Here is a 56,321-nt window from a genome sequence, read left to right on the forward strand (position 1 = left end):
GAGCAGGCACGAGTCGCTAGCGCGCTACGGATGCAGCGCCGCTCGGAGGTGTGCGAGGGGGTGTCGATGTAGGGTGGTGTGCCGGCTCCCTGCGGTCGATGTGGTGGTGGGGGGGGGGGGTGGGGGGTGGGGGCGCCGGAAAGCCGGCCGCCCGCCTGTCTGGCTTCGTGCCGAGCGGCACTGCCCCCCACCCTAACCCTCCCCACCGCAAGCGGGGGGAGGGGATGCGTCCTGCACGTCGCGGCGGAGACTGCCCATGACCGTCTCGACCGGCAGCACGAACGCGAGCAACGGCACGGACGCCGAAGCCCGCCCCGTCTTCGCCACCGAGCCGCGCATCCTGGGCCTGCCGGCCAGCGCCTGGCCGCGCATCCTTGCGCCGATCGTGATCGGCGTCGTCACGCTGGCGGCATGGGAGTTCGCCGTCCGCTGGAACGGGATTCCGCCCTATATCCTGCCGGGCCCACTGCTGATCGGCCAGACGCTGGTCGCCGATTGGGGAACGCTGTCGGGCTCGCTCTGGATCACGCTGCGCATCACCTTCCTGGCGCTGGTGGCGGCGGTCGCCATCGGGGTGACGTTGGCGGTGCTCTTCACCCAGTCGAAATGGCTGGAGATGTCGTTGCTGCCCTATGCGGTGATCCTGCAGGTGACGCCGATCGTGGCCATCGCGCCGCTGATCATCATCTGGGCGGGCGACGTCAACCTCGCGCTGCTGATCTGCGCCTGGATCGTCGCCTTCTTTCCGATCCTGTCGAACACCATCCTCGGGCTCAACTCGGCCGACCACAATCTGGTGAACCTGTTCGAGCTCTATGGGGCGAGCCGTTGGCAGACGATGCGCCATCTCAAGCTGCCGGCGGCCTTGCCCTACTTCCTGGCCGGGCTGAAAATCTCGGGCGGACTGGCCCTGATCGGCGCGGTCGTCGCGGAATTCGTCGCCGGCACCGGCGGCAGCGCCTCGGGGCTGGCCTATCGCATCCTGGAGGCGGGCTACCAGCTCAAGATCCCGCGCGTCTTCGCGGCGCTGCTGATGATCTCGCTGTCGGGCATCGCGATCTTTCTGGCGACGAGCTGGGTCTCGCATATGCTGTTGCGGCGCTGGCACGAGAGCGCACTGAAGCGGGAGAACTGAAATGAGCACCGTGTCCGAACGCAAGCCCAAGCCCGTGCAGCCCTCGCGCTACGACATCGCGGCCCTCAAGAATGATCTCGACGGCATCGCGCTGATCGACGAGGCGCAGGTCGTCCGCAAGCGCTCGCGCGACTTCTTCTGGTATTCGCCGGTCCTGAACCAGCTGCTTGCCGACAAGTCGGCCGACATCATCGCGGCGCCGCGCGACGAGGACGAGGTGATCCGCATCGCCGCAGCCTGCGCCAGGCGGCGTATCCCGCTGACGGTGCGGGCCGCCGGCACCGGCAATTACGGCCAGGCGGTGCCGCTCCAGGGCGGCGTGCTGCTCGACATCACCGGGCTGACCGGCATCGAATGGCAGAAGCCCGGCGTGGTTCGCACGGCGGCGGGCTCCCGCATGCTCGATGTCGACATCGCCATGCGCGACACCGGCTACGAGCAGCGCATGCATCCATCGACCAAGCGCAGCGCAACGGTCGGCGGTTTCGTCGCCGGCGGTTCGGGCGGCGTCGGCTCGGTGACCTATGGCGGCTTGCGCGAGCCCGGCAACATCCTCGCCGCGCGCATCGTCACCGTCGAGGAGGAGCCGCGGGTCATCGAGTTGCGCGACGACGCCGCCCAGAAGGTCAACCGCGCCTATGGCACCACCGGCATCATCACGGCGCTGGAAATGCCGCTGGCACCGGCCTGGCCCTGGATCGATGTCATCGTCGCCTTCGACAGCTACATGGACGCCTTCGAGACGGGTTACGAGGTCGCGCTCGCCGACGGCATCGTCAAGAAGCTGGTCACGCCGATCTCATCGCGGATCACACCCTGTTTCGGCGCTCTCAAGGCTCATTGCCCCGAAGGACAGAGCATCCTGATCTGCATGATCGCCGAGGGCTCGCTCGGCCCGTTCAAGGCGATCATCGGCAAGCGCGGCACGGTGACCTACGAGGCGCCGTCAGAGGAGGGGCCGGGCACCGTCCCGCTCTACGAATACACCTGGAACCACACCACGCTGCAATGGCTCAAGAGCGACCGCTCGATCACCTATCTGCAATGCCTGTTCCCGCATGACCGGCTGGTCGAGAGCGCCCGCGAGACGATTGCGGCCTTCGGCGACGAACTCCTGCCGCATCACGAGTTCATCCGCTTCGGTGGACGTGTGACGGCGAGTGCGCTGCCGATCCTGCGCTATTCGACGCCTGAACGCCTGAACGAGGTGATGGCGCTGCACGAGGCGGCAGGCGTCTTCATCGCCAACCCCCATGTCGTCTCGCTGGAGGAGGGCAGCCGTCACAAGCGGGCGGATGCCGACCAGCTCGGCTTCAAGCGCGAGGTCGATCCGCGCGGCCTGCTCAATCCCGGCAAGATGACGAGCTTCGTCGCGGATCCCACCGACTAGGGATCAGGCGAAATAGACAAGCTTCTTGTCGGCCGGCAGCGCTTCGAGTTCGCGCAGGCCTGCCTCCGAACCCAAGGCAGGCGAGGCAGCCAGCGCCGGTAGCTCATCGACGATCCGTTGCTGGAAGGCGGCGACCTGGGAGGGTTGTTCCGTCGCGTCGGCCGTCGCTTCGTCAGCCGGTTCTAGGAAGACGATGTCGTCGTCGAGCGGGTGGATCGAGCCGATCCTTGGCGCCATGTCCCCGAGCACGTCCGTGACGGCGGAATGGCTCATGGCGCTGGCCGGGGCGTGATCCTCGATGTCGATGATGTCGACGTCGTCATAGCCGTTCAGCGACGCGGCCTTGCGCGGGGTGAGGTCCATGGTCCGGTAGGAGGAGGATGGGAAGGCCTCTGCCGCCGCCCTGGCATCCGTAGACAGGCCGGCGACGGCGCGCAGGCTGCTGTCGAGCATCGCGATGGTGTCGGCGATCTTGTCGATCTGCTGCACGGTGCCGTCGACGATCATGGTCGCCGCGGATATTTCGGCGGCGCGCTGGTCGAGCATGTCGCAAAGAGCTTCGTTGGCGCCGGCTTCCCGCAGGCTCCAGGCAGCCTCCTGCATGCTTTCCGTGGCGTGGACGATACGGCCTGCTGCCGTCGCGATCCGCGCCGCCAGGCCTGAGGCGCGCTCGTCGGCCTTGCCGCTGATCCGCTCCAGGTCGATGCGCAGATCGGCGATGAGGGCTGCCGCCTCGCTGATATCGGCATCGGCGGCCTGCTCGGGTTGGCCGATGCCGACCACCCGCTCGATCCGCCCGATCGCGCCGAGAAGCTGCATCGTGTCGGCCTGCCGGTTGCGCTTGGCGAATTCGGCCATGAACCAGCGGCCGCGGGCCGTCTCCATGACTGCGGATTCGATCGCCTCGTAGTCCGTTTCGCTCAGCGGTGTCAGGGACCGCGCTTCGCTCATGACCGACCTGTTCTTGAAAGGCTGGCCGAATCGAATTCCGCCAGTCGAGATGCACCGCTGGGAAACCTGCGACCAGATTGCTTAAGGAAGCGTTTCTCGTGCCGAAGCCGCGGCCGGCGCGGCTCGCTTCGCCGGGATCGCCGGCTGTGTCTGCGATGCCCTTGCCAAGGTCGATTCGCACGGCGATACAGGCAGCGGGGGCAAGCCGGCGTCTGTGACACGCGCCGCGGGTTGATGAAGAACCGTCGAGCGCGGGCGAGGGACATCACGCAAAGCCATGGCGAGCCCTGATACTGCCGAGCCGCAAGCCGTCTTTCGCGACGACGACGGCACGCTTGCCGTGGTGCTCGCCGGTTCATGGAGCGCCGATCGCGCGCCCCGCATCGAAAGCCTCGCCAAGGAAATCGCGGAGCGCGTCGAGAAGGCATCGCACGCCCGGTTCGATCTGTCGGCCGTGGTCCGGCTCGATACGCTGGGCGCCTATGTCCTGAACCGCATCAAGCATCAGCAGGAGGCGGCGGGCTCTGGCGTCGAGATCGTCAGCAAGCGGCCCGAGCATGGCATATTGCTCGCCGAGGTCGGCGTGCATGACCATTATGCGTCGCCGGCGGACAACCAGTTCCGCGTCGTCGATGTGCTCGTCAATATCGGCGAGGCGGTCGTCCGCTTCGGCCGTGACATTGTGGGCGGGGCGATGTTCCTGGGCGAGGTGGTCGTCGGCTCGGCCGGCGTCGTGTTCGGCCCCCGCAAGTTTCGCGGGCCCTCCCTGGTCAATCAGATCGAGATGATCGCCTTCAACGGCGCGCCGATCATCATGCTGATCTCGTTTCTGGTGGGCTGCATCGTCGCACAGCAGGGCATCTTCCAGTTGCAGCAGTTCGGCGCCACCGTCTTCGTCGTGAACCTCACGGGTATCCTGATCTTGCGTGAACTCGGGGTGCTGCTGACCTCGATCATGATCGCGGGCCGTTCCGGTTCGGCCTTTACCGCCGAAATCGGCTCCATGAAGATGCGCGAGGAGATCGATGCGCTGCGGGTCATGGGTCTCGACCCGATCGAGGTGCTGGTCGTGCCGCGCATCCTCGCGCTGGTGATCTCGCTGCCGATCCTGACCTTCATCTCGTCGATGGCGGGTCTGACGGGTGCGGCGCTGGTTTCGTGGCTCTACGGCAATATCGGCATCGACACCTTCCTGGCGCGCCTGCAATCGGTCATCACCTGGAAGCACTTCGCCGTCGGCCTCATAAAAGCGCCGTTCATGGCCTTTGTCATTGGGCTGATCGCCTCGATCGAGGGCCTGGCCGTCAAGGGCTCGGCGGAATCGCTCGGGCGCCAGGTCACCGCTTCGGTGGTGAAGGCGATCTTCATGGTCATCGTCGTCGATGGCCTTTTTGCCATTTTCTTCGCATCCATCGAATTCTGAGGATCGTATCCCGCGGATGAGCGAGCAGGGAATTCACGAGGCAGGACCGACGCATCAGGCTGTGACGCCGTCTGACGCGTCTGGCCCGGCCAAGGGCGAAGTCGTCATCCGCGTGCATGACCTCAAGGTCGCGTTCGGCGAGAAGGTCATCATGGACGGGCTCGATCTCGACGTGATGCGCGGCGAGATCCTTGGTTTCGTCGGCGGCTCCGGCCAGGGTAAATCCGTGCTGACCCGAACGATCCTGGGGCTGGTCCAGAAGTCGCGCGGCACGATCGAGGTCTTCGGCGAGGATGTCGACAAGCTGAACCCGGTCCAGCGCCGGACGCTGGAGCGGCGCTTCGGCGTCATGTTCCAGCAGGGCGCGCTGTTTTCGGCGCTCACCGTCAAGCAGAACATCCAGGTGCCGATGCGCGAGTATCTCAAACTCTCGCCCGCCCTGCTCGACGAGATGGCGATGGTGAAGCTCGATCTCGTCGGTCTGCCCGCCGATGCTGCCGACAAGTCGCCGTCGGAACTGTCGGGCGGCATGATCAAGCGCGCCGCGCTCGCTCGCGCGCTGGCGCTCGATCCCGACATCGTCTTCCTGGACGAGCCGACCTCGGGGCTCGACCCGATCGGCGCGGCCGAGTTCGACGCATTGATCGTGACGCTGAAGCAGACTTTGGGGCTGACCGTGTTCATGGTAACCCACGATCTGGACAGCCTGTATTCCGCCTGCGACCGGATCGGCGCGCTGGCGGACAAGAAGGTCATCGCGGTCGGTCCGCTGGCCACGATGCTGGCATCCGACCATCCATGGCTCAAGGCCTATTTCGGCGGCGAGCGGGCACAGGCCCGCCTGCCACCCGAGCAACGGGAAAAAACAGTCTAGGCCATGGAATCGAGGGCAAATTATGCGCTGGTCGGACTGTTCACGCTCGCCGTTCTGGCTGCGCTGTTTGGTTTCGTCTACTGGTTCAACAGTGGTGGAGCCGGGAAGCGGGCCGATGTGCGGGTCATCTTCAGCGGCACGGTGACGGGCCTCGGGCGCGGCTCCAGCGTGCTGTTCAACGGCCTGCGCGTCGGCGAGGTGACGCGAATCGAGCTTCAGCCCGACGATCCGCGGCGCATCTACGCGGTGATCCAGGTCGATCGCTCGACGCCGCTGCGCGTCGATACGCGGGCTCGCATCGAGTCGCAGGGGCTGGCCGGTGTCGTCGCCGTGCAACTGATCGGCGGAGATCCCAATTCGGCCGTGCTGCAAGCGCAGCCCGGCCAGGCGCTGCCGACGATCATCGCCGAGCGCTCAGAGTTCCAGGACATCCTCGAGACGGTCCGCACGATCGCAAAGCGCGCCGAGGACGTGCTCGGCAGCGTCGAGGGGCTCGTCAAGGACAATGCTGGCCCGATCAGCAACACGGTCCGCAACGTCGAGAGGTTCTCGGCCGCGCTCGGCAACAACTCGGATGGCGTCGACAAGCTGATGAAGAGCTTCGGCACGATTGCCGAGACCATCACGCCGCTTTCGCAGAAACTCGGCGTCCTCAGCGAGGAACTGACGCAGATCGTTCGCTCCGTCGACCAGAAGAAGGTCTCGTCGATCGTCGACAACGTCGACAGGTTCACCGCGGCGCTGGGCGGTTCCAGCGGCGATGTCGGCAAGGCGGTCAAGGATGTCGCCTCGATTACCGATAAGCTCAACAAGGCGGCCGACCAGGTCGAGGGCGTGCTGAAGAGCGCGCAAGCCTTCCTCGATACGGCCGCCGGCGAAAATGGCCGCAGCGCCTTCTCCGAGGTCAGCGACGCCGCCAAGTCGATCCGCGTGCTCGCCGACAACCTCGACAAGCGCACCGCGGAGATCACCGCCGGCATCAGCCGGTTCACCGGGCCGGGCCTGCGCGACATCGAAACGCTGGCGAGCGACGGCCGTCGCACGCTGACGGACCTAAACCGCACCCTGCGGAGTTTGGAACGCAACCCGCAGCAGTTCATCTTCGGCGGCAAGCCCCCGCTTCCTCAATATGGTGGATCCCGCTAGACCGATGACGATCAAGGCCCCGCTCGTGCCGCAAGCCCTTTTCCGCAAACCCACCATCATCGCCGTGGCGCTGACCGCCGGCGTGCTCCTCACAGCGTGTGGCGGCGGCAGCGCGCCGACAACCTACGACCTCTCTGCCCCGCGCGATTTCGGACGCCTCGGCGGCTCGCGCGCGACACTCGTTGTGGCCGAGCCCACAACCGTCCAGGCGCTCGATTCCGATCGGGTCATCGTCAAGGATTCGACCGGCGCGCTCTCCTTCCTTGGCGGCGCGCAATGGGCCGACCGTGTGCCCAAGCTGGTGCAGGTCAGGCTGATCCAGACCTTCGAGAACGGCAACCGGCTCGGCTCCGTGGCGCGTCCGGGTGATCGCATCACGCCTGAGGTGCAACTGGTCACCGACATCCGCAGCTTCAACATCGATGCCGCCAGCGGCACCGCTGTGGTCGAGATCACCGCCAAGCTGGTTGGCGACCGGACCGGCGACATCAGGCGCGCGCGGCTGTTCTCGGCCCGCGTTCCGGCCGGTGCCGTCGATGGCGCGGGTGCCGCTCAGGCGCTCGACCGCGCGCTGTCGCAGGTGCTGATCGAGATCGTGCGCTGGGCACGCTGAGGCCGCAGCGACGCGGTCACTTTGACAGTCTTTTACCTGCTTGACTTGGAGCGCACTCGAAGGGGTAGCTGTTCCTGCGTCGAAAACGGAAGAGACCGTCATGAAGATCGGCGAACTCGCCAGGCGCTGCGGGCTGACCGCCCATACCCTCCGCTACTACGAGCGGATCGGGCTCCTGCCCTATGCGGATCGAGACGCAGGGCAGCAGCGTGACTACGATGCCTCCATCCTTGTCTGGATCGAATTCCTCCATCGTCTGAAAACGACGGGGATGCCGATCCGCGACATGCTGCGCTACGCGAAGCTGCGCGGTACGGGCGACGCCACCAATGGCGAGCGTCGCCTGTTGCTGGAGACGCATCGCGTCGCCGTCGCGGCCCGCATCGCCAGTCTTCAGGATTCCCTCTCCGTCCTCGATGCCAAGATCGCCGGCTATGGCGAAGCGGAACAAGGGCTTTCCACACATGCTCCAGTCATCGAAACCGAATCCGGACGACCGTTACGTGCGCGGACAGCGCGCGCTCGCTGAAATCGACGGTGCCGCCGGTCAAGCCGTCATCGACGCGCTGGCCGACATAGCGCCCGACTTTGCGCGCTATGTGCTCGAATTTCCGTTTGGCGACATCTATTCGCGACCGGGCCTTGATCTCCGCAGCCGTGAGATCGCGACCATCGCCGCGCTGGCGGCCTTGGGCAATGCCGCGCCGCAGCTCAAGGTCCATATCCGCGCCGGGTTGAATGTCGGCCTCACCCAGGCTGAGATCGTCGAAATCCTGATCCAGATGGCCGTCTATGCCGGCTTTCCCGCCGCGCTGAACGGTCTGTTCGTTGCGCGCGAGGTGTTCGCGAGCAAACCGGCCTGAGGCTGGGGCTGCCTGAAAGCAAGAAGGGCCGCCCATGTCGGGCGGCCCTTCTGTCGTCATATCACCTCGGCGATCACCTCACTCGAAGCGGCCGCTCGCATGCGCCAGCATCGTGTAGACCTTGCCGGTCTCCGAGGTCAGGTAGGTCTTGGCGACGATCGAGTCGCGGTCGTCCTTGGCGGCTTCCGCGAGCAGGCGCTCGAACTCGTCGATATAGCGGTCGACGGTCTCCTTGAACTCCGCGTCCCGACGGTACTTCCGGCGGATCTCGTCGAAGGTCTGCTGGCCCTGCAGCGTGTAGAGGCGGCGGGTGAAGACGTTGCGCTCGCCGCGCTTGTAGCGGTCCCACAGCTCGACCGCCGCGTCATGGTCGATCATCCGGGCGATATCGACCGAGAGCGAGTCGAGCCGCTCGATCGAATGCGCCGTCGGCTTAGGCGTTTCCGGAGCCTTCTCCTCGCGCGAGGCGCGGTTAAGCAGGTCCGACAGCCAGCCGACCTTGGCCGGCGGCTGGGCCTCCGGCGTGGGCTGGCGACGCGGAAGCTCCTGCACGGGCACCGGGGCAGGGCGGGGCGCCGGGGCGGGCGCAGGCCGTGCCTCTGCGTGAGGAGCCGGGGTGGCAGGCTCCGGCGTCGCGTCGAGCGAGGGCCGCAGTTCCATCGCCTCGGCGGTGGGCAGACGCGCCTGCGTCACGGTGGTGGTCGCATAGGCCGGTTCCTGCCGGGGCTGGGCGCTCGCGGCCGAGCGGCGGCTCTGGCCGGTATCGACGGGCAGGGCGACGTCGCTGCGGCGGCCCGAGCGGGTGACGATCTCGGTCAGCTCATTGAGCGCCTTGATCTGCTCGGCGACGACGCGGCGCATGGCCGAGGTCGATTCCTGTGTTTCGCGCGGCAGGTCGAGCACGCCGCGCTTCAGCTCCGCCCGGGTCTCCTCCAGCTCGCGCTGGATCTCGGCGGCGACGCCGCGCATATCCTGCGCCGCGCCCTGGAAGCGTTCCGTGACCTTGGCCAGTTCGCTGCCGACCTCGCTGGAAACCTGCTCGTAAGCCTGGCGCAAGGCCTGGGCGGTCCGGTCGCGTTCCTTGCCGGTGGTGGCGCGGATCAGCTCGAACTGCTGCGAGATCGCGGTGGTCGTGGCCTCGGCGGAATCGCTCAGCACGCCGCCGATCTGGCGGGCGCGTGCCTCGGCGGTGCTCAGCGACTCGTCCATCAGCGCCGCGAAGGAGCGGGTGATCGACTCGACGTCGTCGGTCCGGTTGGCGATGAGGCCATGAATCTCCTCGAGCGAGCCCTGGCGCTCGGCCAGCGCCTTGCCGACGCGGGCCTCGACCTGTTCCAGACGGCTCGCGACGGCATGCAGAGCAGCCGTGCTGGCCTGGGTGACCTGGCCCAGCGAAGCTCCTTTGTCGTCGAGCTGGCCGACGAGCGCGGTGGTCTCGCGCAGCGTGCCTTCCGAGAACGCTTTCAAATCCGCGACCTGAGCGGCGATTTGCTCCGAAGCCTTCCCGGTCTCGTCCATCACGGTCGCGATTACGCTCTGCAGGTCGCCGACACGGGCGGACAACCCACCCTCGACGGCGGCGAGATTCTTGTTCGCGCCGTTGACGATCTGCTGCATCAGCTTGTTGGCCTCGCCCAGACGGCCGAGCATGCCGCCGAGCTCGCTGCGAAGCTGCTCATTGGTCTTGACCAGCGCATCGACGGACTGCCGCGTGCCATGCTCCAGCGTCTCGCGCAGGCCGCTGGACGAGGTGTCGAGCGCGTTCGTGATCGCGGCGCCGCGTTCGCGCAGCCCCTCGATGATCGACGAACCACGGCTCTCGATCGCCCGCACAACGGTCTCGCCGACCATGGCGACTTCGTTGGCAATCGCCTCGCCGCGCTGGCCCAGCGCCGCGACCATGCCGCCGCCCCTGTCCTCGAACAGCAGGCGAAGGGTTTCCTCACGGTCGCCCAGCGCCGCCGCAATGGCGTCGCCGCGCTGGCCGAGAGCGGTGACCATGCCGACGCCCTTGTCGTCGAACAGAACGCGCAGCTCCTCGGTCCGCTCGCCAAGCGAAGCGGCGATCGCGTCCGACTTGCTCTGCAGCGTGTCGGCGATCTCCTGGCCGCGCGTGTCGAGCGTGCCCGAAACCGTGTCGAGCCGGTTGACCACGCGCTCCTCGAAGCGGGCGACGCTGCGGTCGAGCGTATCAGCGATCTGGAGCGCCCGGCCGCCGAGCGTGGCGTTGATCGTGTCGGCCTTGTCGCTGAGCGTGCGGGTGAGCGACTCGCTCTTGGAGGTGACGACCTCGCCGATCTCGTCGGCCTTGGCGGCAAGCGCGCGGGTGACCTCGCGGCCACCTTCGGCCAGGACGCGGGCGATGTCGACCGTGCGTTCGACCAGCGCCTCGTTCAGCGCCGTGGCGCGGGCGCCGAGGCTGCCGTCGATCCGGGCGATCAGGCTGTCGAGCGAGGTGGCGATCTCGGCGCTCTTGGCGCCCGAACGCTCCTCGAACAGCTTGATCTGACTCTCCATCGCATCGGTCGCCTCGCGCGTCCGGTCGGCGAGAATGCCCGCCGCTTCCGTCGCACGCGCACCCACCCGGTCCGCCAGCGCCATGCCGTCTTCGCCGATCAGCTTCTCGACCTGGGCGATCCCCGTCGTCACGGCCGCGGTCAGGGCCTGCGTATCGTCGGACAGCCTGTTGGTCAGATCGCCGCCCTTGTGGATGATGACGTCCTCGAAAGCCGCCAGGCGCGAGCCGAGCGCGGTCTCCACATGCCGGCCCTGGTTCTCGAAGAGCTCCGCGAAGGCGCTGAGCCGTTCGCCCATGGTGGTCTCGATCTCGCGGCCCTGCTCGTCGAAGAGCCGGTTCAGCGCGTCGTGACGGCCGGCAAGCGCCTCCGTCAGCGCCTGGGCGCGGCCCTCGACCGAGCGCAGCATCGATTCGGCATTGGCCGACAGCGCCTCGTTGACGCGCCCGCCCTGCTGCGTCAGCGCCAGCACGATCTCCTTGCCGGTGCCGGCGAGCTGGACGCGCGCCTCCTCGGCATGAACCGTGAAGGTCTCGCGCAGCCCCTGCGTCGCCTGCGCGACCCGGTCGGCGACATCGCGGCCGTCGACATTGATGGTTTCGGTCAGGGCGCGGGTGGCGTCGCCCATCCGGCGCGCCAGATCCTCGCTCTGCTCGCCGAGCAGGGTATGAACTTCGCGGCCGGTGCTGACCAGATCGCGCAGCATCGCCTCGCGCTGGTCGCCGAGCAGCGAGCCGACCTGTTCGCCGGTCTCGCTGAGGCGGGTCAGGAAGCCGCTCTGCTGTTGTTCGAGCGCCGCCTGGGCTGTTTCGGTGGCGTCCCTGAGCCGGGCAGCAAGCGCCGCGCCACGCTCGTCGAGCCGCTGGTGCAGGCTCTCGCCGGTCTCTGCCAGCCTGGTGATCAGGGCGCCGCTGCGCTCTGCCAGAACGCCATGGACCGAGCGGCCGACATCGGCCACGCGGCTGACCAGCGCCTGGCTCTCATTGCCGAGGAGATCCTTCACCTCGAGGCCGGCCTGGGACAGCTTCACGGTGAAGGCGGCAGCCTGCTCGTCGAGCAGCGCGCCGACCCTGGAGCCGGTCTCGGACAGGCTCGCGGTCAGGGCATCGCTTTGCGCGCCGATCAGGCTGTGGACCTGCTCGCCGGCCTGGCCCAGGCGCAGGACGATCGTCTCGCTCTGGTCTTCGAGAAGCTTGGCGACATCGGCGCCGGTGCCCGACACGCGCGAGATCAGCGTCTCGCTCTGGTCGGCCAGCAACTGGGCGACATCGGTCCCCGTGCCAGACACGCGCGAGACGAGCGCATCGCTCTGATCCGCAAGCAGCTTGGCGACATCCGAGCCCGTGCCGGACACGCGCGAAACGAGCGCCTCGCTCTGATCCGCAAGCAGCCTGGCGACGTCCGAGCCCGTGCCGGACACGCGCGAGACGAGCGCGTCGCTTTGATCGGCAAGAAGTTTGGCGACGTCCGAACCCGTACCGGACACACGCGAGACCAGGCTGTCGGCCTGCTCGCCGAGCATCGCCTGGACGGTCTCGCCGGTTTCCGAAAGCCGGGTCACCAGCTTGCCGCCGCGCTCGTCGAGCACGGTCTGGAGACCTTCGGTGACCTCGTTGACGCGCGTCGCCAGCGTCGCGCCATGCCGGCCGACGCTCTCGCCGAGCGACTGGCCGGCTTCGTCGACGCGCAGGATGATGGCGTCGCTGCGCTCGCGCAGAACGTCGTCGACCGTGCGGGCCGTGTCGTTGAGCCGGGTCACCAGAGCGTCGCTCTGCGTGCCGATCAGGGTGTTGACGCTCTCGCCGACTTCGAGAAGGCGCGAGGCGATCATCTCGTTCTGGCGGGTGAGCAGGCCGTTGACGCCGCGTCCGACCTCGGCGAGGCGGGTGGTGACGCTGTCACCCTCTTCGGCGAGCGAGCTGCGCAGGCTTTCGCCGGTCTCGGTCAGGCGAGCCCTCAGGGCCTCGCTCTGGTTCTCGATGAGCGCGACCATGCTGCGGCTGCTGGTCTCGAAGCGCTCCGCCGCTTCGCTGCCGCGCGCGGAGATGTCGTGCGCCAGCGTCTCGCCGGTGGCGCGCAGGGTCTCGTTCACGGTCTCGACGCGGGCGGCAAGTGTATCGGCGACCTGCGAGCCGGTCTCGCTGATCGCGCGGGTCACGGTCTCGGCTCCCGTCGCAAGCCCTTCGGTCAGCACGGCGCCGGTGCGCTCGAGCGAAGCCGCGATCTCGCGGGCGCGGCCGTCGAGCAGGGTCGACAGGCTGTCGCTGGCGCCCGCCAGCCGCTCGCTGACCTCGCCGGATGTGACCTGCAGGCGTTCGACAAGTTCGCCGCCGCGACCGCTGATCTCGTCGATCATGCGTTCGCCGGCGCGCCCGAGCGCCAGGGTGATCTGGTCGCCCTTTTCGCCGAGCGATCCGGTGACACGGTCGCCGGCCTGGGTGACGGCGTCCGCGATGGCGCGGCTGGCGTTGTCGAGATCCTTGGACAGGCTCTCATGAGCGCCGCTGATGGCGAATTTGACGCGCTCGGCATTGCCGACCACGGCCTCCCGCTGCGTCACGAGTTCGTCGATCAGAGAGCGCAACCGGATTTCGTTGTCGGCATAGGCGCGCTCGAGCGTGGCGATCTCGCCGCGCACGATCGTCTCCAGTTCGCCGGCGCGGGCAACCGCGCGCTCGATGCCGTCGCCCATGGCGGCGACCTCGCGGCGGATGGTCTGGCTCAGCGACAAAACGGAATCCGCGCCGACGACCTCTGGCTCGGCCAGCCGCAGGGCGACTTCGGTCATCGCGCGGGCGACGAGGCGCATCTCCTGCGTGCGGCGATAGAGCGCCGCCAGCACGAAGAAGAACACGATCGGCGCGCCGACACACAGCGCGAGGATGGTCCATTCGCCGACGCCGAAGGCGCCGAAACGCGCTGCGAGACCGGTGTCGAGCGAACCGAAGCGGTTGAAGAGCACGAAACCCGCGCCGCCGAGCCAGGCGAGCGAGGCGAGCGCTGCGAACCAGTAGGGCTTGGAGGAGGGACGCACGGAGAAGGCCTGGACGAGCGAGCTCGAATCGCGCCGGTCGTCATTGGCGACGCGGCTCGTGTCGGGCGCGATCGCAGGACGCGGCGGAGCCTGCGGGGCTGCGGCCGACTGGGGCGCGGCCGGCTCGACGCGCGGGAGTTCGAGCTTGAGATCGTTCTCGGTGGTGGCGGGCAGCTTCGGCTCGAGCGCCGGATCGGCGTCGCCCTCGGATCTCGGCTGGTCGAGCCGGAGGGCCTCCTCGATCGCGGACATGGCAGCCTCGGTCGGATCCTGGAGCTTCTTTTGCCGATTCATGCTGTGCCGCCTCGCCACGCTACTGGGACAGGAGCTCGATCATGTTCGCCGCACCCGCCAGGACCGCCTCTGGTCGTGGCAAGGGCAGAAACACTGCGCCCATCGTTTACCAATTGGAAGGGTAGTGGACGCTCTAAGCCTTGGGAACCCGTTTAAGCCGCCGATTCACAAACGTCGTTAACGCCTCATTCACCATGAAGGCGCTTGATGAAGGTCGGGAAACCGCTTCCTCGGCGCCTGCCCATCCATCGTTTCCGAGCCATAAATGCCCCAGACTGCGATCGATCTCGACCATCTCGCCCTCCAGACCGGCGGCGACCAGGACCTCGAGCGGGAGCTGCTGGCTCTCTTCGCCCAGCAATGCGTTCGCCATCTGCGCACCATCCACAACGGCGACGATGCCAGAACCCGCATGGACGCGGCCCACACGTTGAAGGGCGCGGCACGCGCGATCGGCGCGTGGCAGGTGGCCGACGCGGCCGATGCCATCGAGCGCCATCTCGCCGAAACCGACCTGCGCCGGACCGAAGCCGCCATGGATACGCTCGCGCTCGCCGCAGCCGAGGTGCGGGCCGTCATCTCCCGCTACGACGCCGCTGCCTGAAGACGCCGCCAGCCAGGCGCTCGCGTGAGGCCGCGCCCGAGGAAAGTCCTTTCCTCCACGCTTGGAAATGCTCTAAGGCGTGGCGCGCCATCGTCTTTCCGCTGGAGTTCAGGATGCCGAAGATCACCTTCATCGATGCTCGGGGCGAGAGCCGGACTGTCGAGGGCGAGACCGGATCGACGGTGATGGAAGTCGCCATCCGCAACGGCGTGCCGGGCATCGAGGCGGAATGCGGCGGCGCCTGCGCCTGCGCCACCTGCCATGTCTATGTCGATGAGGCCTGGACCGCCAAGACCGGCGCGCCCGAATCGATGGAAGAGGACATGCTCGACTTTGCCTTCGAGGTGAAGCCGACCTCGCGGCTCTCGTGCCAGATCAAGGTCCGCGACGAGCTCGACGGGCTCGTCGTGCGCACGCCGACCCGGCAGGGCTGAGAACGCCTATTCGGCGGCAGCCGGGATCGCCGGCGCCATCACTGTCTCGCTGCCCGGCGCCGGGTGGCGCGGAACGAGGAAGGCCAGGGTCAGCGACACCGTCGCAACGCCCGAGCCGATATAGAACACGATCGCCGGGTCGCGCAGCCAGATCTGCCCGAACGTCACCGGCAGGACCACTGCCGCGATGTGATTGATCGTGAAGGCGACCGCCGAGGTCGGCGCGATGTCGGCCGGATCGGCGATCTTCTGGAAATAAGTCCGCTGCGCCAATGTCAGCGTGAAGAACACGCCATCGACGATGAACAGCGCGCCAGCGACAAAGACGCCCCAGCCGGCGAAATGGCCGTGGCTCGCCAGCGCATAGCCGACGAAGACGAGGATCAGCGAGACGTTCTCGATCTGGATCGTCGCACGCTCGCCGATCCGCCCGACGAGGTTGCCGAGCATCGGCCCCATGAAGGTGTTGATGCCATAGGTCGCGAGCAGGAGCATCGCCGTAGCGGAAACGTCGTAGCCGAAACGCTCGACCAGCAGGAAGCCGCCGAAGGCCATGAAGATCTGCCGGCGTGCGCCCGACATGAAGGTCAGGGCGTAATACAGCCAATAGCGCCGGCGCAGCACGAAACCCTTGTTCTGCGGCACCGCGCCCTGAAAGCGCGGAAACGCCATCCAGGCGATGAGCGAGAGCACCACGACCAGGCTCCCGGCCGCGACGAAGACGATGATGTATCCGGGCTGGAAGACGCGCCAGATCACGGCGATCGTGCCGAAGGCGAGAAGCTGCGCGGTGGCCGAAGCCCCTGCGATCCGGCCCAGCAGACGCGGCGCCTGCGCCTTGGGCAGGAGCTGGAGCTGCAGCGACTGCTGGGCGGTCTCGTAATAGTGGAAGCCGAGCGACATCACCGTGGTCGTCAGCAGGAGCCCGCCGAGCGTGGGATAGAACCCGGTGATGGCCACGCCGATGCCGAGCGTCACCAGGCTGAGATAGGCCAGGATCTGCTCGCGCATGAACCAGAACAGGATGATGGCGGTGAAGGCCAGGAATCCGGGGATCTCGCGCACCGATTGCAGAATGCCGATATCGGAGCCGCTGAAGCCCGCCGCCTCCTTGGCGAAATTGTTGAGCAGCGCGGTCCAACTCGCAAAGCCCAGCCAGTTGATGAAGGCCAGCACCATCAGAAAGGCGGTCGGGGAGCGAAGCAGCGCGGCGAGGCCGCGCGGAGCGGGGGCGATGTCGGTCATCGGACGGACCCAGCAGGAAGCGCAGCCTGGCAGGCGGCTGCATCGCGCGGCAGCGGCGCATGCGGAGCCCTTCCTAGAGCACCCTGCGGTCGCTGGATAGAGGCCTGCCCGCGGGGCGCATATGCGTCCGATCCGGTCTATGATGGCGCCCGGACCGGCACGCTTTGCGCTGGATCATCGCACCTCAACAGGCCCGCGATAGGATGTCGCGACAACGCAGCGAGGAGAGCACGATGTATAAGTCCATTCTGGTTCCCGTCGATATCGCCGAACCCGAGATGGCGGAGCCCGCGATCGGCGCCGCCGTCTCCTTTGCCAAGACCTCGGGTGGCGCCGTCCGGCTCGTCTATGTGCGCTCGCTGGTGCCGATCACCTACATGGAGTTCGTGCCGGCAGACTTCGATGCCGGCCAGCAGGAGGATGCGCAGGCCAAGCTCGCCGCCATTGCCGCCAAGATCGATCTGCCGCCCGAACAGGTCTCGGCCAAGGTGTTGATCGGCTCGGTCCATGGCGAGGTGCTGGCCGAGGCCGATGCCAGCGGCGCGGATCTGATCGTCATCGGCTCGCATGAGCCGGGTATGCTCGCCTATGTGATCGGCTCGAATGCCTCGGCGATCGTGCGGCGGGCGAAATGCTCGGTGCTGGTGGTGCGCTGAGCGCTTCTTCGGAGCCGCTCAGGCGGGGAGGCGTCCCGGCACCAGATCGTCGGGCACCTCGCCGCTGGCGAGTTCGCGCGGCCGGTTGAGCATCACCATAGGCCGGACCTGCCAGAAGGACGCAGCCGTCAGGACGAGGCCGAGCAGGCCGGTCGTATTCGCGCCCTGTAGAAACGCGCGGCTGGTGAAGAAAACGAGCATCAGCAGCGACAGCGCGCTGACCGCAGCCAGCGCAAGCCAGAAGGCGAAGGGCTTGCCGGCGACGAAGCGGGCGCGCGGATTGGCCTTGGCGATCGCGGCGGTCAGGGCGGAGACGAAAGCATGGTAGCGCGCGTCGTCGCGGTCCATGTCGGTCAGAGAGCGCCAGGAGAGGTTGCCGAAGGTGATGCTCTTGCCGTCGCTCAGGCGCAGCTGTGTCTTGAAGCCCTTGGAACTGACATTGCTGGGCGCATAGACGAAACGCACCTGCTCAACCGCCGCCAGCCTGACCCGGTCGACCTTGCGGGTGGTGTCGATCTCGAGCGTGTCGCCGTCGAGCGTATAGGCGATCTCGAAGCCGACAGGCCTCGGACGCTGGCGCCAGGACGGGGGAGGGGTGTCGTCGGGATGATGGGGCTGCATGCGGGGAGCCATAGCGGCTCAAATTGGACTTGTCGCCGGTTTCCCGGCTCGACAACTCATCCCTTCATCGAGTCCATCTTCTCCGACAGCCAGATCTTGATCAGCGACTGATAGGGCACGTCCCGCTTGTTGGCGGCGATCTTGATGCTTTCAAGCAGCGCATTGGGCAGGCGGATCGAGATCGATGTCGAGGACGGCTTCAGGTTCGGAAACCGGACGGATGCTGCTTTGGTCCAATCGACGTAATCCGTGGAATCATGCGCCTCCCAGAAGGCGCGCTCTTCGACCTCGCTCTGAAAGGTCGGGATCGGCTTAAGCGTTTTGCTCATATTGCCTACGCTCCTTGCGATTCATGTCGCGAGCGGAAATGACTCGGATCAGGCTGCTCTCGCGGCGCAGCGTGAAGGTCACATGGAGATGCCGCCCGTCATTCGTGCGCCCAAGCGCGCGCAGCCTTCGTTCGGTTGCGCTGTGCCCCTCATCCTCCGACAGGAGCAGGGGCTCGTTCATGAACACCTGCTCGGCCTCGGCCTGACTGACGTCATGCTTCTCGGCACTCTTTCGCTCGTTGCCCCGATCCCAATCGAAACCAACGATGCGATCGAGATCAATCACAAATGTATATCCTGATCATATACGTTTCAAGCTTGCCACGGCCACATTACCGCGCCAGAACCTTCATCGCGCCGTCAAGCCCGTCCAGCGTCAGCGGGAACATGCGCCCGCCCATCAGCCCGCCGATCTGGCGGATCGACTGGGTGTAGCTCCAGAGGTTCTGCTGGACCGGGTTGAGCCAGACCGATTTCTGGAAGCGGCCGACGATCCGTTCCATCCAGACAGCCCCTGCCTCTTCGTTCCAGTGCTCGACCGATCCGCCCGGCATCGCGATCTCATAGGGGCTCATCGAGGCGTCGCCGACGAAGACGACGCGGTAGTCGGCCGGATAGGTTCGCAGCACGTCCCAGGTCGGGATGACCTGGTCGTGGCGGCGGCGGTTCTCGCGCCAGACCCTCTCATAGGGGCAGTTGTGGAAGTAGAAATGCTCGAAATGCTTGAACTCGGCCCGCGCCGCCGAGAACAGCTCCTCGGCCAGTTCGACATGCCAGTCCATCGAGCCGCCGACATCGAGGAAGAGCAGCACCTTGACCGCGTTGCGCCGCTCGGGCCGCAGCTTGACGTCGAGATAGCCGTGGCGCGCCGTTTCGCTGATCGTCGAGTCGAGGTCGAGTTCCTCGGCCGCACCCGTGCGGGCGAATTTGCGCAGGCGCCGCAGCGCGATGCGGAGGTTACGCACGCCGAGTTCGCGCGTGTCGTCGAAATCCTTGAACTCGCGCTTGTCCCAGACCTTCACCGCACGGAAATTGCGATTGCCGTCCTGGCCGATGCGTACGCCCTCGGGATTGTAGCCATAGGCGCCATAAGGCGAGGTGCCGGCGGTACCGATCCATTTCGAGCCGCCCTGGTGGCGGCCCTTCTGCTCCTCGAGCCGTTGTTTGAGCGTCTCGAAGAGCTTGTCCCAGCCGAGCGCCTCGATCTGGGCCTTCTCCTCGTCGGTGAGGTATTTCTCGGCGAGCTTGCGCAGCCACTCGTCGGGAATGCCGGTCGGCTCGATGCCTTGCCCGAGCGTCTCCATGCCCTTGAAGACCTGGGCGAAGACCTGGTCGAAGCGGTCGAGATGGCGCTCGTCCTTCACCAGGCAACAGCGGGCGAGATAGTAGAACTCATCGACCCGGTGCTCGGCCAGATCGGCCTCGACGCCTTCGAGCAGCGCCAGATATTCCCGCAGCGTGACGGGGATCTTGGCAGCGCGCAGATCGGTGAAGAGCCGCAGGAACATCGCGTTACTGTGCGGCGGAACGTGCCGCGGTCAAGTCATATGGCGGTGTCGATGCGAGCCCGCCGTCACCCCCGCCTGCATGTCGCGGCGGGGGTGACGGCGGCTGACGATCACGCCCCCGCGGCGGCGGGATCCCTCGTCACCTTGAACTTGACGACGGTCTTTGCCGGAACCTTGATCGTGGCGCCCGTCGAGGGGTTGCGGGCCTCGCGGGCCTCGCGCTTGGCGGCCGAGAGCTTGCCGACGCCGCCCAGCGTGATGTCGTCGCCCGACTTCAGCGTCTTGGCGACGATCGTGCCGAGCGAAACGAGAATGGCGGAGACGTCGGTCTTCGACTTGCCGGTCTCGTCCGCGATGGCGGCGATCAGTTCGTTCTTGGTCATGGGATCCTCCTTGGGAGAGTGTTGTGAGGCGTCATGCGTTCAGCCGATTGTCCGCGGCAGAAAGGTCCTACAAAGCACCACTGCCGCTGGTCGCATGACGCGACTGCGGCAGTTGCCACGACCATCGGCGAAATGCGATGCCCGCAGGCCAAGATACGCACAGAAATCGCGTTCGTTCCCGCGAAATGGAAGGCGGATACAACCTTTCGACACGCGCCTCGTCGCCCCGATTGACAAAATGGACGCGATTATTTCAAGCTTGAAATAATAAGCCTGGCCTCGGGGGATTGGCATGAAGGTGATCATCGTCGGCGGTGGGATCGGCGGCCTGACGCTTGCGCTCATGCTGCATGCGCGCGGAATCGAGGCGACGGTCTACGAGCAGTCGGGGGAGATTCGCGAGGTCGGCGTCGGCATCAACACGCTGCCCCATGCCATCCGAGAACTGGCCGAGCTGGGTCTGCTGGCGGAGTTGGATGCGGTCGCGATCCGGACGCGCGAGCTGATTTACATGAACCGCTTCGGCCAGACCGTCTGGCGCGACCCGCGTGGCCTGCATGCCGGCTTGGCCGCGCCGCAGTTCTCGATCCATCGCGGCCGCCTTCAGGGCGTGATCCGGGACGCTGTCATGGCGCGGCTGGGCGAGGGGGCGTTGCGCACCGGCCGCCGGCTGCAGGGCTTCATCCAGGACGAAGGCGGCGTCACCGCTCATTTCGCCGATTCCCGTCGTGGCGAGGCCGGCGAAACCGCGCGCGGCGACATCCTGATCGCGGCCGACGGCATCCATTCGACGGTGCGGGCGCATTATTTCCCCGATCAGGGGCCGCCGCGCTGGAACGGCGTCCAGATGTGGCGCGGCGCCTGCGACTGGCCGCTCTTCCTCGACGGCGAGAGCATGATCATCGCCGGCGGCATGAAGGGAAAGCTGGTGCTCTATCCCATCGCGCCGGGATCAAGTCCGCAGACGCGGCTGACCAACTGGGTGGTCAATATCCGCACCGGGGATCCGGCCAAGCCGCCGCCGAAGGAGGCCTGGTCCAAGCCCGGCCGCCTGGAGGATGTGCTGCCCTTCGCGCGGCGTTTCACGGTGCCGGGCGTCGATATCCTCGCGCTGATCCAGGCCAGCCCCGGCTTCTGGGACTACCCGATGTGCGACCGCGACCCGCTGCCGCGCTGGACCCATGGCCGCGTGACGCTGCTCGGCGATGCCGCCCATCCGATGTATCCGGTCGGGTCGAACGGCGCCTCGCAGGCGATCCTCGATGCCCGCTGCCTCGCCGATCTGCTGGTGAGGGCCGAACATCCGCGCCAGGCGTTGTCAGCCTATGAGGCGCGGCGACTGCCGGCGACGGCCGAGATCGTCGCGCTGAACCGGCATGGCGGCCCCGAGCGCGTCATTGATGCCGTCGAGCAACTGGCGCCAAACGGCTTCGACGATGTCGAGCGCGTGCTGAGCTATGCCCGGCGTGAGGCTATCGTGCAGAGCTATGCCGGCAAGGCGGGTTTTGCCCGCGAACAGCAGGCGAGAATAGGCTGAGACCGACCGGCGCTCAGCCCGATTCTGTGAGTTGCTCGATGCGGCTCTTCATGCGGGCATTGTCCCGCTCGGCCATGCGCAACCGCATCGCGACATCGGCGCCTGCCGCGTCAGTGATCTCCGCGATATCCGTAGGCTCGAAGGAGACGCCGAGCTTCGTTCCGGTACGCCACCTGACATGGGCGTGATAGGAGCGCTGGCGCTGGGCGATTTCGAGCTCGAAATCCGCAGGCAGGAGCACCGTCTCGGTGACGACGATGAGGGCGCCGCCTTCGGAAATGTTGCGCACGACACAGTCGAGCGTTGCGCGACGCTGATTATAGCAGGCTCTTGCCCCCAAAAGAGAGCGCAACCTTGGCGTTTGGCGCCGCTCCGTCATTGTCGTCCGCTTCCAGCCGGCTCTCGCCCGGGCAGCCACCTGCCGCCATGGGGAGACCATGCCAGAAAGTGCGCTGCGACGCAGCAACTGCATCGTTCAGTGTTTAACGATCAGTCTCCTGGATGCGCGAAACCACGGCGTGCTCAACATGGGTGGTTGCGGGCAGCCCGGGTCGCACGCGCTTCGGCGAGCGAAACGACGGTGTCGGCAGCGTCATCACCGGGGTTCAGGAACACGACGCCGACATCGTCGCCGCGACGCCAGCACTGCCGCACGCGCCGGCTATCTGCCTTGTCGGCGATTTGGACTTCGAAGGTATCGGGCAGGGCAATCCAGTCCTGCATGCGCACCATCGCGCCCGTTTCCGACCAGTTGCGGACCGTGCAGGCCAGAACCGACTGGCGCCCGTTGAACACGACGCTGGCGCCTTCGAAGATGCGGGTGCGGGCCTCGCGGCGGCGGTTGGCGATCATCGCTTCCTCCCGTGGTGACGGGCTGCTGCAGCCCGTCATGTCGTTCCATCGGAAGGAGACTGCGGCAAATGCGTCGGCAGCGCAGCCTTTACCTGGGCTTAACCTTACCCCGCAGGGCTCTTCACGCGCCGTCGGGCGGCGGCGGCAGGAAATCGACCTCGTGCTTGGCCGACAGCGCCACGACATCGGCCGGGTTCTGCTGCGCCATCGAGTGGATGCCCCAGAACAGGTCGTAGAGGCGCGCCGTCGGCGACACCCAGAACAGGCACTTCACCGGGGTGTCGCTCTTGTTGAACAGGCCATGCGGGACGTTGCGCGGCAGCCGGATCAGATCACCGGGCAGGGCGTGGCTCTCGGCACCGTCGAGGACGAGGTCGAGCTTGCCTTCCAGCATGTAGATGAACTCGTCCTGCGTCGTGTGGATATGCGGCGGAACGAAGGTGCCGGGCGGAAAGGTCGCGTGCCAGGAGAAGGACTCCGCGCTCAGCGACTTCGGCACATAGGTCTGGCCGAGGATGTTCCACGAGATGGATTCGAGCCCTTCATTGGCCCGGGTCACGCCGGCGGTCAGTGGCTTCATCATGGCAACCTCGCTTGTCAGAAATGCAGGAAGCGGTCTTTGACCGCGCTGTCGCTGCGCAGATCGTCGCTCGTGCCGCGCCAGACGACGCGGCCCTTCTCCAGCACGATATGGCGGTCGGCGATTTTAGCCAAAGCATCCACGTTCTTGTCGATCACCAGGATCGACTCGCCCTCGGCCTTCAGCGCCGCAAGGCAGGCCCAGATCTCCTGCCGGATGATCGGCGCCAACCCTTCGGTCGCCTCATCGAGGATGACGAGCTTGGGGTTCGTCATCAGCGCTCGGCCGATCGCCAGCATCTGCTGCTCGCCGCCCGACAACTGGTTGCCGCGGTTGGCGCGGCGCTCCTTCAGGCGCGGGAAGAAGGCATAGATTCGGCCGATGTCCCAGCGTGCCGTGCCGAAGCGACTGGACGCCGTCGCGATCAGGTTTTCCTCGACGGAGAGCGTCGGGAAGATCATCCGGCCTTCCGGCACGAGCCCGATGCCGGCCTGCGCGATCCTGAACGAGGCGGCGCCGGTCAGATCCTTGCCGCCGACGCTGACCCGACCGGCCTTTGGGTGGATCATGCCCATGATCGCGCGGATCGTCGTGGTCTTGCCCATGCCGTTGCGGCCGAGCAGCGTCACCACCTCGCCCTCGCCGATCGACAGATCGACCCCGAACAGGATCTGCGCCTCGCCATAGCCGGCATCGAGCCCCTCGACGATCAGCATGAGCGAAACTCCCCCGCTGTCTTTCCGGGGCGCGCCGTAGGCGCGAACCCGGAACCCACGACCGGGTGAGACAATTCGACGGCGCCATGACGGGTGTACCCAGTCGTGGGTTCCGGGTTCTTCGCTGCGCGAAGCCCCGGAATGACAAGGGCGGCGTCCTCCCTCATCACCCCTCCTCGCCGAGATAGGCTTCGCGTACGGCTGGATCGGCGCGCACCGCGGCCGGAGCGCCGGACGCGATGACGCGGCCATAGACCAGCACGCTGACGGTGTCGGCCAGCGCGAAGACGGCCTCCATGTCGTGCTCGACCAGCAGCATGGCGTAGCGCCCCTTCAGGCTCGCCAGCAGCGCGATCAGCCGCTCGCCCTCCTCGCGGCCGACGCCGGCCAGGGGCTCGTCGAGCAGGATCGCGGCCGGCTCCAGCGTCAGCGCCATCGCGATCTCGAGCGCGCGCTTCTCGCCATGCGACAGCCGCCCGGCCAGCACATGAGCGCGCTCGGTCAGGCCGACGGCCTCGATCGCGGCCCAGGCCGGGCGGTTCAGGCTCTCGTCGCGGGCGGCGTTGCGGAACAGGGCGAGCGGACGCGCGGACCGGGCCTGAACGCCGAGCGCGACATTCTCCAGCACCGACAGCGAAGGGATCGTTGAGGTGATCTGGAAGGTTCGCGCGAGGCCGGCCCGTGCGCGCTTCTCCGGGGGCAGGGCGGTGATGTCGTGACCGCGGAAGCGGATGCTGCCGGTATCGGGCCTCAGCATGCCTGAGATCTGATGCACCAGCGTGGTCTTGCCGGCACCGTTGGGCCCGATCAGCGCATGCAGCTCGCCGGGCGCCACCGACAGGCTCACACCATCCGTGACCTTCAGCGCGCCAAACGCCTTCCGCAGCCCCGACAGGACCAGCACCGGCTCAGCCACGGGTTTAGCGATCCCGGTTTCAGTCATGGCGACCGGCCCCGAGCTTGCGCATCAACCCGACCAGCCCGCCGCGTGTGAATAGCACGAACAGCACGATCATCGGCCCGAAGATCACCTTCCAATGCTCGGTCCAGCCCGACAGAATGTCCTCGGCGAAGAGGAAGGCGAGCGCTCCGATGATCGCGCCATGCAGGCTGCCGACGCCACCGAGCACGACCATGAAGATCAGCTCGCCTGAGCGCGGCCAGGACATGTAGGCCGGGCTGACGAACTCGGTCTGGTTGGCGAGCAGGAAGCCCGACAGCCCGGCGATCATGCCGCTGATGATGTAGGCGACGAGCCGGATGCGCCCGACATGGAAGCCGGTGACGGCAACGCGGGTCGCGTTCTCGCGCGCGGCGCCCAACACACGTCCGAAGCGCGAGGCGACAATGATGCTGATAAGGCCATAGCAGGCGAGCAGCACGCCCAGCACGACGTAGAAGAAGCCGATGCGGTTCTTGAACGGGTCGAAGCCGAGGATCGTGCTGCGCTCGTAAAGCGTCAGCCCGTCATCACCGCCATAGGCCGAAAGCGCCTGCGCCAGGAAATACACCATCTGGCCGAAGGCCAGCGTGATCATGATGAAGGTGACGCCGCGCGTGCGCAGCGAGACGTAGCCCGTCACCGCTCCAAACAGCGCGCAAAGCGCCAGCACCACCGGCAGGATCAGCAGCGCCTCGGTCCGGCCCTCGGTGATCATGATGCCGGTGGCATAGGCGCCGATCCCCACGAAGGCGGCATGGCCGAAGGAAACCAGTCCTCCCACGCCGAGGATCAGGTCGAGCGAAAGCGCCGCGATCGCGAAGATCATCGCCCGCGTCACCAGCGTCAGCCAATGCGCGGGCAGCCCGAGCGAGACGGCCACCGGCAGCAGCGCCAGCAGGGCAAACAGGGCGATGGCAACGACCGGGCGCCGCCGGGCGGGGGCGGGGATGGCCGCCGATACAGGTGCCGCTGTGCTGGCGAGGCTCATGACCGCCCCTTGGCCGGAAGCAGGCCCTCCGGCCTCACGAACAGCACGATCGCCATGACCAAATAGATCAGCATCGATGACAGCGCCGCGCCCGCTGCCCGTGCCGAGGGCGCGCTCATGAACAGGCGTAAAAGGTCGTTCATGAAGGAGCGGCCGAGCGTGTCGACGAGACCGACGATCAGGGCCCCGACGAAGGCGCCGCGGATCGAGCCGATGCCGCCGACGACGATGACGACGAAGGCGAGGATCAGGATGTTGTCGCCCATGCCGGGCTCGACCGAGAGGATCGGCGCCGCCATCGCGCCGGCGAAGGCCGCCAGCATGGTGCCGAAGGCAAAGACGATCATGAACAGCTTGTTGATGTCGACGCCGAGCGCCGAGACCATCGGCGCGTTCGAGGCGCCGGCGCGCAAAAGCATGCCGGTGCGCGTCCTCTCGACGATGAACCAGAGCAGCGCACCGACCGCGAGGCCGGCGCCGATCAGAGCGAAACGGTAGGTCGGGTAGAGGATGCCGTCGAGCAGCGCGATGTTGCCGGCGAGAAAGGCGGGGATGGGCACGGACAGGGGCGCCGCGCCCCAGACCATCTTGACCCCCTGGTTCAGCAGCAGGATCAGGCCGAAGGTCGCCAGCACCTGGTCGAGATGATCGCGTTCGTAAAGATGTCGGAAGACCAGGAATTCGAGCGCCAGCCCGATCACCAGCGCGGCCGCCAGCGCCAGCACCAGCCCGAGCACGAAGCTCCCGGTGATGCCGACGAAGGTCACGGCGAGATAGGCGCCGAGCATGTACTGCACGCCATGCGCCAGGTTGATGAAGTCCATCACCCCGAAGACGAGCGTCAGCCCCGCCGCCACCAGGAACAGCAGGATGCCGAGCTGGAGACCGTTCAGGACCTGGACGATGAGGAGGCCGGTGGTCATGTCATGTCGCCCGTCATGCTCGGGCTTGACCCGAGCATCTCAGGAAAGAGATTCTCGGGTCTGCGCTGCGCTTCGCCCGAGAATGACGAAGAGGCTCACTTCAGCGCGCAATCCTTCGCGTGCGGATCGGCGTAGTCCGTGAACACCTTCTGGGCGATCTCGGTCTGGAACTTGCCGTCGGCGCGCTTGGCGACCTTGACCAGGTAGAAGTCCTGGATCGGGAAGCCGTTGGTGTTGAATTTGAACTTGCCGCGCAGCGAGGCGAAGTCGGCCTTCTTGATCGCGGCCCGCAGCTTGTCCTTGTCGCCGGTGCCGCCGGCGGCCTTGACGGCCGAATCGATCAGCATGGCGGCGTCATAGGCCTGCATCGCGTAGGAGCCGGGCACGATCTTGTAGGCAGCCTCATAGGCGCTGACGAAGGCCTTGGTCTGCGGGTTGTCCATGTTGGGGGCCCAGGTCATGCCGCCGAACAGGCCGACTGCCGCATCCTGCTGCGCCGGCAGGGTCGATTCATCGACCGTGAAGGCGGACAGGAACGGGATCTTGCCCTGGAGGCCGGCCTGCGACCACTGCTTGACGAAGTTGACGCCGAGCCCGCCGGGCAGGAAGGCGAAGACCACGTCGGGCTTGGTCGAGGCGATCTTGGCGAGATCGGAGGCGAAGTCCATCGAGGTCAGCGGCGCATAGACCTCATCGACGATCTCGCCCTTGAAATAGGCCTTGAAGCCGGCGAGCGAGTCTTTACCGGCCTGGTAGTTCGGCGCGATGATATAGGCGCGCTTGAAGCCTTGGTCCTGCGCGTACTTGCCCAGCACCTCATGGACCTGGTCGTTCTGGTAGGATGTGACGAAGAAGTTCTGGTTGCAGCCCTTGCCGGCCATGGTCGAGGGGCCGGCATTGGGCGAGATCAGGAACGCGCCGGAATCGAGCACCGGCTTGGCGATGGCGCCGAGGATGTTGGAGAACACCGGGCCGACCACGAAATCGACCTTGCCGCCCTCGACGAAGCTGCGGACCTTGCCGACCGCGACATCGGGCTTCAGTTCGTCGTCGATCACGGTGATCTGGACCGGCACGCCGCCGAGCTTGCCGCCGTTCTTGTCGACCGCGAGCTGGAAGCCGTCGCGGACCTGCTGGCCGAGCGCGGCGGCGGGGCCGGTCAGCACGGAGACGACGCCGATCTTGAGCGGCTCCTGCGCCTGCGCGCTGGCGATGCCCAGCGCCAGAAGACCGGCACCGAGCGAGAGCGAGAGCTTGAGTGTCATGTCGGATGTCCTCCCGGGACGAACGAGAAAGCAACGGCGCGACAGGGGTCCCTCAACCCTCGTTGCCACGCGATGAGGGCATATTGTTTCAAGCTTAAAATATCTGCAAGGGGGGCTCTGCAAGAATGTTGGGCGGTGCGCAAAGAGCGTCATTCTCGGGCGTAGCGAAGCGCAGACCCGAGAATCTCATGCCCAGTGAGCGCTGGTTTCCGAGATGGTCGGGTCAAGCCCGACCATGACGCTCCCTGATCCTCACGCCTGCACGCCCTCGACATACCAATCCATCTTGGACAGCATCTCGTCGGAAGCCTTCTCGCCCGCCTTGACGCGAACCTCGCCCTTGAGGTCCTTGAGCTCGCCGGTGAAGGGGTGGAGCGTTCCCGCGACGATGCCTTTCGTGACTTCGTCGGCGGCGGCGCGCGCGGCCGGTGTCACGGCGTCGTTGTAGGGTGCGATCTTGACCATGCCGTCCTTGATGCCGCCCCAGACGTCGCCGGATTTCCAGCTGCCGTCCATCGCCTCCTTGACGCGCTTGACGTAGTAGCCGGACCAGTCGTCGACGATCGCCGAGAGATGCGCCTTGGGCGCGAAGGCCTTCATGTCGGAGGCCTGGCCGAAGGCGAAGACGCCGCGCTGCTCGGCGGCCTGCAGGGCAGCGGCGGAGTCGGTGTGCTGGGTGATCATGTCGGCGCCCTGGTCGATCAGCGCCTTGGCGGCGTCGGCCTCCTTCGCCGGGTCGTACCAGGTCGAGGCCCAGATCACCTTGGTCTTGAAGTTGGGGTTCACCTTGCGCGCGGCCAGCGTGAAGGCGTTGATGCCCATCACCACCTCGGGGATCGGGAAGGAGGCGATGTAGCCGGCCTGGCCTGACTTCGACATATGCCCGGCGATCGTGCCGATCACGGCGCGACCTTCATAGAAGCGGGCATTGTAGGTCGCGACGTTCTCGGCTCGCTGATAGCCGGTGGCGTGCTCGAAATGGATCTTCGGGAACTGCTTGGCGACCTGGATGGTCGGGTTCATGAAGCCGAACGAGGTCGTGAAGATGATCTTGTTGCCGGCCTGGGCGAGCTGGCGGATGGCGCGCGCGGCGTCCGGCCCCTCGGCGACGTTCTCGATGAAGCTCGTCTTGATCTTTGCGCCGAACTCCTTCTCCAGCGCCAGGCGGCCCTGGTCATGCGTCCAGGTCCAGCCATGGTCGCCGACCGGGCCGACATAGATGAAGCCGACGCCGAGCGGCGCCTGGGCGCGGGCGCCGCTGCCGATCAGCGGCAGGGTCGCGGCCGAGGCGCCAGCGCCGAAGTTGAACCGGCGGCGCGTGATGATCGAGGTCATGATCCTGGTCTCCCGTTGTGGTTGGCGGCGTCAGGACGCCGAGAAAGGCTTGCCGAGACAGGCCGGCGCATCGAGCCGGCCCGTCTTTCGGCCCAGCGACATCATGGTCAGAACCGCGATTGTCGCAAGATAGGGCGTCATCGCCAGGAGTTCGGGGGCGAGCCAGGTGATGCCGGCCGCCTTCGCCTGCAGCTCTAGCGTCATCACCGCACCAAACAGATAGGCTCCCAGCAGCAGCCGCCCGGGCTTCCAGGCGGCGAAAACGACCAGCGCCAGCGCGATCCAGCCGCGGCCCGCCGTGAGCCGGTCAGCCCACATCGGCGTCAGTGCCAGCGAGAAATAAGCACCGCCCAGCCCCGCCAACGCACCGCCGAAGGCGATCGCGCCATAGCGGATCGCGATGACGCGATAGCCGATCGCATGGGCCGAGGCGTCGTTCTCGCCGACCGCGCGCAGGATCAGCCCCGCCCGCGTCTTGCGCAGGAACAGGCTGACGCCGAGAACGAGCGCCAGCGAGAGATAGACCACGATGTCGTGGCCGAAGACGGCGCGCAGCAGCGGATGCTCCGAGAGTGTGGCGGGAAACACCGGCCCGAGCCGCGTGATGGTACGCCCGACGAAGCCCGCGCCGATCAGCGAGGAGGCGCCGATGCCGAAGATCGTCAGCGCCAGCCCCGTCGCGACCTGGTTGGCGGTCAGCGACAGCGTCAGCACGGCGAACACCATGGCGGTGGCGATGCCGGCGGCGCAGGCCGCGACGAGACCTAGGCCCGTGCTGCCGGTGCTGAACGCGACCGCAAAGCCCGCGACCGCCCCGCACAGCATCATCCCCTCGACGCCGAGATTGAGGACGCCGGATTTCTCGACGACGAGTTCCCCCAGCGCCGCCAACAGGATCGGCGTCGAGGCGGCAATGAGCGTCATCAGGATCGAGACGAGGATGGCGGAGGTCATAGCGCCATCCCTGTCATTCCAGGGCGCGCCGAAGGCGCGAACCCGGAACCCACGACCGGGTGACGGCGCGAGCTGGCGACAGGCCTGGCCGAAAGGTCTCGCCCAGTCGTGGGTTCCGGGTTCTTCGCTGCGCGAAGCCCCGGAATGACAGCGGTGAGTGTCCGAAGCCTCATGCCGCCCGCACCTTCCAGCCGATCCGGTACTTGACCAGCACATCCGTCGCGAGCAGCACGAACAGCAGCAGCGCCTGGAACATGCCGGTGGCCGCCTGCGGCAGCCGCACCGTAGTCTGGGCGATCTCGCCGCCGACATAGGTCGCCGCCAGCACGACGCCTCCGAAAACAATGCCGAGCGGGTTCAACCGTCCAAGGAACGCGACGATGATCGCGGTGAAGCCGTAGCCTGTGGGGAATTGCGGCGTGAGCTGGCCGAAGGGGCCGGCCGCCTCGAACAGCCCCGCAAGTCCGGCAAGCCCGCCCCCCGCCAGGAGTGTCGCCCAGGTTACCTGGTCGGCACTGAAGCCGCCATGGCGCGCGGCCGCCGGTGCGAGGCCGACGACCTTCACCGCATAGCCGGCCATGGTCTTCTCCATCAGGAGCCAGGCGAAAAGCGCGATGATGACCGCGACGGGAATGCCGAGATGGACGAGCGAGCCCTCCATCATCGCAGGCAGCGTCTGGTCGGCGGTGAACATCCGCGTCTGCGGGAAATTGAAGCCGTCGGGGTCCTTCCAAGGGCCGCGCACGAGGTAGTACAGGCCCTGCACTGCGACATAGGTCAGCATCAGGCTGGTCAGGATCTCGCTGACCTGCAGTTTCACCCGCAGGAAAGCGGGGATCGCCGCCCAAGCCATGCCGCCGAGGATGCCGGCGACCGCCATGGCTGGCAGGATCCACCAACCGGTCATCTCGTAGGTCGCGAGCGCCACGCCGGTGCCGGCGATCGCGCCCATGATGTATTGCCCCTCGGCGCCGATGTTCCAGACATTGGCGCGGAAGCCGATGGCCAAGCCCAGCGCGATGATGACCAGCGGCGCAGCCTTGACGCCGAGATCGGGCCAGCGCTGCGGCTCGAGGAACGGAGTCAGGAAGATGTCGCGCACGGCATGGAAGCCGTCATAGCCCATCGCCGTGAAGACGATCATGCCGATCAGCATGGTCAGCCCGACCGCGATCAGCGGGCTCGCATAGAGCATCGCGGTGCTCGGTTCGCGGCGGCGGCGCCATTCAAGCATGCGCCGGTTCTCCATGAGCGCTTTCGCCATGCACGCCGCCCATCATCAGCCCGATCTCGTCGATGCCGAGCTCGGCCACGGCGCGCGGCGCCGACAAGCGCCCCTCGTTGATAACGCAGAGCCGGTCGGCGAGCTCCAGCAACTCGTCGAGGTCCTGCGAGATCACCACCACGGCCGAGCCCTTGGCGGCGAGGTCGACCAGCTCTTGCCGGATCGCGGCAGCGGCGCCCGCGTCGACGCCCCAGGTCGGCTGGCAGACGATGAGCACGCCGGGCTGCTGGCCGATCTCGCGCCCCATGATGAACTTTTGCAGATTGCCGCCCGAGAGCGAGCGCGCCAGCGCCGCCGTGCCGGTGGTGCGGACATCGAAGCGCTTGATCACGGAATCGGCGAAGTTCCTGACGTGGCCGGTGCTGATGATGCCGAGAGGGGTCAGCGGCATGCGGTGGCGCACTGTGAGGATGCTGTTGTCGGCGAGCGAGAAATCCGGCACGGCGGCATGGCCGTTGCGCTCCTCGGGCACGCAGGCGAGCCCGAGTGCCCGGCGCGGGCCGGCGCTAATCGTGCCGATCGGCTTGCCGTCGAGCGTGATCGCGTCGCGGCGTGTCGCGGGCCGCTCGCCCGACAGCGCGGTCAGAAGCTCCGACTGGCCGTTGCCGGCGACGCCCGCGATGCCGAGGATCTCGCCGGCCCGCGCCTCGAAGCTCACGCCCTCGAGATCGGTGCCGAAGGGCGGCTCGCCGGCCAGCGTCAGCCCGGAGACCGAAAGCCGCACGGCCCCGGCGCCGTTGCTGGCGCCATGGACGATCTGGCGCAGTTCGGCACCGATCATCAGCTCCGCCATGCGCTTGGTCGTCTCGACCTTGGGATCGCAGGTCGCGACGACCTTGCCCCCGCGCAGGATCGTGGCAGCTTCGCAGAGGGCTTTGATCTCGTGCAGCTTGTGCGAGATGTAGAGGATCGCGCAGCCTTCGGAGGCGATCTGCCGCAGCGTGAGGAACAGCCTGTCGACCTCCTGTGGGGTCAGCACCGAGGTCGGCTCGTCCATGATCAGGAGCTTCGGCTTCTGGAGCAGGCAGCGCACGATCTCGATGCGCTGGCGCTCGCCGACCGAGAGCGTATGCACCTCGCGTTCCGGATCGAGTGGCAGTGAATAGCTGTCGAGGATGGCAGCGACGCGGGCTTTCAACTCGTCGCGGTCGACCGCCTCGTCGAGGCCGAGCGCGATGTTCTCGATCACGGTCATCGCGTCGAATAGCGAGAAATGCTGGAACACCATGCCGATGCCGAGGCGACGCGCGGCCTTGGGCGAGGGGATCGCGACGGTTTCGCCATTCCAGGCGATGGTCCCGGTGTCGGCCTGCTGTACGCCGTAGATGATCTTGACCAGCGTCGACTTGCCGGCGCCGTTCTCGCCCAGCAAGGCGTGGATTTCGCCTGGCCGGACGGAGAGGCTGATGTCCTCGTTCGCCTTCACGCCGGGAAAGCTCTTCGAGATGTGCGACAGGGCCAGCCGCGGGCGAACCGTCTGGTCAGGCGGCTGCGTCATGACCTGCTCTTTCCCCCATCCCGGCGTTGTCGGAAACTCCTGATCCGCCAAGCAAACTCCGCACCAGCTCGGCCGCCGTCAAGGCCGCGATCACCTCGGGGCGCTTGTCGGCGACATCGCCGCCGCCGATCGGGCAGGTCAGGCGTGCAAGAACCTCGCTCCGGCCGCCGGCGCGCAGGAAGCCGGCTTGGAAACGCGCGCGCTTGGTCGCGGAGCCGATCATCCCGACATAGGCCGCGTCGCCGCGCGCCAGCGCCGCTTCCGCCAAACGATAATCCAGCGCGTGGCTATGGCTGAGGATCACGAAGGCGCAGCCGGCCCGGGCGGTATCGACGGCTGCGACCGGGTCGCCCATGCGGATGCAGGTGATCGCGGCCGGCAGGCCATCCATGGCCCCGTCACGGTCGTCGATCAGCGTCGTCGCGAAGGGCAGGGGGGCGAGCGCCTGCGCCAGCGCGCGGCCGGTATGCCCGGCGCCGAAGATGAGGATGGCTGGGCGGGACGCGGTTTCAGCCTTCTCATGGGCGATAAGCATGGCGAGATCGGCCGCCGCCGCGCGCTTCAGCGAGACGGTCACCCGCCCGCCGCAGCATTGCCCCATCTGCGGGCCGAGCGGGATGTCGAGGCTGCGTTCGCGCTCGCCGCTCGCGAGCATCTGGCGGGCGATGTCGATGCAGTGGAATTCGAGCTGCCCGCCGCCGATGGTTCCCGCCGTGGCGCCGTGGCTGACGGCCATCGTCGCACCGACCTCGCGGGGAGTGGAGCCGGCGGCGCGGGTGAGGGTGACGAGGATGGCGCCGGGGCGGAGGTGCTCGGAGAGGAAGGGGGGGAGGCTCATGCGGAGCCTGCGCTTCTGAGAGGAAGGCGCGGGGAACCCCTCTCCTGTAAGGAGAGGGGCAGGGGTGAGGTGTCGGCCCCTGGACCAGCGAGGCGAAGGCCTTTCGGCAAAACAGCGGTGAGGTTGCGGCCGAAACATCCAACGGCCGACCCCTCACCCTGCCCTCTCCCTACGGGAGAGGGTTCCCCGCGCTGGGTTCGCGTCGGCTTGGAACGCAGAGGAGACGCGCTCACAGCCCCGCCTCCGCCCGCACCCGTTCCACCGCCGCGAGCACCCGCTCGGGCGTCGCGGGCGTATCGAGCCTCGGACAGACCTTATGCCCGCCGACGCTCGCCACCGCGTCCGACAAGGCATGCAGCACCGAGATCGCCAGCATCAGCGGCGGCTCGCCCACCGCCTTGGAGCGATGGATCGTCGGCTCGCGGTTGGGCGCATCCTCCAGCAGCGCGACGTTGAAGATGCGTGGCCGGTCGGAGGCGACCGGGATCTTGTAGGTCGAGGGGGCGTGCGTCCGCAGCCGCCCTTTCTCGTCCCAGACCAGCTCCTCGGTGGTGAGCCAGCCCATGCCCTGGACGAAGCCGCCCTCGATCTGGCCTTTGTCGATCGCCGGGTTCAGCGACTGACCGCAGTCATGGAGGATATCGACCCGCTCGACCCTGTATTCCCCGGTCAGCGTGTCGATCGCGACCTCGGCCGCCGCGGCTCCATAGGCGAAATAATAAAACGGATGACCGCGCCCGGCCTTGCGGTCCCAATGGATTTTTGGCGTCGCGTAGAAGCCCGTCGCCGAAAGCTGGACCCGCCCCATATAGGCGGCGCCGACCAGCTCGCGAAAGCCGATCTCCTCCGCTCCGACACGGACCCGGCCCGGCAGGAAAGCGATGTCAGCGGGCAGCACATTCCATTTCGCCGCCGCAAAAGCGACGAGCCTTGCCTTGATCGTCTCGCAGGCGTCGAGCGCCGCCATGCCGTTGAGATCGGAGCCCGAAGAGGCGGCGGTGGCTGAGGTGTTGGGCACCTTTCCCGTCGTCGTCGCGGTGATCTTGACCTGCTCGAGCCCGATGCCGAAGGCCTGCGCCACCACCTGCGCCACCTTGACGTAGAGCCCCTGGCCCATCTCCGTGCCGCCATGGTTCAGCATGACGGTGCCGTCGGTGTAGACATGCACCAGCGCGCCGGCCTGATTGTACCAGGTCGCCGTGAAGGAGATCCCGAACTTGACCGGCGTCAGCGCGATGCCGCGCTTGACGATCGGGCTTTCGGCATTGGCCTCGCGGATCGCCGCTTGCCGCTCGCGGTAGTCGCAGGAGCGTTCCAGCCGGGCGATCACCTCGCCGGCGATATTGTCCTCGACGGTCTGGTGATAGGGCGTGAGATCGCGCCCAATCCCTTCACCGGCTGAATTGCCGCCATAGAGGTTGCGCTTGCGGACCTCCAGCGGATCGAGCCCGGTCGCGAAGGCGACCTCCTCGATGAAGCGCTCGGCCCCGACCATGCCCTGCGGCCCGCCGAAGCCGCGGAAGGCAGTGTTGGACACGGTGTTCGTGAGCAAGGGCTCCGAACGGCCGCGCACCGCCGGGTAGAAATAGCAGTTGTCCATGTGGAACAGGGCGCGGTCCGTCACCGGCCCCGACAGATCGGCGTTCCAGCCGCAGCGCGCCGCATAGACGGCATCGACGGCGTGGATGCGGCCCTCGTCGTCGAAGCCGATCTCGTAGTCGCAGATAAAGTCATGGCGCTTGCCGGTGATGGCCATGTCGTCGTCGCGGTCCGGCCGCAGCTTCACCGGGCGCTTGAGCTTGCGGGCGGCGAGCGCGGCGACGCAGGCGAAGAGGTTCGATTGCGTTTCCTTTCCGCCGAAACCGCCGCCCATGCGCCGAACCTCGACGGTGACCGCATGCGAGCCGACGCCGAGAACCTGCGCCACCATGTGCTGCACTTCGCTCGGATGCTGCGTCGAGGAGAAGACATGCATGTCCTCCTCCTCGCCGGGGATGGCGAGCGCGATCTGGCTTTCCAGGTAGAAATGCTCCTGCCCGCCGATCGTCATCGAGCCGGTGAGCCGGCGCGGGCTTGCGGCGAGCCCGGCCGCGACATCGCCGCGCTCCAGCTTGAGCGGGTCTGTGACGAGCGCACCGCCGGCCGCGCGTGCGGATGCGACGTCGATGACCGGAGCGGCTTCGTCATAGACCCCCTTCGCCAGCGCCGCCGCACGCCGCGCCGCCTCCCGCGTCATGGCCACCACCGCGAAGAGCGGCTGGCGATGGTGCAGGATCGTCTGCGTCGCGAAGACCGGCTCGTCATGCCGATGCGTCGAGGAGATGTCGTTGGCGCCGGGGATGTCGGCCGCCGTCAGCACCGCGACCACGCCAGGCGCGGCGCGCACCGCGTCGAGATCGAGCGAGACCAGCCGGCCATGGGCGATATCGCTGAGGCCGAGACAGGCGTGCAGCAACCCCTCGGGCGCTGCGATGTCGTCGATATAGACGGCTTCGCCCGCGACATGCCGCGCAGCGGAGTCGTGGATGCGCGCAGACCCGACCGTGCCCGTCGCGCTTTGCGGCTCAAGCCGCTTGCGTGCGTCAGCCATGGCTTGCCTCCGCCAGCAGGCCGGCGATACGGGTCTCGACACAAGGCTGCGTGGTCTCGATCAGGAAGCGTCGCAGTAGATTGCCGGCGACGGAGAGGCGATAGCCCGCCGAGGCGCGCATGTCGCTGAGCGGCGTGAAGTCGGCGGGCAGGGCGGCGATGGCGGCGTCCACGGCAGCCTCGTCCCACATCCGGCCGATCAGCGCGGCCTCGGCCACCGCCGCCCGCTTCGGAATGCCGGCCATGCCGCCATAGGCCACACGCGCCTCGGCGATCCGGCCGTCCTCGCCGAGCCGCAGCAGGAAGGCGCCGCAGACGGCCGAGATGTCCTCGTCGAAGCGCTTGCTGATCTTCGAGACATGGAGCAGCGCATCCGGTTCAGGCTTGGGCACGATCACGGCATCGACGAATTCGCCTTCGCGCCTGTCCTGCTTGCGGTAGTCGATGAAGAAGCTCTCCAGCGAAATGCGCCGTTCCTCGTTGCCGCGCCGCAGGACGAGCTTCGCGCCGAGCGCGATCAACACCGGCGGCAGGTCGCCGATCGGCGAGCCGTTGGCGATGTTGCCGCCGATCGTGCCGGCATTGCGGACCTGCTCGCCGCCGAAGCGCCGCATCAACTCGTCGAGCTGCGGGGACAGCGCGGCAAGGGCCGGGCGGACATCCGCATGCGTCGCCATCGCGCCGATCCGCAGATGGTCGCCCCGGTCTTCGGTCAGTCGCAATGCCTGCACGCGGCCGAGAAAGATGACGGGATCAAGCCGGCGCATGCCCTTCGTCACCCACAAGCCGACATCGGTCGCTCCGGCGACCAGCGTCGCCCGGGGATGGGCGATGACGAGATCGGCCAGCGTCTCGATGGAGGCCGGAGCGATGAACTTGCCCTCCGGCCCACCGAGCGAGAGCGTTTCCGCATCGGTGAGCGCCTGAAGCTGCGCCTGGATTGAGATGCGACGCGTCGCGAAGCCGTCTCGGCTTCCGAGCCGATACATCTGCTGCGCGGCCGCGACGATCGGCTCATAGCCGGTGCAGCGGCAGAGATTCCCGGCCAGTGCATCCTCGATGCGGGAGACGGACGGCGCATCCTCGTTCAGCCAGAGCGCAAACAGCGACATCACGATGCCCGGCGTGCAGAAGCCGCATTGCGAGCCGTGGCAATCGACCATCGCCTGCTGCACCGGATGCAGCGCACCGTCCGCGCCCTTCAGATGCTCGACGGTCAGCAGGTGGCAGCCGTCCAGCGTCGGCAGGAAGCGGATGCAGGCGTTGATCGCCTCGTAGCGCAGGGCGCCATGATCGAGCCGCCCGATCACCACGGTACAGGCGCCGCAATCGCCCTCGGCGCAGCCTTCCTTGCTGCCGGTCATGCGCCTGTCGAGCCGCAGCCAGTCCAGCACCGTCAGGGTCGGATCGCAGGAGGCGATCTCGACCAACTCGTCGCCAAGGACGAAGCGAAGCGTATCACGCATCCCGCCCGCCTCTTCCAGAACCATGCATCATGCCCGCAGATTAGGCATGATCGGCGCTTGGCCGGAAGCTTTGATTTGGTGCAGATGTGATCTGAATTTGAGCCGGAGCACAGCCCCGTGAACGAGAATGCCGTTATTCGCGCCCTGAGGGGGCGTCTTCTCTGGTTCGTGGCCGATCCGCACGATGCAGGCGAGGCCGCCCATCGCTATGTCGAGGACGGGCTCGTCGTCATCGAGGGCGGCGTGATCCGCTCCGTCGGCGAGGCGACGGCTCTGCTGGCGACACTGCCGCTGGACACCGAGATCGTCGACCACCGCCCGCACCTGATCATGCCGGGCTTCATCGACGCGCATCTGCACATGCCGCAGACGCAGGTGATCGCCTCCTATGGCGCTCAGTTGATGGACTGGCTCAATCGCTACACCTTCGTCGAGGAGCAGAAGCTGGCGCAGCAGGGGCACCCGGAAAAGCTCGTCACCTTCCTGCTTGATGAGCTGCTGGCGAACGGCACGACGACGGCGGTGATCTACTGCTCCGTGCATCCGCAATCGGCCGAGGCTCTGTTTCGCGAATCGCAGCGCCGTAACACCCGGATGGTCGCCGGCAAGGTGATGATGGACCGCAACGCTCCGGATGCGCTGACCGATACCGCCGAAAGTGGATATGAAGACTCCAAGGCGCTGATCGAGCGCTGGCATGGCAACGGCCGCCAGCTCTACGCCATCAGCCCACGTTTCGCCGTGACGTCCACGCCGGAGCAGATGACGGCGGCGGGCCGTCTCGCCGCCGAGCATCCCGACTGCCACGTCCAGACCCATATCAACGAGAACAGGGCCGAGATCGCCTTCGCCAACGAACTTTATCCCGAGCCGGGCGACTATGCCGGCATCTACCAGCATTTCGGCCTGCTCGGTCCCAAAAGCCTGCTCGGCCACTGCATCCACATGACCGACCGGGAGTGGCGGTGCTTTGCGGAGACCGGCACGGTCGCCGTGTTCTGCCCGACCTCGAATCTCTTTCTCGGCTCGGGCCTGTTCGACTGGGCGAGGGCACGGGCCGAGGGCGTGCCTGTGGCGGTCGCCACCGATATCGGCGGCGGCACCTCCTATTCGATGCTGCGCACGATGTCGGAGGCCTACAAGGTGCTGCAATTGCAGGGGCAGTCGCTCTCGGCCTTCGCCGCCCTGCACGCGATCACGCTGGGCAATGCGAAAGCGCTCAAGCTCGATCACCTGATTGGTTCGCTGGAGCCGGGCCTTGAGGCCGATCTCGTCGTGCTAGACCCCAAGGCCCAGCGCGCGATGGCGCACAGGCTCGAGACGGCACGCGACCTCGCAGAGGAGCTGTTCGTGCTGGTCACGCTCGGCGACGACCGCAACGTGGTTGCGACCTATGTGATGGGGGAGCGGGTGGTGTCTCCGTCATTCTCGGGCGACGCTTAGCGTCGACCCGAGAACCTCCGGAAAGAGATGCTCGGGTCGAGCCCGAGCATGACGCGCTCTCAGCCCAGCGCGCCGCCCTTCCTGGCGAAATCGACATAGATCTCGCGCAGGCGCAGCGCCGCCGGCCCCGGCGCGCCGTTGTGGATCGTGTGATTGTCGATCGTCGTCACCGGCATCACCAGGCTGGTGGCGGAGGTGATGAAAGCCTCCTCGGCCTCCAGCGCCTCGTCGAGGGTGAAGGCGCGCTCCTCCAGCGTGAAACCGGATTCGTCGAGGAAGGCGAGGACGGCCTTGCGCGTGATGCCCGGCAGCACCTTGTTAGACAGGGGCCGCGTGATCAGCGTCTTGCCCTTGACGATCCAGGCGGTCGAGGACGCGCCTTCGGTGACGACGCCATCCTCGGTCAGCCAGGTTTCCTGCGCGCCGTTTTCCGCCGCGAACTGCTTGGCGAGCACCGGAGCGAGCAGGTTGACGCTCTTGATGTCGCGGCGTGCCCAGCGCAGATCGGGCATCGACACGACCTTGATGCCGGTCTTGACCGTCGGCGCATTCACGAAGTTGCGGGCCTGGGTGAACATCACCAGCGTCGGCTTCACATCCTTCGGGAAGGCGAATTCACGGTCCGACGCACCGCGCGAGACCTGCAGATAGATCCCGCCCTCGTCGAGGTTGTTGCGCTTGATCAGTTCTTCATGGATAGCGACCAGTTCGGCCTTGGACCAGGGCAGAGCAAGCCTGATCTCGCCACAGGAGCGCTCGAGCCGGGTCAGATGTGCCTCGCAATCGACCAGCTTGCCGCCGATCACCGCGGAGACCTCGTAGATGCCGTCGCCGAAGATGAAGCCGCGGTCGAAGATCGAGATGGTGGCGTCTTCTTCCGGCAGATAGCTGCCGTTGACATAGACAATGCGGCTCATCGGATGGGTCTCGTCGCTTCAGGGAGATGGATTGATGTAGCCGACCGTCCTGCGCGAGGCGAGCGCCAAAGCAGGCTTGCGGGGCGGCGCCGCGTGCAACGCGTGTCGCCGGCAACCCGTCACGGCCGCAGCGCGGCGGCCAGCAGCCGCTGCGTGTAGGCGTGCTCGGGCGCTGCGAAGATCGCCTCCGTCGGCCCGTTCTCGACGACGCGCCCCTCCTTCATCACCATGGTCTCGTCGGCCATCGCCCTGACCACGGCAAGGTCGTGGCTGATGAAGAGATAGGACAGGCCGTGACGGGCTTGCAGATCCTTGAGCAGCGCGATGATGCTGGCCTGCACCGTGCGGTCGAGCGCCGAGGTCGGTTCGTCGAGCACGACCAGCGCCGGATGCAGGATCATCGCCCGCGCGATGGCGATGCGCTGGCGCTGGCCGCCGGAGAATTCATGCGGGTAGCGATTGCGCAAAGCGGGATCGAGCCGGACCTCCTCCAGGGCCTGCGCCACACGGATATCGCGCTGCGCCCGCGTCAGGCCGGGCGCATGGACGAGCAGCCCCTCGCCGACGATCTGTCCCACGGTGAGGCGCGGCGAGAGCGAGCCGTAAGGGTCCTGGAACACCGCCTGCAGACTCCGGCGCAGCGGACGCATCGCGGCCCGGTCGAGCGGTTGCAGCGCCCGGTCCTCGAACCGGATCGTGCCGGTCGCAGGCAGGAGCTTCAGCACCGCCTTGCCCAGCGTCGACTTGCCCGAGCCGGACTCGCCGACGATGCCGATGGTCTGCCCGCGCCGCAATGTCAGGTCGACGCCATCGAGCGCATGCAGCACCAGCCTGTCCCGCCCCAGGAAGCCGCGCGACAGCGTGTAGCTGACGCGCAGGTCGCGAGCCTCCAGCAGCACGGGCGCATCGGCCGGCGGCGGCGCCTTGACGCCATGCGGCTCGGCTGCGAGCAGCATCCGCGTATAGGCATGGGCTGGCTGCACGAAGAGTTTGTCCGTCGGGCCGCTTTCGACGATCCGGCCGGCCTGCATCACATGGATGCGGTCGGCATGGCGGCGCACCAGCCCTAGGTCGTGCGTGATCAGAAGCACCGCCATGCCGAGCCGCTGGCGCATCTCGGCGATCAGCTCGAGGATCTCGGCCTGGATGGTGACGTCGAGCGCCGTCGTCGGTTCGTCGGCGATCAGCAGATCGGGATCGTTGGCGAGCGCCATCGCGATCATCACGCGCTGGCGCTGGCCGCCTGAGAGCTCATGCGGATAGGCGTCGATCCGCGCGGCGGGCCGGTCGATCCTGACCAGCCCGAGCAGTTCCAGCGCCCGGGCCCGCGCCGCCCGCCGCGACAGGCTCTGATGCCGGCGCAACGGTGCCGCGATCTGGTTGCCCACCGGGAACAGCGGATCCAGCGCGGTCATTGGCTCCTGGAAGATCATCGCAAGCCGGCTGCCGCGATAGCGGTTGAGCTGCGCCGGCGGCAGGTTGAGCAGCTCCGTGCCGCGATACCGCACCGAGCCGCTGGCCTCGCCGTTCCCAGCGAGCAGGCCCATCGCCGCCATCGCGCTCTGGCTCTTGCCGGAACCGGACTCGCCGACGATGGCCGCGAATTCGCCGGGCGCGATGTCGAGATCGATGCCACGCACCGCCTCGACCACGCCGTCAGGCGTGCGGAAGCGGACTTGGAGATCGCGGACGCAAAGCAGCGCGGCGTGTTCGGCAGGCGCGATCTGTTCAATCCTCGATGATACCGTCCCACCATACGATGATCGAATTTGCCTTGGCTTTCCAGATGCCGGGGCCTGTTTCCTGGATCGCGCTGCCGTTCCGGTCATTGCCGACCGAGCAGTGGACGATGCCGGTCACTCCGTCGATGCCGCTGCCGCCATTGACCTCGACGACGAGGCCCATATGGCCGTCATGCATCCTGTTGTCGCTTCCGAGATAGTCCGGATAGACGAGCATGGCCCCAGGCCGGGGTTTGTTGATTTGTGAGCAATAGCCGACGCTTGCACGGCCATCCGCATGAACCGCGGTGGTTTCGAACCATCCGCCGTTGATCCGGTTGTAGAAGGGGTGGTCGATCTTCCGTGACATCCGGAGGCACCAGGCCAGGAATCCGGAGCAGTCGGTCGCGATCGGCGAATTTGGCCAGCTCGTCGCCTCGATCGGCGGTGCCTTGCCAGGGCTCTTGTACTTGACGTCTTTTTCAAGGGCGGATTTCGCCCGCAGGATGAGCGTACTGGCGTTCACGGGTGCTCTCCGCGTCAGGTTGTGTGTTTCGATAATACAACCATAGCGAGCGTTAACGTCAAGTAAAGCGCCTTTTATCGCTCGGTCGGATCGAGCGCATCGCGCAGGCCGTCGCCGAGGAAGTTGAGCGCAAACAGCGTCGTCACCAGGAAGCCGGCGGGCACGGTGAGCAGCCAGGGCGCGGCCTCGATGGCGCGCGCTCCGTCGGAGATCAGCGCGCCCCAACTCGTCATCGGCTCCTGCACGCCGAGCCCGAGAAACGAGAGGAAGCTTTCGAGCAGGATCACCTTCGGCACCAGCAGCGTGACCTGCACGATCACCGGCCCGAGCGTGTTGGGGATGACGTGGCGGGTCAGGATGCCGCGTGTCGGCACACCCAGCGCCTCTGCCGCCAGCACATAATCGCGCCGCTTGATCGAGAGGGTCTGGCCCCGGACGATGCGGGCCATGTCGAGCCATTCGACGGCCCCGACGGCCAGGAAGACCAGCACGATATTCCGGCCGAGGAAGACCACGAGCAGGATGGCGATGAAGATGAAGGGCAGCGCGTAGAGCACGTCGACGGCGCGCATCATCACCATGTCGATGCGCCCGCCGAGATAGCCGGCGGTCGCGCCATAGGTGACGCCGATGAGAAGCGCGACGGTGGTCGCCAGCAGGCCGATGGAGAGCGAGACGCGGCCCGCCATCAGCGTGCGGGTCAGCAGGTCGCGGCCATTGCCGTCGGTGCCGAACAGGAAGCGCAGGGATTTGACCGGCACCACGACCACAAGCCTGCGGCCGTCATCGCCGCTCTCGACGATGCGGGCCGCACCGAACTGGTCCGAGCGCTCGAAATAGACCAGGAGCCGCGGGTCGATCGGGCGCGGCGCGGTCAGGGCCAAACGCACGATCCCGTTCTCGACGCTGACATCGCCGGCCGTGGCGCGGATGCGCGCCGCGATGCGCGCAACAGCCGCCGGTACGGCCTCCGCGCGCGGGTGGCTGGCGAGACCTGCCGGCAGGCGGACATAGTCCGGATAGACCTTGTCGTAAGGGTGCCCGGTCAGGAGCGGCCCCACGAGGCAGGCCAGCGCGATCAACGCCAGGACCACGAGGCTCGCCACGGCAGCACGGTTGCGGACGAGCCTGCCGCGCGCATCCTGCCAGAGCGAGCGGCCGGGGGCGGGCGGCGGGAGGAGGGCGGCGGCGTCGGTCATCGCCTCAACCCAGCCTGATGCGCGGATCGAGCAGCGCATGCAGCAGATCGACCGCGAGGTTGAAGACCAGCACGAACAGCGCGACGACCACGACCGTTCCCATCACCAGCGTGTAGTCGCGGTTGAGCGCGCCATCGACGAAATAGCGGCCGATCCCGGGAATGCCGAAGATCGTCTCGACCACGACGGAGCCGGTGAGCAGCGTAGCGGCCGCAGGCCCGAGATGGGAGACGATCGGGAGCGCCGCCGCCCGCAGCGCATGCATCGCCACGGTCGTTCCCGACAACCCTTGAGCGTGCAGGGTCCGGATATGGTCGGCGCGCAGCGTCTCGATCATGGCCGCGCGCGTCATCCGCGCGATCACGGCAAGCTGCGGCAAGGCCAGCGTCACGATCGGCAGGATGGTGTTGCGCGTGGCCCCGCCATTCCAGCCGCCGACCGGCAGCCAGGCCAGCATCAGCCCGAAGACGATCTGCAGCACCGGCGCCACGACGAAGCCGGGAATCGTGATGCCCATTGTGGCCAGCCCCATCACGGCGTGGTCGGCAGCGTTGTTGCGGCGCAGCGCCGCCAGCACGCCGAGCGGCGCCCCGACCATGAGAGCGATCGCCAACGCGCTGGCCCCCAGCCGCATCGAGACCGGCAGGCCCTGCTTGAACAGCTCCGCGATCGTGAAATCGCGGAAGAAATAGGACGGCCCGAGATCACCGCGCAGCAGCGCGCCGAGATAGGTCAGGTACTGCTCATGCAGTGGCCGGTCGAGCTGGTAGATGCGGCGCAGATTGGCCATCACGGCGGCATCCAGCGGCCGTTCCAGATCGAACGGGCCGCCCGGCGCCAGCCGCATCAGCAGGAAGGACAGCGTGACGACCAGGAACAGCGTCGGGATCGCACTCAGGAAGCGGCGCAGGATGAAGGGGAGCATCAGTCTGGGCTCGGCTTCAGCGCGTCATGCTCGGGCTCGCCCCGAGCATCTCGTGCGCAGTATCGCGGCCTCTTTCTGACGGAGATGGTCGGGTCAAGCCCGACCATGACGGTCGGTGCAGCGCTCAAGGCCTGAGGCTCACGAACCGCGTCGGGATCGCCCCGCGCAGGTTCTGCTCGAAGCCGGCGAGCTTCGGCGAGACCAGGTTCTTGGTCGAGTAGTACATCACCGGAATCCAGGGCTGCTCGCGGGCGATGATGCTGTCGGCCTCGCGCAGGATGGCGGCGCGTTTGGCGAGATCGGTCTCGTCGGCGGCGAGCTTCATCAGCGCGTCGAATTGCGGGTTGTTGTACTTGCCCGAATTGAAGCCGGTATTGTCGCTCTGGAACAGGAACAGGAAGTTCTGCGGGTCGGAATAGTCGCCGATCCAGCCATACCGGGCCACGTCGAAATCGCCGCCATCGCGCAGATGGGCGAAATGGGTCTTGCCGTCCGTGGTGACGAAGCTGGTCTCGACGCCGATCGCCTTCCACTGCTCGGCCAGGGCGATCGCGGTGTGGCGGTTGTTGTCGGTGGTGTTGTAGCGAAACTCCAGCCGCAGCGGCATGCCTGGCCCGAAGCCGGCCGAGGCGAGAAGCCGCTTGGCCTCGTCCTCCCGGTCGAGCGGCGACGCATTCTTGAAGTCGAGTTCGGCGCGCTCGCCGTAATTGCCGATATGGGGCGGGATCACGCCATAGGCCGGCAGCATGGTGCCGCCCCAGATTTCCTCGGCGATGAACTCCCGGTCGATCGCCAGCGACAGCGCCCGGCGCACGCGCGCATCGTCGAAGGGCTTCTTGGCCGTGTTGAGGATCAGGAAATAGGTGCCGAGATAGGGCGCGACCCTGACCTGGTTGCCGAGCTTCTCGCGCAGAGACTTGATCTGGTCGGCCGGGATATCCGTGGTGAGGTGCAGCTCGCCCGCCTGGAAGCGTCGCGCGGCGGCTGCGAGATCCGACGTCGGATAGTAGATCACCGTGTCGATCTTGACGTTGGCGGCGTCGTGGAAGGCCGGGTTGCGGTCCAGCCGGATATGCGAGTTCGGCACGAATTCCTTCAGCACATAGGCGCCGTTCGAGACCCAGTTCTCCGGCTTGACGAAATCGCGTCCGAATTTTTCGACCGAGGCGCGATGCACCGGCAGCCCGGTCTGATGCGTCAGCAATTCCAGGAAATAGGGCGTCGAGCGTTCCAGCGAGATCTCCAGCGTGCGCGGATCGACCGCCCTGACGCCGAGATCCTCGATCTTCGCCCCATCCGTGCCCTTGTTGATCTTCTCGGCGTTCAGGATGGGATAAAGGATATTGGCGTATTTCGCGCCGGTCTGCGGATCGAGCATCCTTCGCAGCGAGAACACGAAATCCTCGGCCGTCACCGGATCGCTATTGGACCAGCGCGCATTGCTGCGCAGGGAAAAGCGCCAGGTCCTGCCGTCCTCGCTCGTCGTCCAGCTCTCGGCGACGCCGGGGATGACCTCGCCCTTCATGCTGTGGATCACCAGACCTTCCGACAGGTCGCGCAGGAGATGCGCTTCGCCGACCGTCGAGGTTTTGTGGGCATCGAGCGTTTCGGGATCGCCGTCATTGCCGCGGTGGAACACGCCCTGGGCAAGCGCCGTCGCCGCGCCGGAGACAAGCAGCATCGCGGCCAGCACGAGAGGCGCCGCGCGGCGCGTGACGTCGATCATGAACACCTCCCCTTGGCGATGGTCCCGGCTGCGACGCAAGGAAACCCTCATGGGGAAGTAGAGCCCGGCTGCCGGGGCATGCCAAGCTGGAAAACAGGCTCGCGCCAGCTGATGTTGCAGCGCCGGAAGTCAGCCGGCGCTGTCAGGGCGTGGGGGAGGTCGTCAGCCTTGCGCCGCCGCCGTCCGCTCCTGCGCCTCCACCACCGCGACTGCCGTCATGTTCACGACGCCGCGCGCGGTCACCGAGCCGGTGAGGATATGCACGGGCTTGGCCGCGCCGATCAGGATCGGGCCGACCGGCAGCGCATCCGCCAGCACCTTGGCGAATTGGTAGGCGATGTTGGCGGCGTCGAGATTGGGGAAGATCAGCACGTTGGCGACGCCCTTCAGCGTCGAGGACGGCAGCACGCGCTCGCGGATCATGGCGACGAGCGCCGTGTCGGCCTCCATCTCGCCGTCGCATTCGAGATTGGGCGCGCGCTCGCGGATGAGCGCCAGCGCCTTGCGCATCTTGAGCGCGGAGGGCGTATCGGCCGCGCCGAAATCCGAATGCGAGAGCAGCGCGATCTTCGGCTCGATGCCGAAGCGGGCGACATGGCTCGCCGCCAGCACCGTCATGTCGGCGATCTCTTCGGCGGTGGGGTCGTTCTTGACATGGGTGTCGGCCAGGAAGAACGCACCCTTGTTGGTGATGATCAGTGTCATCGCCGAGATGTCGCAGACGCCCGGCGCCAGGCCGATGATGTCCTTGATGTGCCGCAGCCGCGACATGAACCGGCCTTCCAGCCCGGTGATCATCGCGTCGGCCTCGCCGCGCGCCACGGCCAGCGCCGCGATCACGGTGTTGTTGGTGCGCACCAGCGAGCGCGCGGCTTCCGGCGTGATGCCGCGGCGGCCGGCGATGTCGAGATAGGTCTGGACGTAGTCGCGATAGCGCGGGTCGTCCTCGGGGTTGATCACCTCGAAATCGATGCCGGGCCGCAGCGACAGGCCGAAGCGCTGGACGCGGCTTTCGATCACACTGGGGCGGCCGATCAGGATCGGGATCGCCAACCCTTCCTCCAGCGCCACCTGGGCGGCGCGCAGCACGCGCTCATCCTCGCCCTCGGCATAGATCACACGCTTGGGGTCGGCCTTCGCCTGGGCGAAGAGCGGCTTCATGATGAAGCCGGAGCGGAAGACGAAGCGCGACAATTCCTCGCGATAGGCGTCGAGATCGGCGAGCGGCTTGCGGGCGACGCCGGTCGCCATCGCAGCCTCGGCCACCGCCGAGGCGATGCGGATGATCAGGCGCGGATCGAACGGGTTGGGGATCAGCGAGGTCGCCCCGAAGGTCGAGGCCTCGCCGCCATAGGCGCGCGCCGCGATGTCGGAACTCGCCTCGCGGGCGAGCGAGGCGATGGCGCGGACGGCGGCGAGCTTCATCGCCTCGTTGATCGTCGTCGCCTGCACGTCGAGCGCGCCGCGGAAGATATAGGGGAAGCAGAGGACGTTGTTGACCTGGTTCGGGTAATCCGAGCGGCCGGTGCAGATCATCGCGTCGGGCCGCACCGCCAGCGCGTCCTCGGGCGTGATCTCGGGGTTGGGGTTGGCCAGCGCCAGGATCAGCGGCTTCGGACCCATCGCCTTGGCCATCTCGGGCTTGAGCACGCCGGCCGCCGAGAGGCCGAGGAAGACGTCCGCGCCGGGGATCACCTCGGCAAGCGTGCGGGCGTCGGTCTCCTGCGCATAGACCTCCTTCCAGCGGTCCATCAGGGTGTTGCGGCCCTTGTGGACGACGCCCTCGAGATCGGTGACCCAGATGTTGGCGACGCTGGCGCCGAGCGACACCAGCAGGTTGAGGCAGGCCAGCGCCGCGGCACCCGCGCCCGAGACCACGATCTTGACGTCGCCGATCTTCTTGCCGGAGAGGTCGAGCCCGTTCAGGATCGCGGCCGAGACGATGATCGCGGTGCCGTGCTGGTCGTCATGGAAGACCGGAATGTTCATCCGGGCCTTGAGCTGCTCCTCGATCTCGAAGCACTCGGGACCCTTGATGTCCTCGAGATTGATGCCGCCGAAGGTCGGCTCCAGCGCCGCGACGACCTCGACGAATTTCTCGATGTTCTTCTGCTCGACCTCGATGTCGAAGCAGTCGATCCCGGCGAATTTCTTGAACAGGACCGCCTTGCCCTCCATCACCGGCTTGGACGCCAGCGGCCCGATGTCGCCGAGGCCGAGAACGGCGGTACCGTTGGTGATGACGGCGACGAGGTTCTGCCGCGAGGTCAGCTCGGCGGCCTGGGAGGGATCGTCGACGATCGCCTCGCAGGCGGCGGCGACGCCGGGCGAATAGGCCAGCGCCAGGTCGCGCTGGTTGCCGAGCGGCTTGGTCGCCTGGATCTCGATCTTACCGGGGCGGGGCAGGCGGTGATAGACGAGCGCGCCCGAGCGGAGGTCAGGGGACAGGTTGCTCTTCATCGCAGCGGCTCCAGCGGCGTCGGCTCAGTGTCAGGAGCCGTCGAGGTCGCGCGAATGGGGGCACGCCGTCAAGCACGGAACGCGCAATAGTCGCAGCGATGGATTCGGTGCGTGCGACCGGCGCATGGTCAGGCTGTCAGCGGACCGGTTGAATCAGTGTGTGAAGGAACGCAAGCAATCTGTCAGCGAACGCTTGCAAGCGATTCTGGTGACGACAAAATCCTCTGCGCTGCGTCCCGCCGGTGCTTGGCTCCCGAGGCCGCTGCTCAAAACGCCTTGAAGGTGATGATCGTATGCGTGTCGGCGATCTCGGGAATCGACTGCACCTTCTGCGCGACGAAATGGCCGATATCGACATCCGCCGCGACATGGAATTTCGCCAGGATGTCGTAATTGCCCGCGGTCGAATAAATCTCCGAGGCGATCTCGCGATCGGCGAGTTCGCTGGCGACCTCATAGGTCTTGCCGAGCTTGCATTTGATCTCGACGAAGAAGGTCTGCATGGCGGGCTCCGGAGTTTGGCCGAGGGCTCTCGATAGAACCTCCGGCCCTGTCAGATCAAGCGCAGTCCCATCAGACGCCAGCGAGTTCGGCGATCCGGCGGGTCATGGCGCTCTCCGGATCGGCGAGGCCGGCGATCACCGTGAAATGGTTCGCCTCCGCGATCTCCTCATAGTGCGTCCGCACGCCTCCCAATCCCCAGACATCGACGATGCGCCGGCTCTGCTTGAAATACTCCTCGCTCTCGGCGCCACCGACGACGGCGTCCATGACGAGGCCTGACGGGGCGGGCCAGAACAGCGGGCTCTCCCGCTCGGCCGCCTCGAAGCTCAGGCCCAGCGCCGTGTTGATGCTGGTCTCCGTCAGTGGCTTCAAATTGTAGAGGCCGGAGATGCCATAGGCGGCCGGCACGAGCTGCTCCGGCAGATCGGGATCTGTATTGGCCCAGTTGGTTGCGAGCAGGCAGGCCGCGAGATGCCCGCCGGCCGAATGGCCGGTCGCCACCACCGGCAGAGAGAAGCGCCGCCACAGCGCGGCCGCCGCCTGCTGCAGTTCCCAGACGATGTGGCCGAGCTCGACCTGCGGACAGAGATCGTAGCCCACGACCGCGACCGGCACGCCACGCCGGTTCAGCCCCCGCGCCATATGCGAGAAGAAGCTGCGGTCGAGCGCCTGCCAGTAGCCGCCATGAATGAACATCGCGATCGCGTTTCCGGCCACCGTCTCCGGCTTGAACAGGTCGTAGCGCTGGCGCTCGCTCTCGCCATAGGGGACGCCGAGCTCGCAGACGGCCTCGGTTCGGTAGGCCGCGGCATCGCTGGCCCAGCCCGCGATGATCCCGGGATGCTCGGGCACGCGGGCGCGGTTGTTGTATTCGGTCTCGTAGTCGGGCGACATTCCTGGCTCCGGCTTGCTCCGCGCACAAACGCGGCTTGTTGCGGGCGTTGATGGCTGAATGGCAGTTGCTCACAGTCTGCGCCATGGCTTTTGACAGGTCGAGCGACGGGCGGCACAAGGCTGCGCGTTTGGCGCATGACGCATCCGACTTGCATGCCGCATCCGACCCGGAGACGACGATGGACAACCCGATCCTTGCCGAGGTGACACGCGGACACACCGTCGAATCGCGCCATCGCGGCTCTGCGCTGGTGATCGATGCCGACGGCGCCGTGGTGTTCAGTGCCGGCGATGTCGACCGCCCGGTCTTTCCGCGCTCGGCGGTGAAGGCGCTGCAGGCGCTGCCGCTCTTCGAGAGCGGGGCAGCCGACCGCTATGGATTGACCGAACCGGAGATCGCGCTGGCCGTCTCCTCGCATTCCGGCGAGCCACTCCATGCGCAGACCTCGCTCGCCATGCTGGCAAAGGCGGGGCGCGATGCCGGTTGCCTGGAATGCGGCGCGCATTGGCCGATGAACGACGTTGCAGCGCGGGCCATCGCCAGGTCCGGTGGCGAGCCGAGCGCGCTCAACAACAACTGCTCCGGCAAGCATGCCGGCTTCGTCTGCCTCGCTTGCGGGCTCGACGAGGATCCGGCCGGCTACGTCAAGGCCGGCCACGCCGTGCAGCAGGCCGTGCGCGGTGCGCTGGAGGAGGTCACCGGCGCTGCGCATTCGACCGATCGCATGGGCACCGATGGCTGCTCGATTCCGACCTATGCCGTGCCGCTCAAGGCGTTGGCGCTCGGGTTCGCCCGCTTCGGCACCGGCCACGGTTTCGCGCCTCAGCGTGCGAAGGCCGCCGCCCGCATCCGCAAGGCCGCCGCGGCTCACCCGTTCATGGTCGCCGGCACAGGCCGCTTCGACACCCGCGCCATGGAGCTGCTGCGCGAGCGCATCTTCATCAAGACCGGCGCCGAGGGCGTCTATTGCGGCGCGCTGCCGGAGCTGGGCTATGGCATCGCCCTGAAATGCGACGACGGCGCGGGACGCGCGGCGGAGGTCGTCATGGCCGATCTGATCGCGCGTTTCCTGCCGATGGACGAGGCGCAGCAGTTGGCCTTCGCCCCGCTGCGCGAGAGCGTGATGAAGAACTGGAACGGCATCGAGGTCGGGCGCGTGAGGGCCGCGCGGGTTTGACCGGCGAAAGGTCACGCATTACCTTTCGTTGAAAGGAGACCGCCATGCCGCGTCCCGCCTTGAAGGATGGCCTGAGCAAGCAGGCCCGCTACCGCGCCGCCAAGAAGGCGGCGGGGCTGAAGGAAATTCGGCTTTGGGTTCCAGATCCGAAAAATCCGGAGTTCCTGGCACGATTGAAGCGCGACATGGATGCCATCCGCAGAAGTCCGGGCGAAGCGGATGACATCGCCTTCATCGAGGCGATCACTGATTGGCCGCCATACGAGGAATGAAGCGAGGTGACGTCATTGTCGTCGCCGTTCAGGGCGATCATGGCAAGCCGCGTCCTGCGTTGGTTGTCCAGAACGACCTGATCACCGAGATCGACACCGTCTTGGTGTGCCTGCTTACGACGAGCACGGAGGTTGAATCAGCCTTCCGCTTTTCCGTTGCGGCTTCGCCAGCCAACGGCTTGCGTGCCGAAAGCTATGTGACGCTGGACAAGACGACGATGGTGCTGCGCAAGAAATGCGGCGCAGTCATTGGACGGTTATCAGGCGAGCAGATGACGGCCATCAACGAGCGTCTGGCCTTCGTGCTCGGTCTCTCCGGCTGAACCTCACCCGACGGCGTTGTTTTCGACCCTGACACCGGCCGCCCGCGCATCCGGAGCCCTCGTCAGGTCGCCCGTCACGGGCTTGCCGTACTCCGTGCCGACCACTGCGCCCTTTGTCGCTTCCGCGATGACATTGCCTGCGATCAGGGCGTTGCGCTGTTTGGGGACCAGCGAGACCGAGATGCCGATGCCGGTCCGGCGGACCATGTTGCCGGTCGCGACGAGGTTGCGCATGCCCCAGGACCAGCCCAGCGAGATGCCGATGTCGCTCGCGCCCTCGATGACGTTGCCGGTGACGGCGGCTTCCGCCTCGACATGCACGCCCATGCCGCCGACCGGGTCCTTGAAGCCGGGATAGGAGCCCTTGCGGGCATTGCGGATGATGTTGTTGGCGAAGACGCTGAGCCTTCCGCCATGATCGAGATTGGTCATGCTGGCGCCGAGAGCGCAGTCCTCGATGAGGTTGCTGGTGATGATCGCGCCCTCGAAGGCGAATTCGGAGTAGATCCCGCATTCGCCGCAGCGCTTGCCCTGATTGCCGAGGATCTGCACGCTGGAGCCGGAATTGTTGCGGATGAAGGTGAGGGCGCAATCGCGCAAGGAATTTCCCTCGATGATCACGCCGCCGGCCTTGTAAAGGCTGATGCCGTTGCCGTTGGGGCCGTCGCCGCCGGCATCGGCCCGGATCCGATCGAGGCGGTTGCCCCTGACGATCGAGCGGTCGTCGCCCGGCTGGCTGCGCCAGAGCTGGATGCCGTTATTGCCGCAATCCTCGACGCGGTTTCGCTCGATGCTGAGCCCGCGCGAATCGAGCGAGAACAGCGCGGATTCCCGCATGCCCTGGAACTGACTGGCCTCGACGCTGCCGCCGGTTCGGTTGAGCACGAGCCCGACCGAGCCTGCGCTGACGAAGGCGCAATCGCGGATGCCGAGATCGGCCACATCGTCGGTTGTCAGCAGCCCCTCGCGCGCCGCGACGCGGATGTCGAGCCCGTCCAGCGTCAGTCCCGACAAGGCGGCGCGCGCCAGTCCCCGCCCGAGTAGCAGCGGACCGGCCTGCGCCGCGAGCAACCGCGTCGCGCTGGGCACGCCGAGCAGACGCGCGCCGTCAGGCAGCACGACGCGCGAGATGCGATAGCGGCCCGGCGCGATGACCAGCGGTGCATCGCGTTTGGCGGCCTCGATCAGCGCGTTCTGCAGCAGCCGCGACTGATCGTCGGGAGAACCCGGCCGCAGTCCAAATTGCGCCGCATCGAGCCCGAACTGGCCCAACGGACCCGCGGTTGCCCGCCCAAGCGACTGGCCGAAGACGGGAGCAGCCAGAAGCGAAGCTGTGCCGAAAGCGGCCGTCGCCAAAAGCGCACGCCGCGAAAGGGTCGCCGGGTTCGTCATCATTGCCGCAGCGTTCAAGCCCCGTGCCGCGCGCGGGTGTGCCGTTCCGGGACGGCTCAGCGTCCCCGCCGCGCCAGCGCGGCGCCGATGTCGGCGAGACGGGCGGTCAACGTCGCCGCGCCGGGCCGAAACGCAGCCACCCGCGATGCCGGACGTTGCCCCGCACCGGGCCGTAGCCAGGGCACATGCACGAACAGCACGGGCGTTCCCGCCTGGCGCGTGTCCGCGAGAGCCGCCGCATAGCAGGCGTCGCAGAGATAGCGGCCGGCCGAGGGCGACAGTTGGCTGGCAATGCCACCGCGTCTCAGCGCCGCGAGCGCGCCCTGCGGATTGCCGCTGGTGCGAGCGGGAAGGCTGCTGCGGTGCGCCGCCCCTGGCCTCGGCGTGCCGCCGGCCGCATCGGGATGAAGCGGGCTCGCATGGCCGCGCGCGAAAAGCTCGACGCGGACGCAGCGGGCGCGGGCGGCCAGCCCGAGCATTAGCACCGCCTTGGGTTGCGTCGCTGCCAGATGCGCCCTCAGCGTCGGCAGGCCTGCGCCATAGCTCGTCTCGACGACGAGCGCCTTCGCATCGAGGCCGGAGCGCTTCAGCCGTGCCGCGACGGCCCGCGCCAGCACCGCCGTCGGGTTGACGCGGACGCGCGGGAAGGGGCCGAAGCCCGTGACCAGGATATCCATGGGGCGCGGGTCATTCACGTCACAGCGTCCCTCACATCACAATCCCAACGCCTGGGCGATGTCCTCGGCAGCCACCGTCGGTGCGAGCGTGCCGGCCGCCACCGCCGCTTCCAGAGCGGGTGTTCGCGCCTTGAGGTCCGGGTCCTGGCGCAGCTTCGCCTGAAGCCTGTCCTCGACCATGGCCCACATCCATTTGACATCCTGGCGGTGGCGCCTCTCCGCGACCAGCCCCTTGGCCTCATGGCGAGCCCGGTGATCCTCGATCTTGGTCCAGAGCGCATCGAGGCCTTCGCCGGTCAGGCCGGAGATCGTCACAACCGGCGCCGACCAGAGTGCCGAGGACGGTGCGAGGATATGCAGCGCGGCCTGATATTGCGCCGCGGCGGCGCGGGCGGGCGTCGCGCCGGCGCCGTCGGCTTTGTTGACGGCGATCATGTCGGCAAGCTCGATGATGCCCTTCTTGATGCCCTGCAGTTCGTCGCCGGCATTGGGCAGCATCAGCACGAGGAAGAAATCGGTCAGGTCGGCGACCGCCGTCTCCGATTGGCCGACGCCGACCGTCTCGACGAGAACAACGTCGAAGCCCGCCGCCTCGCAGAGCAGCATGGTCTCGCGTGTCCGCGCCGCGACGCCGCCGAGCGTGCCGGAGGACGGGGAGGGCCGGATATAGGCATTCGGATCGACGGCGAGCCGGGCCATGCGGGTCTTGTCGCCGAGGATCGAGCCGCCGGTCCGGCTGGACGAGGGATCGACCGCGAGCACCGCGACCTTGTGCCCCTTGGCGGTGAGATAGCTGCCCAAGGCGTCGATCGCCGTCGACTTGCCGACGCCGGGAACGCCGGTGATGCCGACGCGGATCGCTCCGCCGGTCCTCGGCAGCAGATGCTGGATCAAGGCCCGCGCCTGCTCGCGATGGTCTGCACGGCGCGATTCCGCCAAGGTGATGGCGCGCGCCAGCGCAGCCCGCTCGCCGGCGAGAATGGCTTGGGCAAGCGCAGCGACGGGGGATGGGAGATCGACCATGGCCCCACCTAGCAAGACCGGGCGGCGTGCGACAAGCTTAGGCCGAGCCTTCGATTGCTTCATCGCTGTGTCATGCGCGCATCTTGATCATGCGGCGGTTCGGTGAGAGCAGTCTTGGGATGATGATGCGTGCGGTCTTGCGGCTTCGGGTTCTCGCATGGGCGTTGCTCGCGCCGCTGGCGCTGGCCGCCTGCGGTACGCCGCGCGTGCTGGAGCTGAACACGAGCCGCTCGACCGATGTCGCCGGCAAGGTCGAGATTTTCGTTGCGACCACGCGTGAAGCGTCCGCCGAGCCCGTCTATTTCAGCGGCGAGCGCGGCCCCAAGCTCTCCTTCGCCCGCCTCGATTTCACCGTGCCGCGCAGCCATAAGCCGGGCGAACTGGAGCTGCCCGATTCCGGTCCTAGCGATCCGGCCAAGCACTTCACGGTGACCGGCGTTCAGCGGCTCGATCTCGCGCCGATCCTCGCCGATGTCCGCCGCGAGATCCTCCGCCGACCGGCCGCCCAGCGCGACGTGCTGGTCTTCGTCCACGGCTTCAACACCAATTTCGCCGACGCCGCCTTCCGCTTCGCCCAGATCGTTCATGATTCCGGCTTCAAGGGCGTGCCTGTCCTTTTCACCTGGCCATCGCGCGGGCAATTGCTGGCCTACCCGTATGATCGCGAAAGCGCTTATTATTCGCGCGATTTCCTCGAGCGCAATCTGAGGGCGATCGCGCGCGATCTCGGTGCGACGCGCATGGACATCCTCGCCCATTCGATGGGCACGCTGTTGACGCTGGAGACGCTCCGGCAGGCTTCGATCCGCGGCGACGGTACCTTCGGCGGCAGGCTGCGCGACGTCATGCTGGCTGCGCCCGATGTCGATCTCGACGTCTTCAGGACCCAGATGGCCGAGATCAAGCGCCCGGTCACGGTGTTCGTCTCAGCGGATGATCGCGCGCTGGACTTCTCGCGGCGTTTCGCCGGCGACAAGACCCGTCTTGGCGCGATCTCGGCCAAGGACAAGGACATCATCGCGGAACTCGAGAAGCTCGGTGCGCGCATCATCGACCTCTCCGAGGTGGCGTCGGGTGACAGTCTGAACCACAGCAAGTTCGCCTCCTCGCCGAAGGTCGTCCAGATGATCGGCCAGCGCCTCCAGGCTGATGGCGGCATTTCCACAGCCGGGCCCCAGCTCGGCGACCGACTCGGCGACATCGCGGGCGGCGTCGTCGGCACCGTCGGCTCGACCGTCGGTCTCGTGGTCACGGCGCCGGTGACGATCATTTCGGGCGGGCGCTGATCATCGGCGCGAGCCCCTCGCGGGGTCGCGACGTCGCGCCAATTGGTCCCCCCGCCCCATTATGGCC

The 56,321-nt window shown here is 67.0% G+C and carries 52 protein-coding genes; 17 read left to right on the forward strand and 35 right to left on the reverse strand.

From position 1 onward, the window contains the following. The first annotated feature begins 256 nt into the window (after positions 1-256). Positions 257-1,135, forward strand: a complete 879-nt coding sequence (locus AE618_RS11615) for an ABC transporter permease (protein WP_082365200.1) — start codon at positions 257-259, stop codon at positions 1,133-1,135. A gap of 1 nt (position 1,136) precedes the next feature. Further along, entirely contained in the window at positions 1,137-2,525 is a 1,389-nt protein-coding gene (locus AE618_RS11620; protein WP_054209235.1) for an FAD-binding oxidoreductase, read from the forward strand. Between the two features lie 3 nt (positions 2,526-2,528). Here the strand turns inward: AE618_RS11620 and AE618_RS11625 are convergent, their stop codons facing one another. Beyond that, a complete protein-coding gene (locus AE618_RS11625) occupies positions 2,529-3,476 on the reverse strand; it encodes a hypothetical protein (RefSeq protein WP_054209236.1) in 948 nt (315 codons plus the stop codon). A 277-nt stretch (positions 3,477-3,753) separates the two neighbouring features. Here AE618_RS11625 and AE618_RS11630 point away from each other — a divergent pair, with 277 nt between their 5' ends. From AE618_RS11630 to AE618_RS11655, 6 genes are all read left to right on the forward strand, one after another. Next, complete coding sequence (locus AE618_RS11630; RefSeq protein ID WP_054209237.1) at positions 3,754-4,899, forward strand: ABC transporter permease; 1,146 nt, start codon at positions 3,754-3,756, stop codon at positions 4,897-4,899. A gap of 16 nt (positions 4,900-4,915) precedes the next feature. Then, positions 4,916-5,773 carry an ATP-binding cassette domain-containing protein gene (locus tag AE618_RS11635; RefSeq protein ID WP_082365201.1) on the forward strand — a complete coding sequence of 286 codons (858 nt, stop codon included), beginning with the start codon at positions 4,916-4,918 and terminating at the stop codon, positions 5,771-5,773. 3 nt (positions 5,774-5,776) lie between these two features. Next, a complete protein-coding gene (locus AE618_RS11640; RefSeq protein ID WP_054209238.1) occupies positions 5,777-6,919 on the forward strand; it encodes an MlaD family protein in 1,143 nt (380 codons plus the stop codon). 4 nt (positions 6,920-6,923) lie between these two features. Beyond that, a complete protein-coding gene (locus AE618_RS11645; RefSeq protein WP_054209239.1) occupies positions 6,924-7,532 on the forward strand; it encodes an ABC-type transport auxiliary lipoprotein family protein in 609 nt (202 codons plus the stop codon). Positions 7,533-7,632: 100 nt separating this feature from the next. After that, the gene (locus tag AE618_RS11650) at positions 7,633-8,061 is read left to right on the forward strand and encodes a MerR family transcriptional regulator (RefSeq protein WP_054209240.1); all 429 of its coding nucleotides are present in this window, start codon (positions 7,633-7,635) and stop codon (positions 8,059-8,061) included. After that, positions 7,997-8,395, forward strand: a complete 399-nt coding sequence (locus AE618_RS11655) for a carboxymuconolactone decarboxylase family protein (RefSeq protein WP_054209241.1) — start codon at positions 7,997-7,999, stop codon at positions 8,393-8,395. Before AE618_RS11650 ends, AE618_RS11655 begins: the two co-directional genes overlap by 65 nt. Positions 8,396-8,473: 78 nt before the next feature. Here the strand turns inward: AE618_RS11655 and AE618_RS11660 are convergent, their stop codons facing one another. Then, positions 8,474-14,239 (reverse strand): hypothetical protein, encoded by a 5,766-nt coding sequence (locus AE618_RS11660; RefSeq protein WP_054209242.1) that lies wholly within the window; start codon positions 14,237-14,239, stop codon positions 8,474-8,476. A 265-nt stretch (positions 14,240-14,504) separates the two neighbouring features. Here AE618_RS11660 and AE618_RS11665 point away from each other — a divergent pair, with 265 nt between their 5' ends. Both AE618_RS11665 and AE618_RS11670 read left to right on the forward strand, forming a co-directional pair. Further along, entirely contained in the window at positions 14,505-14,843 is a 339-nt protein-coding gene (locus AE618_RS11665; protein WP_054209243.1) for an Hpt domain-containing protein, read from the forward strand. 113 nt (positions 14,844-14,956) lie between these two features. Next, positions 14,957-15,277, forward strand: coding sequence for a 2Fe-2S iron-sulfur cluster-binding protein (locus AE618_RS11670; protein ID WP_054209244.1), 321 nt, complete (start codon positions 14,957-14,959; stop codon positions 15,275-15,277). A 6-nt stretch (positions 15,278-15,283) separates the two neighbouring features. Here AE618_RS11670 and AE618_RS11675 read toward each other — a convergent pair whose 3' ends face one another. Continuing rightward, positions 15,284-16,522 (reverse strand): MFS transporter, encoded by a 1,239-nt coding sequence (locus tag AE618_RS11675; RefSeq protein ID WP_054209245.1) that lies wholly within the window; start codon positions 16,520-16,522, stop codon positions 15,284-15,286. Positions 16,523-16,755: 233 nt separating this feature from the next. Here AE618_RS11675 and AE618_RS11680 point away from each other — a divergent pair, with 233 nt between their 5' ends. After that, positions 16,756-17,178 (forward strand): universal stress protein, encoded by a 423-nt coding sequence (locus tag AE618_RS11680; protein WP_054209246.1) that lies wholly within the window; start codon positions 16,756-16,758, stop codon positions 17,176-17,178. Positions 17,179-17,196: 18 nt separating this feature from the next. On the opposite strand, the gene AE618_RS11685 is transcribed toward AE618_RS11680, so the two are convergent. The 5 genes from AE618_RS11685 to AE618_RS11705 all read right to left on the reverse strand — a co-directional run bounded on the left by AE618_RS11685 (position 17,197) and on the right by AE618_RS11705 (position 20,019). Continuing rightward, positions 17,197-17,799, reverse strand: coding sequence for a hypothetical protein (locus AE618_RS11685; RefSeq protein WP_054209247.1), 603 nt, complete (start codon positions 17,797-17,799; stop codon positions 17,197-17,199). A gap of 56 nt (positions 17,800-17,855) precedes the next feature. Then, a complete protein-coding gene (locus AE618_RS11690) occupies positions 17,856-18,128 on the reverse strand; it encodes a BrnA antitoxin family protein (protein ID WP_054209248.1) in 273 nt (90 codons plus the stop codon). Next, positions 18,112-18,414 carry a BrnT family toxin gene (locus AE618_RS11695; protein ID WP_054209249.1) on the reverse strand — a complete coding sequence of 101 codons (303 nt, stop codon included), beginning with the start codon at positions 18,412-18,414 and terminating at the stop codon, positions 18,112-18,114. Before AE618_RS11695 ends, AE618_RS11690 begins: the two co-directional genes overlap by 17 nt. Before the next feature lie 46 nt (positions 18,415-18,460). Further along, complete coding sequence (locus tag AE618_RS11700) at positions 18,461-19,636, reverse strand: vWA domain-containing protein (protein ID WP_054209250.1); 1,176 nt, start codon at positions 19,634-19,636, stop codon at positions 18,461-18,463. Positions 19,637-19,746: 110 nt separating this feature from the next. Further along, positions 19,747-20,019: an HU family DNA-binding protein gene (locus AE618_RS11705; RefSeq protein WP_054209251.1), complete on the reverse strand. Its 273-nt coding sequence runs from the start codon at positions 20,017-20,019 to the stop codon at positions 19,747-19,749. Between the two features lie 292 nt (positions 20,020-20,311). Here AE618_RS11705 and AE618_RS11710 point away from each other — a divergent pair, with 292 nt between their 5' ends. Next, on the forward strand, positions 20,312-21,556 hold the full coding sequence (locus AE618_RS11710) for a flavin-dependent oxidoreductase (RefSeq protein WP_054209252.1): 1,245 nt from the start codon (positions 20,312-20,314) through the stop codon (positions 21,554-21,556). A 13-nt stretch (positions 21,557-21,569) separates the two neighbouring features. Here AE618_RS11710 and AE618_RS27320 read toward each other — a convergent pair whose 3' ends face one another. The 15 genes from AE618_RS27320 to xdhA form a co-directional block, all read right to left on the reverse strand. Then, positions 21,570-22,028 (reverse strand): PilZ domain-containing protein, encoded by a 459-nt coding sequence (locus AE618_RS27320; protein ID WP_082365202.1) that lies wholly within the window; start codon positions 22,026-22,028, stop codon positions 21,570-21,572. A 50-nt stretch (positions 22,029-22,078) separates the two neighbouring features. Beyond that, entirely contained in the window at positions 22,079-22,408 is a 330-nt protein-coding gene (locus AE618_RS28470; RefSeq protein WP_054209254.1) for a PilZ domain-containing protein, read from the reverse strand. A 121-nt stretch (positions 22,409-22,529) separates the two neighbouring features. Further along, on the reverse strand, positions 22,530-22,988 hold the full coding sequence (locus AE618_RS11725) for a cupin domain-containing protein (RefSeq protein ID WP_054209543.1): 459 nt from the start codon (positions 22,986-22,988) through the stop codon (positions 22,530-22,532). 17 nt (positions 22,989-23,005) lie between these two features. Further along, positions 23,006-23,704, reverse strand: coding sequence for an ABC transporter ATP-binding protein (locus AE618_RS11730; RefSeq protein WP_054209255.1), 699 nt, complete (start codon positions 23,702-23,704; stop codon positions 23,006-23,008). 166 nt (positions 23,705-23,870) lie between these two features. Further along, positions 23,871-24,620 carry an ABC transporter ATP-binding protein gene (locus tag AE618_RS11735; protein ID WP_197280762.1) on the reverse strand — a complete coding sequence of 250 codons (750 nt, stop codon included), beginning with the start codon at positions 24,618-24,620 and terminating at the stop codon, positions 23,871-23,873. Between the two features lie 19 nt (positions 24,621-24,639). Beyond that, positions 24,640-25,635 carry a branched-chain amino acid ABC transporter permease gene (locus AE618_RS11740; protein ID WP_054209257.1) on the reverse strand — a complete coding sequence of 332 codons (996 nt, stop codon included), beginning with the start codon at positions 25,633-25,635 and terminating at the stop codon, positions 24,640-24,642. Further along, the gene (locus tag AE618_RS11745; protein WP_054209258.1) at positions 25,632-26,558 is read right to left on the reverse strand and encodes a branched-chain amino acid ABC transporter permease; all 927 of its coding nucleotides are present in this window, start codon (positions 26,556-26,558) and stop codon (positions 25,632-25,634) included. Before AE618_RS11745 ends, AE618_RS11740 begins: the two co-directional genes overlap by 4 nt. A 95-nt stretch (positions 26,559-26,653) precedes the next feature. Beyond that, positions 26,654-27,823, reverse strand: a complete 1,170-nt coding sequence (locus tag AE618_RS11750; protein WP_054209259.1) for an ABC transporter substrate-binding protein — start codon at positions 27,821-27,823, stop codon at positions 26,654-26,656. Positions 27,824-28,075: 252 nt separating this feature from the next. Next, complete coding sequence (locus AE618_RS11755; protein WP_054209260.1) at positions 28,076-29,158, reverse strand: BMP family ABC transporter substrate-binding protein; 1,083 nt, start codon at positions 29,156-29,158, stop codon at positions 28,076-28,078. 30 nt (positions 29,159-29,188) lie between these two features. Then, the gene (locus AE618_RS11760) at positions 29,189-30,112 is read right to left on the reverse strand and encodes an ABC transporter permease (protein ID WP_054209261.1); all 924 of its coding nucleotides are present in this window, start codon (positions 30,110-30,112) and stop codon (positions 29,189-29,191) included. Between the two features lie 169 nt (positions 30,113-30,281). Next, complete coding sequence (locus tag AE618_RS11765) at positions 30,282-31,346, reverse strand: ABC transporter permease (RefSeq protein ID WP_082365236.1); 1,065 nt, start codon at positions 31,344-31,346, stop codon at positions 30,282-30,284. Further along, on the reverse strand, positions 31,339-32,895 hold the full coding sequence (locus tag AE618_RS11770; protein ID WP_054209262.1) for an ABC transporter ATP-binding protein: 1,557 nt from the start codon (positions 32,893-32,895) through the stop codon (positions 31,339-31,341). Before AE618_RS11770 ends, AE618_RS11765 begins: the two co-directional genes overlap by 8 nt. Beyond that, positions 32,879-33,733 (reverse strand): xanthine dehydrogenase accessory protein XdhC, encoded by an 855-nt coding sequence (gene xdhC, locus AE618_RS11775; protein WP_054209263.1) that lies wholly within the window; start codon positions 33,731-33,733, stop codon positions 32,879-32,881. Before xdhC ends, AE618_RS11770 begins: the two co-directional genes overlap by 17 nt. A 229-nt stretch (positions 33,734-33,962) precedes the next feature. Further along, the gene (gene xdhB / locus AE618_RS11780) at positions 33,963-36,323 is read right to left on the reverse strand and encodes a xanthine dehydrogenase molybdopterin binding subunit (RefSeq protein ID WP_054209264.1); all 2,361 of its coding nucleotides are present in this window, start codon (positions 36,321-36,323) and stop codon (positions 33,963-33,965) included. Further along, entirely contained in the window at positions 36,316-37,788 is a 1,473-nt protein-coding gene (xdhA, locus tag AE618_RS11785) for a xanthine dehydrogenase small subunit (protein WP_082365237.1), read from the reverse strand. The genes xdhB and xdhA overlap by 8 nt, the downstream gene beginning before the upstream one ends. 117 nt (positions 37,789-37,905) lie before the next feature. On the opposite strand from xdhA, the gene guaD reads away from it, so the two are divergent. Beyond that, positions 37,906-39,231 (forward strand): guanine deaminase, encoded by a 1,326-nt coding sequence (guaD, locus tag AE618_RS11790; protein WP_082365204.1) that lies wholly within the window; start codon positions 37,906-37,908, stop codon positions 39,229-39,231. Between the two features lie 59 nt (positions 39,232-39,290). Here the strand turns inward: guaD and AE618_RS11795 are convergent, their stop codons facing one another. From AE618_RS11795 to AE618_RS11835, 9 genes are all read right to left on the reverse strand, one after another. Next, positions 39,291-40,148 (reverse strand): D-amino-acid transaminase, encoded by an 858-nt coding sequence (locus AE618_RS11795; RefSeq protein ID WP_054209266.1) that lies wholly within the window; start codon positions 40,146-40,148, stop codon positions 39,291-39,293. Positions 40,149-40,267: 119 nt separating this feature from the next. Next, entirely contained in the window at positions 40,268-41,872 is a 1,605-nt protein-coding gene (locus AE618_RS11800; RefSeq protein ID WP_248310855.1) for an ABC transporter ATP-binding protein, read from the reverse strand. Positions 41,873-41,876: 4 nt separating this feature from the next. After that, positions 41,877-42,395 carry a CHAP domain-containing protein gene (locus AE618_RS11805; RefSeq protein ID WP_054209267.1) on the reverse strand — a complete coding sequence of 173 codons (519 nt, stop codon included), beginning with the start codon at positions 42,393-42,395 and terminating at the stop codon, positions 41,877-41,879. 74 nt (positions 42,396-42,469) lie between these two features. Next, the gene (locus tag AE618_RS11810; RefSeq protein WP_054209547.1) at positions 42,470-43,594 is read right to left on the reverse strand and encodes an ABC transporter permease; all 1,125 of its coding nucleotides are present in this window, start codon (positions 43,592-43,594) and stop codon (positions 42,470-42,472) included. A gap of 4 nt (positions 43,595-43,598) precedes the next feature. Continuing rightward, complete coding sequence (locus AE618_RS11815) at positions 43,599-44,519, reverse strand: ABC transporter permease subunit (protein ID WP_054209268.1); 921 nt, start codon at positions 44,517-44,519, stop codon at positions 43,599-43,601. 124 nt (positions 44,520-44,643) lie between these two features. Next, complete coding sequence (locus AE618_RS11820; protein ID WP_054209269.1) at positions 44,644-46,245, reverse strand: peptide ABC transporter substrate-binding protein; 1,602 nt, start codon at positions 46,243-46,245, stop codon at positions 44,644-44,646. 162 nt (positions 46,246-46,407) lie between these two features. Beyond that, positions 46,408-48,705, reverse strand: coding sequence for an NADP-dependent malic enzyme (locus AE618_RS11825; protein ID WP_054209270.1), 2,298 nt, complete (start codon positions 48,703-48,705; stop codon positions 46,408-46,410). 266 nt (positions 48,706-48,971) lie between these two features. Continuing rightward, the gene (locus AE618_RS11830; protein WP_038361355.1) at positions 48,972-49,208 is read right to left on the reverse strand and encodes an Lrp/AsnC ligand binding domain-containing protein; all 237 of its coding nucleotides are present in this window, start codon (positions 49,206-49,208) and stop codon (positions 48,972-48,974) included. A gap of 70 nt (positions 49,209-49,278) precedes the next feature. Continuing rightward, a complete protein-coding gene (locus AE618_RS11835) occupies positions 49,279-50,103 on the reverse strand; it encodes an alpha/beta hydrolase (protein WP_054209271.1) in 825 nt (274 codons plus the stop codon). A gap of 179 nt (positions 50,104-50,282) precedes the next feature. Here AE618_RS11835 and AE618_RS11840 point away from each other — a divergent pair, with 179 nt between their 5' ends. From AE618_RS11840 to AE618_RS11850, 3 genes are read left to right on the forward strand one after another with little or no spacing between them, the layout of a single operon-like run. Next, complete coding sequence (locus tag AE618_RS11840; RefSeq protein ID WP_054209548.1) at positions 50,283-51,281, forward strand: asparaginase; 999 nt, start codon at positions 50,283-50,285, stop codon at positions 51,279-51,281. A gap of 44 nt (positions 51,282-51,325) precedes the next feature. Next, the gene (locus tag AE618_RS11845; RefSeq protein ID WP_054209272.1) at positions 51,326-51,553 is read left to right on the forward strand and encodes an antitoxin MazE-like protein; all 228 of its coding nucleotides are present in this window, start codon (positions 51,326-51,328) and stop codon (positions 51,551-51,553) included. Further along, positions 51,532-51,876, forward strand: coding sequence for a type II toxin-antitoxin system PemK/MazF family toxin (locus AE618_RS11850; RefSeq protein ID WP_156330228.1), 345 nt, complete (start codon positions 51,532-51,534; stop codon positions 51,874-51,876). The genes AE618_RS11845 and AE618_RS11850 overlap by 22 nt, the downstream gene beginning before the upstream one ends. Before the next feature lie 3 nt (positions 51,877-51,879). On the opposite strand, the gene AE618_RS11855 is transcribed toward AE618_RS11850, so the two are convergent. The 3 genes from AE618_RS11855 to meaB are packed head-to-tail and all read right to left on the reverse strand — an operon-like array spanning position 51,880 to position 54,968. Beyond that, positions 51,880-53,271, reverse strand: coding sequence for a TIGR03808 family TAT-translocated repetitive protein (locus AE618_RS11855; protein ID WP_054209274.1), 1,392 nt, complete (start codon positions 53,269-53,271; stop codon positions 51,880-51,882). 53 nt (positions 53,272-53,324) lie between these two features. After that, the gene (locus AE618_RS11860; protein WP_210166456.1) at positions 53,325-53,963 is read right to left on the reverse strand and encodes a peptidase C15; all 639 of its coding nucleotides are present in this window, start codon (positions 53,961-53,963) and stop codon (positions 53,325-53,327) included. An 18-nt stretch (positions 53,964-53,981) separates the two neighbouring features. After that, positions 53,982-54,968 carry a methylmalonyl Co-A mutase-associated GTPase MeaB gene (gene meaB, locus AE618_RS11865; RefSeq protein WP_054209276.1) on the reverse strand — a complete coding sequence of 329 codons (987 nt, stop codon included), beginning with the start codon at positions 54,966-54,968 and terminating at the stop codon, positions 53,982-53,984. A 119-nt stretch (positions 54,969-55,087) separates the two neighbouring features. Here meaB and AE618_RS11870 point away from each other — a divergent pair, with 119 nt between their 5' ends. Continuing rightward, the gene (locus AE618_RS11870; RefSeq protein WP_197280763.1) at positions 55,088-56,254 is read left to right on the forward strand and encodes an alpha/beta hydrolase; all 1,167 of its coding nucleotides are present in this window, start codon (positions 55,088-55,090) and stop codon (positions 56,252-56,254) included. The last annotated feature ends 67 nt before the right edge of the window (positions 56,255-56,321 follow it).

Origin of the sequence: Allobosea vaviloviae (assembly GCF_001298265.1) — a bacterium.
In the GTDB taxonomy this organism is placed as follows: Bacteria; Pseudomonadota; Alphaproteobacteria; order Rhizobiales; family Beijerinckiaceae; genus Allobosea; species Allobosea vaviloviae_B.

What these genes read in the sequence shown, in the direction of transcription:
- AE618_RS11615 (WP_082365200.1), top strand. Translation starts at nt 257, where the DNA reads ATGACCGTCTCGACCGGCAGCACGAACGCGAGCAACGGCACGGACGCC.
- AE618_RS11620 (WP_054209235.1), top strand. Translation starts at nt 1,137, where the DNA reads ATGAGCACCGTGTCCGAACGCAAGCCCAAGCCCGTGCAGCCCTCGCGC.
- AE618_RS11625 (WP_054209236.1), bottom strand. Translation starts at nt 3,476, where the DNA reads ATGAGCGAAGCGCGGTCCCTGACACCGCTGAGCGAAACGGACTACGAG.
- AE618_RS11630 (WP_054209237.1), top strand. Translation starts at nt 3,754, where the DNA reads ATGGCGAGCCCTGATACTGCCGAGCCGCAAGCCGTCTTTCGCGACGAC.
- AE618_RS11635 (WP_082365201.1), top strand. Translation starts at nt 4,916, where the DNA reads ATGAGCGAGCAGGGAATTCACGAGGCAGGACCGACGCATCAGGCTGTG.
- AE618_RS11640 (WP_054209238.1), top strand. Translation starts at nt 5,777, where the DNA reads ATGGAATCGAGGGCAAATTATGCGCTGGTCGGACTGTTCACGCTCGCC.
- AE618_RS11645 (WP_054209239.1), top strand. Translation starts at nt 6,924, where the DNA reads ATGACGATCAAGGCCCCGCTCGTGCCGCAAGCCCTTTTCCGCAAACCC.
- AE618_RS11650 (WP_054209240.1), top strand. Translation starts at nt 7,633, where the DNA reads ATGAAGATCGGCGAACTCGCCAGGCGCTGCGGGCTGACCGCCCATACC.
- AE618_RS11655 (WP_054209241.1), top strand. Translation starts at nt 7,997, where the DNA reads ATGCTCCAGTCATCGAAACCGAATCCGGACGACCGTTACGTGCGCGGA.
- AE618_RS11660 (WP_054209242.1), bottom strand. Translation starts at nt 14,239, where the DNA reads ATGAATCGGCAAAAGAAGCTCCAGGATCCGACCGAGGCTGCCATGTCC.
- AE618_RS11665 (WP_054209243.1), top strand. Translation starts at nt 14,505, where the DNA reads ATGCCCCAGACTGCGATCGATCTCGACCATCTCGCCCTCCAGACCGGC.
- AE618_RS11670 (WP_054209244.1), top strand. Translation starts at nt 14,957, where the DNA reads ATGCCGAAGATCACCTTCATCGATGCTCGGGGCGAGAGCCGGACTGTC.
- AE618_RS11675 (WP_054209245.1), bottom strand. Translation starts at nt 16,522, where the DNA reads ATGACCGACATCGCCCCCGCTCCGCGCGGCCTCGCCGCGCTGCTTCGC.
- AE618_RS11680 (WP_054209246.1), top strand. Translation starts at nt 16,756, where the DNA reads ATGTATAAGTCCATTCTGGTTCCCGTCGATATCGCCGAACCCGAGATG.
- AE618_RS11685 (WP_054209247.1), bottom strand. Translation starts at nt 17,799, where the DNA reads ATGCAGCCCCATCATCCCGACGACACCCCTCCCCCGTCCTGGCGCCAG.
- AE618_RS11690 (WP_054209248.1), bottom strand. Translation starts at nt 18,128, where the DNA reads ATGAGCAAAACGCTTAAGCCGATCCCGACCTTTCAGAGCGAGGTCGAA.
- AE618_RS11700 (WP_054209250.1), bottom strand. Translation starts at nt 19,636, where the DNA reads ATGTTCCTGCGGCTCTTCACCGATCTGCGCGCTGCCAAGATCCCCGTC.
- AE618_RS11705 (WP_054209251.1), bottom strand. Translation starts at nt 20,019, where the DNA reads ATGACCAAGAACGAACTGATCGCCGCCATCGCGGACGAGACCGGCAAG.
- AE618_RS11710 (WP_054209252.1), top strand. Translation starts at nt 20,312, where the DNA reads ATGAAGGTGATCATCGTCGGCGGTGGGATCGGCGGCCTGACGCTTGCG.
- AE618_RS27320 (WP_082365202.1), bottom strand. Translation starts at nt 22,028, where the DNA reads ATGCAGTTGCTGCGTCGCAGCGCACTTTCTGGCATGGTCTCCCCATGG.
- AE618_RS28470 (WP_054209254.1), bottom strand. Translation starts at nt 22,408, where the DNA reads ATGATCGCCAACCGCCGCCGCGAGGCCCGCACCCGCATCTTCGAAGGC.
- AE618_RS11725 (WP_054209543.1), bottom strand. Translation starts at nt 22,988, where the DNA reads ATGAAGCCACTGACCGCCGGCGTGACCCGGGCCAATGAAGGGCTCGAA.
- AE618_RS11730 (WP_054209255.1), bottom strand. Translation starts at nt 23,704, where the DNA reads ATGCTGATCGTCGAGGGGCTCGATGCCGGCTATGGCGAGGCGCAGATC.
- AE618_RS11740 (WP_054209257.1), bottom strand. Translation starts at nt 25,635, where the DNA reads ATGAGCCTCGCCAGCACAGCGGCACCTGTATCGGCGGCCATCCCCGCC.
- AE618_RS11745 (WP_054209258.1), bottom strand. Translation starts at nt 26,558, where the DNA reads ATGACCACCGGCCTCCTCATCGTCCAGGTCCTGAACGGTCTCCAGCTC.
- AE618_RS11750 (WP_054209259.1), bottom strand. Translation starts at nt 27,823, where the DNA reads ATGACACTCAAGCTCTCGCTCTCGCTCGGTGCCGGTCTTCTGGCGCTG.
- AE618_RS11755 (WP_054209260.1), bottom strand. Translation starts at nt 29,158, where the DNA reads ATGACCTCGATCATCACGCGCCGCCGGTTCAACTTCGGCGCTGGCGCC.
- AE618_RS11760 (WP_054209261.1), bottom strand. Translation starts at nt 30,112, where the DNA reads ATGACCTCCGCCATCCTCGTCTCGATCCTGATGACGCTCATTGCCGCC.
- AE618_RS11765 (WP_082365236.1), bottom strand. Translation starts at nt 31,346, where the DNA reads ATGCTTGAATGGCGCCGCCGCCGCGAACCGAGCACCGCGATGCTCTAT.
- AE618_RS11770 (WP_054209262.1), bottom strand. Translation starts at nt 32,895, where the DNA reads ATGACGCAGCCGCCTGACCAGACGGTTCGCCCGCGGCTGGCCCTGTCG.
- xdhC (WP_054209263.1), bottom strand. Translation starts at nt 33,733, where the DNA reads ATGAGCCTCCCCCCCTTCCTCTCCGAGCACCTCCGCCCCGGCGCCATC.
- xdhB (WP_054209264.1), bottom strand. Translation starts at nt 36,323, where the DNA reads ATGGCTGACGCACGCAAGCGGCTTGAGCCGCAAAGCGCGACGGGCACG.
- xdhA (WP_082365237.1), bottom strand. Translation starts at nt 37,788, where the DNA reads ATGCGTGATACGCTTCGCTTCGTCCTTGGCGACGAGTTGGTCGAGATC.
- AE618_RS11795 (WP_054209266.1), bottom strand. Translation starts at nt 40,148, where the DNA reads ATGAGCCGCATTGTCTATGTCAACGGCAGCTATCTGCCGGAAGAAGAC.
- AE618_RS11810 (WP_054209547.1), bottom strand. Translation starts at nt 43,594, where the DNA reads ATGACCGACGCCGCCGCCCTCCTCCCGCCGCCCGCCCCCGGCCGCTCG.
- AE618_RS11815 (WP_054209268.1), bottom strand. Translation starts at nt 44,519, where the DNA reads ATGCTCCCCTTCATCCTGCGCCGCTTCCTGAGTGCGATCCCGACGCTG.
- AE618_RS11820 (WP_054209269.1), bottom strand. Translation starts at nt 46,245, where the DNA reads ATGATCGACGTCACGCGCCGCGCGGCGCCTCTCGTGCTGGCCGCGATG.
- AE618_RS11825 (WP_054209270.1), bottom strand. Translation starts at nt 48,705, where the DNA reads ATGAAGAGCAACCTGTCCCCTGACCTCCGCTCGGGCGCGCTCGTCTAT.
- AE618_RS11830 (WP_038361355.1), bottom strand. Translation starts at nt 49,208, where the DNA reads ATGCAGACCTTCTTCGTCGAGATCAAATGCAAGCTCGGCAAGACCTAT.
- AE618_RS11835 (WP_054209271.1), bottom strand. Translation starts at nt 50,103, where the DNA reads ATGTCGCCCGACTACGAGACCGAATACAACAACCGCGCCCGCGTGCCC.
- AE618_RS11840 (WP_054209548.1), top strand. Translation starts at nt 50,283, where the DNA reads ATGGACAACCCGATCCTTGCCGAGGTGACACGCGGACACACCGTCGAA.
- AE618_RS11845 (WP_054209272.1), top strand. Translation starts at nt 51,326, where the DNA reads ATGCCGCGTCCCGCCTTGAAGGATGGCCTGAGCAAGCAGGCCCGCTAC.
- AE618_RS11855 (WP_054209274.1), bottom strand. Translation starts at nt 53,271, where the DNA reads ATGATGACGAACCCGGCGACCCTTTCGCGGCGTGCGCTTTTGGCGACG.
- meaB (WP_054209276.1), bottom strand. Translation starts at nt 54,968, where the DNA reads ATGGTCGATCTCCCATCCCCCGTCGCTGCGCTTGCCCAAGCCATTCTC.
- AE618_RS11870 (WP_197280763.1), top strand. Translation starts at nt 55,088, where the DNA reads ATGATGATGCGTGCGGTCTTGCGGCTTCGGGTTCTCGCATGGGCGTTG.